General features: G+C 62.5%; 42 protein-coding genes and 1 pseudogene (1 of these 43 running past the window's edge). 19 read left to right on the forward strand and 24 right to left on the reverse strand.

Annotated elements, in window-relative coordinates:
- The 10 genes from V2S85_RS02765 to V2S85_RS02810 form a co-directional block, all read left to right on the forward strand.
- Nucleotides 1-415: the 3' end of an MFS transporter gene (locus V2S85_RS02765; protein WP_330701389.1), read on the forward strand. The gene continues 857 nt to the left of window position 1, outside the view; the window shows 415 of its 1,272 coding nt (coding positions 858-1,272); its start codon lies beyond the left edge, outside the window; the stop codon is at nt 413-415.
- A 41-nt stretch (nt 416-456) separates the two neighbouring features.
- A complete protein-coding gene (locus V2S85_RS02770) occupies nt 457-732 on the forward strand; it encodes an HU family DNA-binding protein (RefSeq protein ID WP_330701332.1) in 276 nt (91 codons plus the stop codon).
- Between the two features lie 277 nt (nt 733-1,009).
- Entirely contained in the window at nt 1,010-1,525 is a 516-nt protein-coding gene (locus V2S85_RS02775; RefSeq protein ID WP_330701333.1) for a sigma-70 family RNA polymerase sigma factor, read from the forward strand.
- Nucleotides 1,526-1,616: 91 nt separating this feature from the next.
- Nucleotides 1,617-2,645 carry a FecR family protein gene (locus V2S85_RS02780; protein ID WP_330701334.1) on the forward strand — a complete coding sequence of 343 codons (1,029 nt, stop codon included), beginning with the start codon at nt 1,617-1,619 and terminating at the stop codon, nt 2,643-2,645.
- A 135-nt stretch (nt 2,646-2,780) separates the two neighbouring features.
- Nucleotides 2,781-5,909, forward strand: coding sequence for a TonB-dependent receptor domain-containing protein (locus tag V2S85_RS02785; protein ID WP_330701335.1), 3,129 nt, complete (start codon nt 2,781-2,783; stop codon nt 5,907-5,909).
- A 114-nt stretch (nt 5,910-6,023) separates the two neighbouring features.
- Nucleotides 6,024-6,809, forward strand: coding sequence for a Slam-dependent surface lipoprotein (locus tag V2S85_RS02790; RefSeq protein WP_330701336.1), 786 nt, complete (start codon nt 6,024-6,026; stop codon nt 6,807-6,809).
- A gap of 90 nt (nt 6,810-6,899) precedes the next feature.
- Entirely contained in the window at nt 6,900-8,417 is a 1,518-nt protein-coding gene (locus V2S85_RS02795; RefSeq protein WP_330701337.1) for a surface lipoprotein assembly modifier, read from the forward strand.
- A 198-nt stretch (nt 8,418-8,615) separates the two neighbouring features.
- A complete protein-coding gene (locus V2S85_RS02800) occupies nt 8,616-9,224 on the forward strand; it encodes a biliverdin-producing heme oxygenase (RefSeq protein WP_330701338.1) in 609 nt (202 codons plus the stop codon).
- Nucleotides 9,208-9,630, forward strand: coding sequence for a YbaN family protein (locus tag V2S85_RS02805; RefSeq protein WP_330701390.1), 423 nt, complete (start codon nt 9,208-9,210; stop codon nt 9,628-9,630). The genes V2S85_RS02800 and V2S85_RS02805 overlap by 17 nt, the downstream gene beginning before the upstream one ends.
- Entirely contained in the window at nt 9,630-10,493 is an 864-nt protein-coding gene (locus V2S85_RS02810) for a TonB family protein (protein ID WP_330701339.1), read from the forward strand. The genes V2S85_RS02805 and V2S85_RS02810 overlap by 1 nt, the downstream gene beginning before the upstream one ends.
- Nucleotides 10,494-10,643: 150 nt before the next feature.
- On the opposite strand, the gene V2S85_RS02815 is transcribed toward V2S85_RS02810, so the two are convergent.
- The 14 genes from V2S85_RS02815 to V2S85_RS02880 all read right to left on the reverse strand — a co-directional run bounded on the left by V2S85_RS02815 (nt 10,644) and on the right by V2S85_RS02880 (nt 25,887).
- Nucleotides 10,644-11,441 carry a TonB family protein gene (locus V2S85_RS02815; RefSeq protein WP_330701340.1) on the reverse strand — a complete coding sequence of 266 codons (798 nt, stop codon included), beginning with the start codon at nt 11,439-11,441 and terminating at the stop codon, nt 10,644-10,646.
- A gap of 112 nt (nt 11,442-11,553) precedes the next feature.
- Nucleotides 11,554-11,844, reverse strand: coding sequence for a DUF3325 domain-containing protein (locus V2S85_RS02820; protein WP_330701341.1), 291 nt, complete (start codon nt 11,842-11,844; stop codon nt 11,554-11,556).
- Nucleotides 11,841-13,403: a PepSY-associated TM helix domain-containing protein gene (locus tag V2S85_RS02825; RefSeq protein ID WP_330701342.1), complete on the reverse strand. Its 1,563-nt coding sequence runs from the start codon at nt 13,401-13,403 to the stop codon at nt 11,841-11,843. The genes V2S85_RS02820 and V2S85_RS02825 overlap by 4 nt, the downstream gene beginning before the upstream one ends.
- Nucleotides 13,385-13,678: a hypothetical protein gene (locus V2S85_RS02830; RefSeq protein WP_330701343.1), complete on the reverse strand. Its 294-nt coding sequence runs from the start codon at nt 13,676-13,678 to the stop codon at nt 13,385-13,387. Before V2S85_RS02830 ends, V2S85_RS02825 begins: the two co-directional genes overlap by 19 nt.
- Before the next feature lie 13 nt (nt 13,679-13,691).
- Nucleotides 13,692-16,172: a TonB-dependent siderophore receptor gene (locus V2S85_RS02835; protein WP_330701344.1), complete on the reverse strand. Its 2,481-nt coding sequence runs from the start codon at nt 16,170-16,172 to the stop codon at nt 13,692-13,694.
- A 150-nt stretch (nt 16,173-16,322) separates the two neighbouring features.
- Nucleotides 16,323-17,288, reverse strand: a complete 966-nt coding sequence (locus tag V2S85_RS02840; protein WP_330701345.1) for a FecR family protein — start codon at nt 17,286-17,288, stop codon at nt 16,323-16,325.
- Between the two features lie 93 nt (nt 17,289-17,381).
- Complete coding sequence (locus V2S85_RS02845) at nt 17,382-17,903, reverse strand: sigma-70 family RNA polymerase sigma factor (RefSeq protein ID WP_330701346.1); 522 nt, start codon at nt 17,901-17,903, stop codon at nt 17,382-17,384.
- A 494-nt stretch (nt 17,904-18,397) separates the two neighbouring features.
- Complete coding sequence (locus tag V2S85_RS02850; protein WP_330701347.1) at nt 18,398-19,249, reverse strand: energy transducer TonB; 852 nt, start codon at nt 19,247-19,249, stop codon at nt 18,398-18,400.
- On the reverse strand, nt 19,246-19,587 hold the full coding sequence (locus V2S85_RS02855) for a DUF3325 domain-containing protein (protein WP_330701348.1): 342 nt from the start codon (nt 19,585-19,587) through the stop codon (nt 19,246-19,248). The genes V2S85_RS02850 and V2S85_RS02855 overlap by 4 nt, the downstream gene beginning before the upstream one ends.
- Nucleotides 19,580-21,283 (reverse strand): PepSY-associated TM helix domain-containing protein, encoded by a 1,704-nt coding sequence (locus V2S85_RS02860; RefSeq protein WP_330701349.1) that lies wholly within the window; start codon nt 21,281-21,283, stop codon nt 19,580-19,582. The genes V2S85_RS02855 and V2S85_RS02860 overlap by 8 nt, the downstream gene beginning before the upstream one ends.
- A 10-nt stretch (nt 21,284-21,293) precedes the next feature.
- Complete coding sequence (locus V2S85_RS02865; RefSeq protein WP_330701350.1) at nt 21,294-21,599, reverse strand: hypothetical protein; 306 nt, start codon at nt 21,597-21,599, stop codon at nt 21,294-21,296.
- A 10-nt stretch (nt 21,600-21,609) separates the two neighbouring features.
- A complete protein-coding gene (locus tag V2S85_RS02870) occupies nt 21,610-24,141 on the reverse strand; it encodes a TonB-dependent receptor (protein WP_330701351.1) in 2,532 nt (843 codons plus the stop codon).
- 144 nt (nt 24,142-24,285) lie between these two features.
- Complete coding sequence (locus V2S85_RS02875; RefSeq protein WP_330701352.1) at nt 24,286-25,284, reverse strand: FecR family protein; 999 nt, start codon at nt 25,282-25,284, stop codon at nt 24,286-24,288.
- Nucleotides 25,285-25,401: 117 nt separating this feature from the next.
- The gene (locus V2S85_RS02880) at nt 25,402-25,887 is read right to left on the reverse strand and encodes an RNA polymerase sigma factor (RefSeq protein ID WP_330701353.1); all 486 of its coding nucleotides are present in this window, start codon (nt 25,885-25,887) and stop codon (nt 25,402-25,404) included.
- 170 nt (nt 25,888-26,057) lie between these two features.
- Here V2S85_RS02880 and V2S85_RS02885 point away from each other — a divergent pair, with 170 nt between their 5' ends.
- Both V2S85_RS02885 and V2S85_RS02890 read left to right on the forward strand, forming a co-directional pair.
- Entirely contained in the window at nt 26,058-26,318 is a 261-nt protein-coding gene (locus V2S85_RS02885) for a hypothetical protein (RefSeq protein WP_330701354.1), read from the forward strand.
- A gap of 401 nt (nt 26,319-26,719) precedes the next feature.
- On the forward strand, nt 26,720-27,952 hold the full coding sequence (locus tag V2S85_RS02890) for a tyrosine-type recombinase/integrase (RefSeq protein WP_330701355.1): 1,233 nt from the start codon (nt 26,720-26,722) through the stop codon (nt 27,950-27,952).
- Between the two features lie 40 nt (nt 27,953-27,992).
- Here V2S85_RS02890 and V2S85_RS02895 read toward each other — a convergent pair whose 3' ends face one another.
- The 4 genes from V2S85_RS02895 to V2S85_RS02910 all read right to left on the reverse strand — a co-directional run bounded on the left by V2S85_RS02895 (nt 27,993) and on the right by V2S85_RS02910 (nt 30,139).
- Nucleotides 27,993-28,184 carry a helix-turn-helix transcriptional regulator gene (locus V2S85_RS02895; protein ID WP_330701356.1) on the reverse strand — a complete coding sequence of 64 codons (192 nt, stop codon included), beginning with the start codon at nt 28,182-28,184 and terminating at the stop codon, nt 27,993-27,995.
- A gap of 132 nt (nt 28,185-28,316) precedes the next feature.
- Nucleotides 28,317-28,949, reverse strand: a complete 633-nt coding sequence (locus V2S85_RS02900) for an SOS response-associated peptidase family protein (RefSeq protein ID WP_330701357.1) — start codon at nt 28,947-28,949, stop codon at nt 28,317-28,319.
- Nucleotides 28,950-29,014: 65 nt separating this feature from the next.
- Nucleotides 29,015-29,509, reverse strand: coding sequence for a nucleoside deaminase (locus tag V2S85_RS02905; RefSeq protein ID WP_330701358.1), 495 nt, complete (start codon nt 29,507-29,509; stop codon nt 29,015-29,017).
- Nucleotides 29,510-29,515: 6 nt separating this feature from the next.
- Complete coding sequence (locus V2S85_RS02910) at nt 29,516-30,139, reverse strand: YbhB/YbcL family Raf kinase inhibitor-like protein (protein ID WP_330701359.1); 624 nt, start codon at nt 30,137-30,139, stop codon at nt 29,516-29,518.
- Between the two features lie 118 nt (nt 30,140-30,257).
- Here V2S85_RS02910 and V2S85_RS02915 point away from each other — a divergent pair, with 118 nt between their 5' ends.
- On the forward strand, nt 30,258-30,488 hold the full coding sequence (locus V2S85_RS02915) for a hypothetical protein (RefSeq protein ID WP_330701360.1): 231 nt from the start codon (nt 30,258-30,260) through the stop codon (nt 30,486-30,488).
- Nucleotides 30,489-30,589: 101 nt separating this feature from the next.
- Here V2S85_RS02915 and V2S85_RS02920 read toward each other — a convergent pair whose 3' ends face one another.
- From V2S85_RS02920 to V2S85_RS02945, 6 genes are all read right to left on the reverse strand, one after another.
- A complete protein-coding gene (locus V2S85_RS02920) occupies nt 30,590-30,901 on the reverse strand; it encodes a hypothetical protein (protein ID WP_330701361.1) in 312 nt (103 codons plus the stop codon).
- On the reverse strand, nt 30,888-34,166 hold the full coding sequence (locus tag V2S85_RS02925; RefSeq protein ID WP_330701362.1) for an error-prone DNA polymerase: 3,279 nt from the start codon (nt 34,164-34,166) through the stop codon (nt 30,888-30,890). Before V2S85_RS02925 ends, V2S85_RS02920 begins: the two co-directional genes overlap by 14 nt.
- The gene (locus tag V2S85_RS02930; RefSeq protein ID WP_330701363.1) at nt 34,163-35,986 is read right to left on the reverse strand and encodes a DUF6504 family protein; all 1,824 of its coding nucleotides are present in this window, start codon (nt 35,984-35,986) and stop codon (nt 34,163-34,165) included. The genes V2S85_RS02925 and V2S85_RS02930 overlap by 4 nt, the downstream gene beginning before the upstream one ends.
- Nucleotides 35,901-36,662 carry a protein ImuA gene (locus V2S85_RS02935; RefSeq protein WP_330701364.1) on the reverse strand — a complete coding sequence of 254 codons (762 nt, stop codon included), beginning with the start codon at nt 36,660-36,662 and terminating at the stop codon, nt 35,901-35,903. Before V2S85_RS02935 ends, V2S85_RS02930 begins: the two co-directional genes overlap by 86 nt.
- A gap of 189 nt (nt 36,663-36,851) precedes the next feature.
- On the reverse strand, nt 36,852-38,012 hold the full coding sequence (locus V2S85_RS02940) for a winged helix-turn-helix domain-containing protein (RefSeq protein ID WP_330701365.1): 1,161 nt from the start codon (nt 38,010-38,012) through the stop codon (nt 36,852-36,854).
- A gap of 209 nt (nt 38,013-38,221) precedes the next feature.
- Nucleotides 38,222-39,730: an EAL domain-containing protein gene (locus V2S85_RS02945; protein ID WP_330701366.1), complete on the reverse strand. Its 1,509-nt coding sequence runs from the start codon at nt 39,728-39,730 to the stop codon at nt 38,222-38,224.
- A 204-nt stretch (nt 39,731-39,934) separates the two neighbouring features.
- On the opposite strand from V2S85_RS02945, the gene V2S85_RS02950 reads away from it, so the two are divergent.
- The 6 genes and pseudogenes from V2S85_RS02950 (at nt 39,935) to fabI (ending at nt 47,321) form a co-directional block, all read left to right on the forward strand.
- Nucleotides 39,935-40,924 carry a L,D-transpeptidase family protein gene (locus tag V2S85_RS02950; RefSeq protein ID WP_330701367.1) on the forward strand — a complete coding sequence of 330 codons (990 nt, stop codon included), beginning with the start codon at nt 39,935-39,937 and terminating at the stop codon, nt 40,922-40,924.
- Nucleotides 40,921-43,290 (forward strand): mechanosensitive ion channel family protein, encoded by a 2,370-nt coding sequence (locus V2S85_RS02955; RefSeq protein WP_330701368.1) that lies wholly within the window; start codon nt 40,921-40,923, stop codon nt 43,288-43,290. Before V2S85_RS02950 ends, V2S85_RS02955 begins: the two co-directional genes overlap by 4 nt.
- 75 nt (nt 43,291-43,365) lie before the next feature.
- Nucleotides 43,366-44,484, forward strand: a complete 1,119-nt coding sequence (locus tag V2S85_RS02960; protein WP_330701369.1) for an alpha/beta fold hydrolase — start codon at nt 43,366-43,368, stop codon at nt 44,482-44,484.
- Between the two features lie 22 nt (nt 44,485-44,506).
- Nucleotides 44,507-45,421, forward strand: a pseudogene (locus V2S85_RS02965) (bifunctional enoyl-CoA hydratase/phosphate acetyltransferase); the annotation flags it as partial.
- The gene (locus V2S85_RS02970) at nt 45,418-46,557 is read left to right on the forward strand and encodes an acetate/propionate family kinase (RefSeq protein ID WP_330701370.1); all 1,140 of its coding nucleotides are present in this window, start codon (nt 45,418-45,420) and stop codon (nt 46,555-46,557) included. The pseudogene V2S85_RS02965 and the gene V2S85_RS02970, both read left to right, overlap by 4 nt.
- The gene (gene fabI / locus V2S85_RS02975) at nt 46,554-47,321 is read left to right on the forward strand and encodes an enoyl-ACP reductase FabI (protein WP_330701371.1); all 768 of its coding nucleotides are present in this window, start codon (nt 46,554-46,556) and stop codon (nt 47,319-47,321) included. Before V2S85_RS02970 ends, fabI begins: the two co-directional genes overlap by 4 nt.
- The last annotated feature ends 94 nt before the right edge of the window (nt 47,322-47,415 follow it).

Genomic DNA, 47,415 nt, shown 5'->3' on the forward strand with positions numbered 1-47,415 from the left:
CGTTGGCGTGGCGCTGGTGCTAGTGCAGATTGCGCTGCGAAAGCTGAACTGGCCGCCGGCGCGGCTCATCCGCATCGGCGGCATCGTCGGCGCAATCGGATTCGGCGCGGTAATGCTGGCCGCCAGCGCGCCCATGCTTTGGGCCTGCTTTGCGGTCGCGGCTGCCGGGATGGGCTGGATATTCCCTTCGGTGTCGGCGCTGGCGGCCAATTCGGTCGAAGCACACGACCAGGGCGCAGCGGCCGGCACCGTCGCCGCCGCGCAAGGGCTTGGCGTCATCCTCGGGCCGATCGCCGGCACATTCGTCTATGGCATCGACAACGGAGCCCCCTATGCGCTGATCGCCGCGATGCTGCTGGCAACGGCAATGTGGCGCGAACGGACGTGCAGTGACGCTGGTTGTGGTTGCGGCTAAGCTCGCGCACTCGTTTCCAACAAGAAGAAGGAAGAATAGCCATGAACACCAGTGAACTCGTCGAACAGATCGCCACCGGACAGGGCGTGACCAAGGCCGACGCGCGCAAGATCGTTGACGCCGTCTTTGCCGCGATTACCGAGGCGGCCGCCACAGGCGACGAAATCGCGCTCAACGGGTTCGGCAAGTTCAAGGTGAAATCCAGCCCGGCACGCGATGGGCGCAATCCGGCGACGGGTGAACCGATGACCATCAAGGCGTCGAAGAAACTCGCGTTCACGCCTTCCAAGGCGGTGAAGGATAAACTCAACAGCTGATTCCGCTGCATCTATTGATTCGAGAGCGATCCCTCGCCGAAACCGACAGGGCATCGCTCTCTTCTCACAATGTCGGTTGTCGCCGGAATGACGCATTTTGCGCGCGAAAGAACTGCTGTTGCCCTCCAATGGTCAATTGCTTCGATCCCAGCCTTGGCGCCAGGATATGCGCCTATTGTCACGCTTGACAGCGGCAAGAAGCATTTTGCGATTGGCTCGCAATAGTGCACTTGCTACAGATGGGCTTCTATGAACGCGAGCTAGGAGGAAAGATTGGGTGTCGAAATATGACGACACCTTGAATCTCTTCCTCACGCATCGGTGGTCCCTGATCCGCTATGCCAGAACAATCACCGGCGACACGGCTGAGGCGGAAGACGTGGTGCAGGAAGCGTGGCTACGCTTCAGCGCGGCTGCCGCGAAGCGCACGATGGCCGAGCCGATGGGCTATCTGCGCATAACCGTTCGCAACCTTGCTCTCAATGGCAGCAGCCGCAAGCGTATCGAAGGGCGGATATTCGAACCCAATGCAGAGATGAATGCGACAGATGTGCCATCGGATTTGCCGAATCCGGAGGTCGCGGCGATATCCCGCGACGAATATGCACGTATAGCAAGGGCACTCGCCGAAATGCCCGAACCCATGCGCATCGCGGTCGAGATGCACCGTTTGGGTGGGGAGAAGCTCAAGAATATTGCCGCGCATCTTGGCGTTTCCATTACCACCGCGCACAAACTGGTTCTCGATGGCGTCGAGCGTTGCCGTGCGAGGACGGACCGACCGTCCGAGTGAAAATTATACGCTGTCACCGAAAAAACTCCGTCCCCGCTTGTTTAAGGAATAGGGGACGCCCTTGGTGCGAAAGCCGGGCGGAAGGAGTGGCATGAGCAAAGGGCGAGATATATCCGGCGACATGACGCATCGAACCCGCGCTAACCGTGAGGCGTCAGACTGGCTCATCCTTCTACAGGAAGAGCCGGACAACAATGAACTGACCGCGCAATTTGGCCTGTGGCTGAACGAGAGCGAGGTCAACACCGCAGCATGGGCCGAAACCGGGCGCATCTCACATGTCATCCAGGTTACGCCACCAGCCTATGCAGAACGGTGGCAGATTTCTCAATCCAGGGTCGTCCCGTTCGCCGACGCTCATGCCAGAAAGGAGGCGCGGAATAGACGCCCCTTGCGGCTCGTGGGCGGTCTTTCGGCAATTGCCGCCGCTGCGTGCCTTGCGGTGATCGCTGTCCCCGAGATGCTGCTTCGCCTGAACGCCGATGCTCTTACCGGCACAGGTGAAATGAAAAGTCTGCATTTGCAGGACGGCAGCGTCGTGACCCTGGCCCCGCAGAGCGCTGTCGCCATCGACGTCAGCAAGGGCGGGCATCGTGACGTCCGCATCCTGCAAGGAAGGGCGTGGTTCGACGTTGCGCGCGATCCTGGCCATCCGTTCCGGGTGGTCGCGGCCGATACGACCACCACGGTTCTGGGCACCGCATTCGAGGTGCGACGGGGCCAGAAGCAGCAGGTTTCCGTTGCCGTGCAACGGGGACTGGTCAGCGTTTCCTGCGAGAACCAAGCCGGGAATGCGGAGCGTCTTGGCGTGGGTGATGCTCTTGTTCTCGCCTGCGATGGCCACACGAGGGAAAGACGGACGGTGGAACCCTCGCGGATTGCCGCTTGGACGGATGGCCAGATCGTTGCCAGTGACCGTCCGGTGAAGGAGGTCATCGACGCCTTGAGACCTTGGCACGGCGGCGTCATCATGACGTTTGGCAATGGGTTCGACAGGCGGCGCGTGACGGGTGCTTATGATGCGCGCCAATCCGATCGAGTGCTGCTGGCGCTTGCTAAATCCCACGATATGAGCGTGCGAAAACTCACGCCCTGGATCACGTTGATCACCGCTGATTGAAGCCCCCTGCGAGAAATTTAGGCCGCTCGCACATTTTTCCCGAAAAATTCTGAGCCTCGCCTGTTCTAGTAACAGGGGTTTATGCAATTGACTCGCATTTGCAATTATGTGCTGCCCCTTCGTAGAGCGAAAGGGATGAGTACAGTGCGTTCGGGGGTTCAGATTATTTCAAGTAAGTCGCAGGGTCGGGTTCTGGCAGTTTCGCTGCTGGCATCGGTTGCCGCGGCAGGCCTTATCGCGCCGGCAGCGGCTTTGGCCCAGTCCGGTAATGAAGCCGGTACGATTGATTTCAACATCCCTCCCCGCCCGTTGAGCGAAGCGCTCGCAGATTTCGGGCGGCAGTCGGGCGTGCAGATCAATGTGGACGCGGACGACATTCGCGGCCGTTCATCGCCAGGTGTGTCCGGGCGCATGTCAAACGCTCAGGCGCTGAACCGCATGCTGGCGGAAACCGGCCTGACCTGGCAGATCGACAATGGATTCGTCACGCTTGTTCCGGTGCCACGGACCGCGCAAGCCTCCGACGATGCGAAAAGCAACGTGCAGCTTGGCCCGCTGCGCGTGGACGGGGCGCAAACGGGCAACCTCGCTGCCGCACAGGAAACCGGCGTGGAGCGCGACGCTCGGCGCAAGGATGAAATCTACGATCAGGACATTTCCTCCACCTTCGCAAGCCGCGAGGAAATCGAACGCTACAGAGGCACCAACACGGCCGACGTGCTCAAGGGCATGGTCAATGTGTTCAGCGGCGATTCGCGCAACGGCGGCGCGATCGATCCCAGCATTCGCGGCATTCAGGGGCCGGGACGTATCCCGGTCATCATCGACGGTACCGAGCAGGCGCTGACCGTCTGGAAAGGCTATAATGGGGCAGGCAATCGCAGCTATATCGACCCGAGCCTGATTTCAGGGATGCAGGTCCTCAAGGGGCCGGTGTCCGCGCGCGGGGTCAACGGTTCGACCGGCGGCGCGGTCGTCGTCAACACGCTTGATGCCGCCGACATATTGAAGCCGGGCCAGACGTTCGGCATCGAACTGAAGCTCGAAGGCGGCAACAACTCGACGAACCCGCGCTGGCCGACGCTGCTGACGGGGTTGGATCATCGCACTGTTCCGGGCTTTCCAACGGGCTTTTCGGCCAGCTATCCCTATAGCGACCCTTCGCTCCGCGTGACCTTGCGTACGAAAGACGACAACGAGGCCTTTTCCGCAGGCGATCGCGCGATCCGGATCGCGGCGGCGGGCCGGGTCGGGGATTTCGAGCTGTTCGGTGCTTACGCGTTCCGCGAGCGCGGCAATTATTTTTCCGGCAAGCATGATGCCGATTATTACCAACAGGAAGGCCTCGTGCTCAATGCGGCCAATTATGTGCGACTGCTGGGTCTGCATTACGAGCCGGGCAATGAGGTGCCGAACACGTCGAGCGAGCTGGAATCCGTCATGCTCAAGGCGCAATGGAACATCGCCGACGACCAGGCGCTGCAAATCGGCTTTCGCGATACCCGATCCAATTTCGGCGAGATCATGCCCTCGCGGATCATGACGACGGGCGACGGTTATACGTTCGGCAATATTCAGTGGCCTGAGAGCAAGGTTCATGCCCAAGCCTTGAACGCGGAGTATAAGTGGCGGCCCGACAGCCGCTTCATCGATTTCAAGGCGACGGCCTGGCTGACCGATACGGTGAGCGACACCTACAGCGGTGGCGGCTTCCCCAATGTCGCGTCAGCCACCAGTCCGATCATCGTCAACAGCGCGATCGCCAATTCACATAATGATCGCTTCGGCTTCAGCGCGAGCAACCAGTTCAACTTGTCGTCCAGGCTCAGCTTCCTGCTGGACGCCAACTGGCAGCACGAGAAGTTGCGTTCGGACGATGATTTTGCGGTGACAAGCACCTATCCCGGTGTGCGGGCCTATCCGCGCGAGGGACGCCGCGAGGAATATCGCATCAACCTGAGCGGCGAGTGGAAGCCCGTAAAATTCCTCAAGCTCAATGCGGGCATCGCCTATACCGGCTATTGGGCGAAGGATGATTTCCTGCCCAAGCTGATCGAGGCCAGCGGTGGCTCGATAACTCAGTCCTACGCTTTTAAAAGTGAGACGAGTTATCAGACGACGGAATTTGGAGCCGAGGCGTACGAAGCCTGGCTAAGGGAAAGACTCCCTACAGCAAGTGATGCCGTCATCCAACGACGAATCGCAACCTATCTCCGCAATCCTGTGCCGTTTGAATGGGAGCATGCAGGTCCCGACTGGGTGCCGGACGCCGACGGCAAGTACCATCGTGCCGACAATATCTGCATCAACGGCTTCCTCGACACCATAGCGAACTCCAACGGCGTGTGTACCGCTGGCGGTGTAAACACGTTGGTTTCCATCACCGAAGCCAAGCGCAAATCCGGTCATGGTTGGGTGCCAAGCGCATCGGCGACTGTCTACATCAGCGATAGCAGCCGTGCCTATCTCCGCTATGCCGAGGCGCTCCGTTGGCCGAGCATGTTCGAAAGCACGATCGGCTTCTCCGCCTCGATCGATCCGGTGCGGGATTTGAAGCCGGAACGCATGAAATCCTGGGAAGCCGCTTTCATTCAGGATTTGCGGCCTCTCTTCGGTCTGCGCGGCGAGGGGCATCGCGCCGACGTGAAGCTCACCTGGTATCATAACACCACGCACGACGTCATCGAACGCACGAGTAACCTGCTGTTCAGCAATCTCGACAAGCAGACAATCGCCGGCTTCGAATTTCAGGCGCGCTTCGACAATGGCCGTTTCTTCACCGACATCAGCGCCGGTCATATGACCAAGAACGAGGTCTGCGACGAAAGTACGGCAGTCTCCATCGATACTGCTCGCGGATACCGGGTGCCCGATTGCGTCAAATATGGCTTTGTCAGCAGCTTCCTGCTGACCCAGGCGACGCCGGAGACCAGCGTCAACTGGAATGTCGGCGGCCGCTTCTTCGACCGCCGCCTGGAAGTTGGCGGTCGGCTGATCTGGTACAGCGCCTACGAAAATTCAGATCCGATCGGGGAATGGACCACCGGCGAGACCTGCGTTGGAGGTTGCTCGCTCAACATCCCCTATACCTGGGGCGAGATCATCACCTTCGACGCCTATGCGCGCTTCCGCATCAACGAGCGGTTCAACGTCGAGCTCGCCGGCACCAACCTCAACGACCGTTATTATATGGACCCCCTCTCACGCTCGATGTTGCCCGCTCCGGGACGGACGGTGCGGCTGAGCCTGACGGGGAGGTTCTGACCCGAGATTCAGGGCCGCCACCGCATCCATCAGTCCAGGCAAGAACGGGATGACGGCGGCGCCCCTGGATGAAGGCACCTGATGTTCAGGTGCTTCGATCGCAGGAGAAGTAGAATGAAGTTCGTACATCTCAAAGCCGTTGTTGGCGCCATGGCGCTATCTGTCGCCCTGGCGGGGACCGCACAGGCCCAGATCACTTCGGCAACGAGCGATTCCGCCAAGGTCCAGATCGGCGAGAGCAACGTCGTCGGTGGCCCGCACACCGCTGGCAAGGTTGGAATCTGGGTGCCCGCCTTGCCCACCACGCCGACTCGATTGTTTGTCGACTTCCAAGGCCTCCAGGGGACAGCTACACCCACGGCCAATATCGTGACCACCGTCAACAACCCGACCGGAACGATCACCGATCACTCGCAATATGGTCGTTTCGACTTTTCGAAGGTCGATGGCTATACTGTCTATTATGGCGAGTGGAGCCAGACGGGCAGTGCATCGGCCGGCGACCACACCGTCTATTTCGGCGGCACCGGCGCCTCGACGGACGCGGCCGTGAACGGGCTCACCGGAACGGCAGTCAATTATAACGTCTACGGCCTGAGCAACTATGCGGGTAACGGCCAGCTCAACGGGACGCTTACCGCGAACTTCGTCGCCGACACGCTGACCGGCTCGATCCAGTCGGGCAACTACAAGGTCGATATCGGAACGGCCGACATTATCGGCTCAACGATCGATGGCATCGACGCCGAGGCGTTCACCGTCAGTGGTGGCGTTCCGACGTCGGTTGCGACCAACGGCGTCGTCAGCGGTCAGTTCTTCGGATCGGCAGCGCAGGCCCTGGCGGGTATCGTGGAATTCAGCAACCGCCAGTACGATACCGCCTTCGGCGGCAAGCAGTAATCGCGCGTCCTTGAAAAAATCGGGGCCAGGGCGGGGTTTTCACGCCCTGGCCCCTCTTTCGCGAAACCGCCGCAGAGATCGAAGCCAAGCATGCCGCTTTTGAACATTTCTATCAAATCTCGCTGGCGTCCCTGTCTGGCATCGCTCTTGTGCGGTGGCGCCACGTGCTTCTCCTTACCGGCCCTGGCGCAAAGCGCAGGAGAGCAGGATACAAGGCTGCGGCTCGACCAGGAGATCCAACGGCAAGAGCGCAAAACGGAAGCGCAGCTATTAGAGGATGCCGATGCGCTCGACGTACCGCCAACCTTGCTCGAAATTGACGGCAAAAGCTACTCTGTCGGCGATAATGTCAATGAGATGGGTCAGGCCCTCTATATCTCCGTCAGGCGGCAGCAATGGGCTGACGCACGTCGGTTCCTCACGCCCTATGAGCGCTACCCCGATCATGACCCGAAGCTCGTGCTCTTTGCGAAGGGCGCGCTTGCACGCGAGGGCGGTAAGCTAGCAGACGCCGAACAATATTATCGCGAACTGGCTGTGCTCGATCCCAATCTGATGTCGGGGCAGCTCGAACTGGCGCGCGTGTTGTTCGAGAACCGCAAGGATCGCGAGGCGCGGACAGCATTCGAGCAAGTGCGCGGCCATCTCGTCGCTGAAGGTGAAAAATCGGCCGGAGTGGTCCGCACTGTAGATGCCTTCCTCAGGGCGTTGAAGCAACGGCGGGGTTGGCAAGGTAATATCGCCATAGGCCCTGGCTACAGCACCAATCTCAATCAGTCGTCCGAAAGCTATACCTGCCTGCTGGTGACTGAGGACGGCTCATGCCTGTTCGATCGCCAGTTACCCGATGCGATCAAGGCCACCGGAATCAATTTCGAAGGCTCGCTGGGCCGCAGCATCCCGATATCGGGCCATCACGGACTGCGCGCCCGCGCGCTTGTGTTCGGCGATATCTATCCAAGCGAAAATGACTATTCGCAGGCGACGCTCATAACCCGACTCGGCTATCAATATCAGTCTGCGCGTGACACGTTTTCACTGTCGCCATCCTTCGACATCGGCACTTTGGGGTCTTCCGTGCTCTACAATGCCTGGGGCGCCAATCTGGATTGGACGCATACGGCCTCGCGCAATATCCTGTTCCGGGCTGAAGTGAATTACCGAGATTATCGCTATCATCAGCGTTCCTTCTCCTCCCAGGACGGTCCGCTCACCGATGTCAGTCTGACCGCATTCTATGTCGCTTGGCCAGGCTGGACATTGTTTGGCGGTCCAGACTTTACCGCAAAAGATACCCCGGCGGCCGTCAATGCCTATCGGCAATGGGGGGGGCGCCTGGGGGTCAGCAAATCGTTCGGCAAAAGCGCGAGCCTGCTTCTCATCGGCTCCTACCGACATCGCGATCATCGCGCATATAGCCAAGTCTTTGCCGCAAAACGCAGCGACGACCAGTATAATGTCACCGCGATCGCGCGCTTCCCGGCGCTCCAATTCGTGGGTCTAGTGCCCGAACTCGTGGTGCAGCACACGCACGTTGAGAGTAATATCGACTGGCTCTATTCCTATAAGCGCACAACCGTCAGCGTGAGGCTGAATCATGCCTTCTAGCCCGCCGGATTCAAGGTATCGCGATCGCCAGGAAGGCCGACACTCCGGCCCATGCTATGTGAATGCGTTCGTCGTCTTCGTCCCCCAAGCCGAGCTTCACTCCCTCACTGGGGGACGATCCAAAGGGGGTGGCGGCCCAAAGACCTCCGCCACGCCCGCACCGCTTTCATTCGACAAACAACCGAAAAGGGAATGCCCATGACCGTGACAACATCCGAACGCCTCATAGAGGAGCAGAGCCGCGCGAAGCGGCTAAAGGCGCTGACGCATGTCACCCATGACCGTCTGGATACGTCGATCATGTCGGCTGCCTTGTTCACCAGTGTCGAGGGCTACGGGCGGTTCGTGAGCGTGCAAACGTTGTTCCATCGCGATATCGACGCGCTCTATGACAATCCGGTCCTGCAAGCAGTATTACCCGGCCTTGCCGAACGCCGCCGCTTGCCGCTGATCGCAGCCGATCTTGCCGATCTCGGTTTGCCGTTCCCCGAAGACGATACCCAGCCCGCGTTCGCGCGGGGCGAGGCGACCGACGTTGCCGCTGCGCTGGGCTGGCTCTATGTGGCGGAAGGCTCGAATATGGGCGCGGCACTACTTCGCAAGGAAGCGGCGAAGCTGGGCCTGTCCGACACACATGGCGCGCGGCACCTTGCTCCCGCCCCGGAAGGTCCCGCAGCGCACTGGCGCGCCTTCACTGCCGCGCTCGATTCGGCAGAGTTGACAGATGAGGAAGAAGCCTGCGCCGTTGCCGGTGCTAATGCTGCCTTTGCGCGAGTGCAGTCGCTGGTCGATGCGCGCATTGGCTGATCCTTCGGCGGGCGACCCCATTCGGCGCGGGCGTATCGCCCGCATCGGATGGCTGCTGCTCGGCTTCTTATGCGTAGGTCTCGGTTTCGTTGGAGCCTTCCTGCCCGTCATGCCGACGACGATCTTCATGATCCTCGCCGCCGGCTGCTTCGCACGGTCCTCGCCCCGGCTCGAAGCCTGGCTGTTCGACCATCCCCGCTTCGGCCCAGCACTGCGCGCATGGCGGACGGAGGGTGCGATTTCCCGTGCTGGCAAACGCGCGGCCTGCATCGGCATCGCGATCGGTTACGGCCTGTTCTGGCTCGGTGCGAGGCCAGCGCTCGGCCTTGCGCTCGCCGTCGCCGCAATGATGCTTGCCTGCGCGGCCTGGATCGTCACGCGCCCCTCACCGAGAAATGGCCAATAATGCGTAGCAGTCACCTTGATTATACGCGGGATATCGACAGCCGGGGTGAAGCCGACTTTGGCGAATATCTCGCTTTGCAGTCCTTTGACTACAGTAAGCCCCCGGCCCCGGCTGAGAACGGAAATTCGTTTCCAGATCCTCCTGTCACATGGGCGACGGGCACGCGCTATTGCGACCAGCCGATGGACTGGCGAACGCGACTAGTCGGGTTGACCGGCACGGTATCGGTTATCGGGATGGTGCTTGCCGCCGCCCTGTTTACCTGGAAGACGGTCCAGCAGATCACGACCAGTTCGCAGCCCCTCGTCGTCATAGAGCTGGCGCCGCTCGCCACTCCGTCCGAACCAGCGCGGGAAGTCGCGCCCGGACCCGAACAGGTCGAAAGACAGGAAGCCAAACCCATACCGGAGCCGGACGTGATATCGCCCCCGCCGCTGATCCAGCTTACTTCGCCAAACCTCACTGCAAAGGAGAAGCAGGAGGTGCCCGAAGTGGTTGATCCCGGTCCGCGTGTTCCTGAAACGACCGCGCCCAAGAGCGTTGCAGCAGCTCCAGCCAACCGGCTGTCCAACGATGTGCGGCCAAATTGGGAAGGACTGATCCTCGCCCACCTTGAGCGTTTTCGCCGCTATCCGGCGCGTGCCCGCGCTGCGCGTCAGCAAGGCACCGCCTATATCCGGTTCACGATGAATCGGGCCGGTATGGTGCTATCGTCCGCCATAGTGAAGAAATCCGGCTCGTTCGACCTCGATCGGGCTGCGCTCGATACGCTTCAGCGCGCCCAGCCCCTCCCAGCGATTCCCGAGAGCAGGCCTGATATCGTCGAGCTGACCATTCCGGTCGAATTCTATTTGCAGCGATAACTTAACATTCCTTGGGCTAAACATGGTCAGCTTCCCTGGAAGCGGCATCGACACGCAATCGTCCATGGGTCTTCGGGCACGGAGGCGGCCACCATGCGGGTCCGACGGCAGAGGGGAAGCGTTGTTCAGGTCACCAGGCGCCCGACAATCTCATCGCATAAAGAACTCGACCGGCACCACCAGCTCGATCGTATCCCCCTTTACGTCCTCGGGCGGTTTGGGCAGCGGTTGCGCACGCTTAGGCAGGGACAAAGCCTCCTGATCCAGTGACCGGAAACCGGAACTGCGCTCGATCCGCACGGAAAGCACCTTGCCCTCGCGGTTCATGATGAACCGGATGTACGACACGCCCTGTTGGCGCGCAAAATGGGCGTCTCGGGGGTAGCGCTTCACCTTGTTGAGCGCACCCAGCACCAACCCTTCCCAGGTTGGCTTGCCCGTCGATACTTGTGGCGCGTACGGTGCGGGTTTGCTTTCAGGGGCCGTGGTCTCCTTGATCAGGGGACCGGGATCCGGTGTCGGCTTGTTAGCAACCACCGGCAGACTCGCCAGACTTGGCACTTCCACCCTGGGTAACTCGACCTTGGGCTGGTCCGGATCTAGTTGCTGCTTTTCCTTCTGCATCTTCGCTGGTCCCGGCGGTACTTCGCGAATTGGCTCGGGCGGCGCGGCGGGCGGCGCCACGTCGAACATGCTGAGTGTCGCGGGCGCCTGCGACACTGCATAGCTGCGCCATGTGAAGAGCGCGCCGCACAGGATCAGAAGGATGATCGCCGAGGCGCCTCCCAGGCCGAGGAAGCGGGTGCCCGCACTCATGGGCTGGTCGCTGTAGCGGGAAGATCGATCCCATTGGATCACAGGCTCTGGCGCGGCCACGGATGCCGGGGCCTGTGCTGCGCCCTCGCCATGCGATGGGCTGTGCGCGGACATGGTGGCAAGGCGTTTCATGTCGTGGTTCCGGGCAACACGGCCCATGGAAGGATGCCAGGCGGCGGGGCCGTGCCCACCAGCCAGCCCCATGCTCGCGTCGCACCGCGGGCGCGGAAGACGGCAAGCGAGATCATCGCCGGACCTTCGCGACGATGCGTTCGCGGTTCGTGTGGGCGATGACGACAAGTGCGGCGGCGATGGTCAGCCATCCGAGCCAGACGACCGCACCATAACCCCAGCCAAGGCTCCTGCCGGCAACGACGAACGCCGAAGTCAGCAGCAGGAAGCCGGACAGGCGTAGCGAGGTGCATGCTCTCGGCGCCAGCTTGCTCCGCAACCATTCCTGCTGATGACGTGGGCTAGCCAGGAGCAATCCCGCAAACCCGGCGAGCGATGCCAGGAATATCGCGAGGTCGATCACGCTGCGGCCTCCACCGACGGGCGGGGCTTGCGACGAGGCGCAGCCTTTGGCGTGTGGGAGGCTAGTTTCCGCACCGCCAGCGTGAGCAATGCCGCCGTGATCAGCATCACGAGGTCGAAGCTGACAAAGACCCAGTCTCGGGTGATCAGGCTGGAGAAAAGGCCGCGTGTCGTGGTGAGTGCGCTTACGATGGGCACAAGGGCATAGAGCAAGGCACATACCGTCAGAGCCTCAACCCATGCGCTTTTGGCGGGGCGGACGATCGACCAGACGAGCAATGCGGTCCATGTGATGAAAAGGCAGCGGATTTCCCAATCGGCTCTGCCAACGGCATCCGTTGACAGCAAGCGGTTGGCGAGAAAATAGGCGGCCACGCCGGCAGGAAGGCCGACTATCGTGCCGATGTTAAGCCGCTCGACGATCCGAAAGCCGAAATAGGGATGTTCGGGATCGGGCAGCCTTTGCCTGCGCTTCACGATCCAAAGTAGCAGGCCGGTGCCGATCATCACCGTCCCGCCCAGCCCGGACAGGAAATAGAGCCAGCGTAGGGTCGGCGCCGCATAGCGGCCGGCATGGAGGCCAACCATGGCGCTTTCGACGATATGCGTATTGCTGGTCGATGGCGGTGGCGTGATGAGCGCGCCTGTGGCCCCATCGAAGATCTGCGCGCCATGATGCTCTGCGATGCTATCGGCCCCGGATGGAAAAAGGGTGATTCGCGCATCGGCATGGCCGGGATGCTGATATTTGATCCGCACGGCCTGCACGCCACCCCATTCCTGGCTTGCTTGCGTCAACAGCGGCAGCAGCGCCGTGAGCGGCGCGGATGGAGCCGCCGAAGCCTCGATCGTCATGGGCGCAAATCTTGGTGGCTTGGGCCGCATCATATCCGGCCAGGGCATATACATATGCATGAGCGCGACCAGGCCGGTATAGGTGATCATGAGGTGGAAAGGCAGCGCCAGGACGGCGGTGACATTATGCGCGTCGAGCCAGCTTCTCTGACCCTTGCCAAACCGCAGCATGAAGAAATCGGCAAATATCTTCTTGTGCGTGACGATGCCGCTCACGATCGCCACGAGCATGAACATGGCGCTCAGCCCGACGATCCAGCGCGCCGTGCGATAGGGCACGTAATGAAGCTCGTAATGGAAGCCATAGAGGAATTGCCCACCCGCTGTCGGCCTTGGCACGGGCGTGTCCAGTCCTCGTCCGTTGAGCCTCATGCTTCCCCTTGCCGCGTCGCTTGCGGTGGGCGATGAGGCCTCTGTCCAACTCAGCCTCGTTTCTCCGCCACGGGACGCAGGCAGCATGACATCCCATGTCACGGCATCGGGGTGGTGGCGTGCCAGCCATGCCTGGGCATTGACCGCCGCGGTGCGGGGATCGGCCTGCTCAACGCTCTCCGGCGTCATCCAGGCGGTGATCTCCTGGTTGAAATAGGCCGTCGTACCCGTAAAGAACACCGCGTAGAGGAGCCAGCCCAGGAGCAGCCCGGACCAGGTGTGGAGCCATGCCATGGACTGGCGAAAGCCCGGCATCATGGCAGGTTCGCCCATAAAGTGATCGCCACGCCACCGCCCAGAAGGACGATGCCGGCCATGAAGCCTGCCAGCAGCCGTCCCAGATCACGAACGGCGAAGCTGGTCAACGCGACCAGGGCGAACACGGCAAAGCTTGCCATCTGTCCCGTCGCCACGGCATCCGCCGGTTCTAGAGGGAGCCAGAGCGCGAGACAGCAGGCGGCCAGCGCCGCGACCGCATATCCACCGGGGATCGCGATCACGGCGCGCAGGAGGATGCCCCCTCCCTTCGACAAGATGGCCTTGTTCACGAGTGCCCTTCGATCAGAAGCGGCCGCGGACCGTCAGCGCGAAATTGCGTGGATCGCCCAGGAAGTTATTGACGCTGATGCTGCCATAGCCCGGCAGATAATAGCGTTTGTCCAGCAGGTTATCGACCTTGAGCGCGACCGTGACATTGTCGTTGAGTTTGTAGCCGATCCGCGCGTCGAGAATGGCGAAGCCCGGAAGATCGAAGGCGCGATCCAAACTGATGGAGCTAGACTGCGCATTGACACCGCCGCCCAGGTTGAACCGGTCGAGGTCGCCGGGCAGCGTATAGTTGGCGGTTATACGGACGAGGTGTTTGGGTGTCGCGAGCGCGAAACGTTCCCCGCTATAGGTGGGATCTTCAAGATATTCGGTCGTGTTGAAGGTATAGCCGACCGCCAGTTGCAGTCCGGGAAGCAATTCCCCGCTGGCTTCCAGTTCCACGCCCTGGCTGCGGACCCTTCCGGATGCGACGGAGCAATACCAGCCATCGCAGGCGAAGCCGCCCGAAACATCGTTGAACGCCCGGTTTTTATGATCATAGCGGAAGATCGCGAGCGAGACGTTGGCGGCGCCACCGGCCAGTTCTCCCTTGATACCCGCTTCATAATTGGCGCCGGTGACGGGCTTCAGCAGGGTGCCAGACCGATCGCGGGCCGTCTGCGGCTCAAATATGCTGGCATAGCTGGCGTAGACGTTCCAGTTGGCGTTCACAGCGTAGACGGCCCCGAAATAGGGTGTGACGTTCGCATTTTCTTTCGACGTAGACACGCCCTCCGCTCCATAGGCCCGCGCGGTGCCGCTTTTAAAGCGATAGGCATAGTCATACCAGCTAACCCGGCCACCCAGGCTGATTGTGAGAGCGTCAACCGGCTTCAGCCGCCAGGTTCCATAGATGCCCGTCTGTTTGACATCATAAGCGGTCCGTGAAGAAAAAGCGTTATCCGCCAGACTGTCCACGGTCTGCCGTGCGCGATCATGCCGGATATTGAAAATGTCAGCGTTTTCGACGTTGAACTGGCGGGCCAATATGTCATCGGTCTTGTAGGATAGATGGTTGGCGCCGATGATGATCGTATTTTCCATGCCAAGCGCGGAGAAGCGCCCTTCGACATAGCCGTCGACCGCATTGCCTTCGGGATTGAAATCCGTCGCGAAGTCGGAATATCTGGCGCCAGTCAAGGTCGTGCGGGAAATGGTGCCCGAGATGAACTGATAATTCGCCCGGCTATGTTCGTCCATGTGCATCGCGGCAATCTTCACCTTCCAGGCGTCCGAAAAGCGGTGCTCGATGTCAGCAAAGATCATCGTCTGGTCGTTTTTGGTCCGGTTCCATTCGGCGCCCGAAAAAGTTGAGCGTGGCAGGCCGAGATCGCCCCCGTCCGCAAAGCGCATGATACCTCGTTCATTGGGACGTCCGCGACTATGCCGATTGCTCACGCCAAACCCGATCACGGTGTCGGGTGTGAGGTCATAATCGACAGCCAAATAAAGTGAGCGTGTCTTGTTCCAGACATAATCCACGAAGGAATCCGACCGGTCATAATCTGCAATGGCACGAATGCGCAGATGACCCGCGGCATCGACCGGGCCGCCAACGTCGATCTGAGCCCCATAATGGTTCCACGACCCGGCGATTGCGCTGGCATTGATCGTCAGATCAGCTTGCCCCCGCTTGCGGACGAAATTGATCGCGCCGCCTGGGGCATTGGCGCCCTGCAGCAGGCCGGCAGCACCGCGAAGCACCTCAACCCGATCATAGAAGACCATCGAATCCACGAGATAGCTTCCCGCCGAATAGAAATTACGCGGCGTGACCACGCCGTCATATTGCAGGATATTGATCTCAAAGCCGCGCGAGTTCACGAATAAACCCGGCCCAGGGCCGCGTTGGAGCGTAATGCCAGCCACGCTTTCAAGGGCATCGCCGACAGAAATCACATTCTGGTCATCCATCCTCTGGCGGGTGAGCACGGTCACGGATTGAGGGATATCCTTCAACGCCTGTTCGGATTTTCCGATGGTCACGGCGCGGGCGGCGTAGGAGCGCGTGCCCTCGCTCGTCGCCGCGCTGAACGGCGCGCCGAGCTGGCCTGATATGGCGATGGCGTCACCATCATTGCCCTCGACCCGCACGGGACCGAGCTGGATCGCGCCGTCAGACGCTTGCGGCGCCCGTTCGAGGGTCACTGTATTCTTGTCGATCCAGCGCCAGGTCAGGCCCGTGCCCGTAAGCAAGCGGCTCAGCGCTTCGGTGACGGCGAACCGACCGGAAACTACGGACGATTGCCGACCGGCAAGCAGCCCCGTTTCGGCAGTGATCTGCAATCGCCCCTGCCGCCCCAGTTCGGTCACGGCGTCGCCTAGCGATTGCGCAGGAATGTCGAAGGTTTTAGCGACGGTCCGTTCCTGTGCCTGCGCCACGCTCCACAGCGGCATGACGGCCAAGGCCGTCCCGCTGAGCAGCAACGGTGCAACCGCACGCAAACCGTTCATCTTCAACCCCCGATAACCCATTCATCAAACCTTTTCGTCGGCAACCCTGGTCGCATTCTTGCAAGCGGATCGCATTAGCAGTTTGGAACAGACGAGATGGGTCGAGGCATTTTCAAAGGAGGTGGAAATATTTTTTGGATGGTTCCAATCTCAGGATACGATCATCAGATATCCGCCGATTGTTCCTACCTCTCCGCCATAGGGATGAACGATGGCGCGGAGCGCGGCTTCCGGATCGTTGATATCATAGGCCCCGGTAACGCGCCTGCTGGCAAGCCTTTCGTTACGCAGCAGGATGAAGCCGCGATGATAGCGGCGCAGTTCCGTTACGACTTCCACGACGGTGGCGCCGTTGACGATGATCTGGCCATCCCGCCAGGCAGCGATACGGCTGGGCGATATGACCGATCGAACCGTTTCAGCGTCCGAGGGGCCGACCTGAACGGAATCGCCCGGTCGCAGGTCCAACGGTATATTGCCCGAACGTTCGACGCGCACCGCCCCGCGCTGGACCGAGACGTCAACGGTTTTCGTGTCGAGCCCAACGTCAAAAGCCGTGCCCAGCACCCGGACATCGACATCGCCGGCGTGGACGACGAATGGTCGGGCCTTGTCATGAGCCACGTCGAAGAACGCCTGCCCCGCGAGCAATGTGACGCCGCGTCGGGCACCTTCATAATCGAGCCGGATCGCGCTGCCGCTATCGAGGTGGAGGATTGACCCGTCGGCCAGCTTGACCTGCCGGACCTCACCCTTGCCCGTGCTATAGTCGGCCTGCGCCCAGATCCAGATGGCCGGCGCCGCCAGCAGCAGCGCGAGACAGGCGGCGCTGGCTGCCATGACGGACAGCATCCAGCGAGGTCTGGCCGACCGCTGCGACATGGCGCCCGCGACCGTTCTTGGCGCCTGTTCCCACTCATCCTGATGGACGGGCGGCGTGCTGTTCATCAGCGCCCAGCTCTTCTGCGCCTTCCCCCATGCCCTCGCATGGGCCTCGCTGCGCGCGATCCACTGCCCCAATTCAGCCTGTACAGCCGCGCCCGCCTCCGGGCCATGCACGCGGATCGTCCAGTCCAGTGCTTCATCCTGAATATGGGCATGTACCTGTTCATCCATGCTCATCGGTCTCCGGCAGGGCATGGGTACGGACCAGCACCTTGACAACAGACGAGCCATGACCAGATATTTTCAATGGATGCGCGGCGCAGCTTAATCATCGCCATCCGCTATCGCCTCCATGCAGCAGGCAACAGCCTGTTTGATGAGAAGATGCGTCATTCCCACCGAGATGCTCAGATGGTCCGCAATGTGCTGAAGCGTGTATCCGCCGAAATTATACATTTCGAACGCAATCCTGGTCCGCTTGGGCAGCGTCGCGAGTTGTTCCTTCACCCGGTCGAGTTCGCTCCGGTCGATGGCCTCCCGCTCGGGCGATGGGCGGGGATCAGCCACATGCTCGACGATGGGGGAATCAGCCGGCGAAATTGACCGTTCAATCGTGCGACGGCGCATCAGATCAATCGCCAGATTCCGAACGATCCTGTACAGATACCCGACCGGCTGCCGCTGGATCGGCCGGTCATCGACATCCTCCATGCGGTTGAAGCGCAGCCACGCATCCTGAACCACATCCTCTGCGGTTCCACGGTCGCCGACGAGCGGGACGACGGAATCGATCAGGCGCGCGCGATGCGCCCGCCAGATCTCCAGCCGTCTTGTCTCACCCTTCACCAGCGGCCCACCTTCGTTTGAGCCGCCAGCCCGTGCGACAATCACCCCCCAAGCGGGGATTGGTGTGCTCTTAGACGAGATGCGATTAATTCTCAATAAGGCCATTTGGCGGTATGGCGGTTGGTAACCACTATGCTGTCGGGAAACATCGTTTGTCGTGTATTCCAAAGTCGGCACGCAAAGTGGGTAAGACTGAACGGCGGCCGGTTCTGCGGTCGGCTGCTCCAACCGAAGAAATTTTCGCGTTCGAATCTAGGAAAGCAACTAGCATGACACCGCATCGCCTCCGCCCGTAAACCACTGGCATAAGCGGGCACGAACGGCTCATGCGGCACGAAGCCAGCCGTTGTTCATCGCACGTGGACTCGGGCACGTGCTGACGACTTGCCGCCATTCGATCACTATTGTGGAAACGGCTGCTTACGCCGGAACCGGTCGTTGAGCGGCGGACAAAGCACAATGGCCAAGGGCCTACCAGCCGCCAGACACGCGCTTTATCGTAGGAAGAACTCGACCGGTACGACAAGCTCGATAGCTTCAGCACCCACGCCGCTCGGCGGCTTGGGCAGCGGCGAGGCGCGTTTCGGAAGCCCGAGCGCCTCTTCATCGAGTGACGCGACGCCGGAGCTGCGCTCGAGACTTACGGACAGCACCCGGCCTTCGCGATCCATGACGAAGCGGATATAGGGAACGCCCTGCTGGCGGGCGCGCTGCGCCGCGCGGGGATAGCGTTTGGCCTTGTTCAAGGCCGCAAGCACCATGCCTTCCCACGTCGGCTTCGCGATGCTCTGCTGAGGGGCAGGAGGCGCGGGCTGGCGTTCGGGCGTGGTAGTCCGCTCGATCGGTGGACCGGGATCGGGGATCGGCTGCACGACTGGGTGCGGATGTGGGTTGACGCTGGGGAGCTGGATTTCGGGCGGCTCGATCTTTGGTCGATCCGGCACGGGCAGCGGCCTTTCCTTCCGGGCCGGGCCGGGCGGGATTTCGCTCGGCGGCTCCGGGAGCGCGGCTGGCGGAGCCACATCAAACACGCTGAGCGTCGGCACGGCGGGCGGTGCGGTATAGGTCCGCCAAGTGAAAAACGCTCCGCCAACGATCAACAGCACGATCGCGATGACACCACCCATGCCGAACAGCCGTGTGGACCAGCTCATCGGCTGATCGGCGTATCGCGCGGAAGGTTGCCACGCGGGTGCGGCCACAGGCGGGGACGCGAAATGCGCGTCCGAACTGTCGAATTCCGCATCTCCGTCCCCAACGGATCTGGCATTGGGGCAATCGTGGGATCCGGTATCGCCCGATGGGGCTGGCGGGACATGCCGGTTGAGATGGCCCGGCAGATTCATGGCTCCGCGCATCCCTTGGACGCACGGCCGCCCACCCATGACAAAGGACGCAGCAACCCCGGGCGCCAGGTTAGCGTGAAAGCGACCATCAATGCGGCGGCGGTGAGCGCCATGACCCACACCAACGCCGCAATCGTCGCGTGATCGGTCAGATTGCAGAGAATGAGCGAGAGCAGGAACGCCGCTCCTGCCGCAAGCCGCAACGGCGTCCGTCGCCGCTGTGGCGGTCTGCCGCTTCCGCGCACCTGCTTCCAGTGCGCGTCCATCGCGAGTGCCAGCCACGCGAAGCCCGCGACGTTCAATAGCACTGCGCCTGCCAACAGAAGATGGTCAGACATTAACCGCTTCCCGCACGACAGGTTGCGAGCGCCCTTGCTCCATTGCGCCCGCCTCCTTGCGGCGCAGCTTTTGCGCCGCGAAGACGGCAGCGGTCGCCGTCGCGAGCAGGGACAGGTCCACCCCGGCAACGGGCCAGTAGCCGGTGCCAATCGTGCGGAGCAGCGTATCCCCGGTGGTGATCCAGTTGAGCAACACCGCCGACACTGCCATCACAGCCACGACCCAGCACTGTTCACGCCATGCGGGATTGAGTTTCCCCAGCGCCACTGGGCCACTGCGCACGAACGCATGCAGCATGGCGAGCGCCCAGCCCGTCCAGAACGCATAAATTTCTAGACTGCCGCGCGGCGGCCAGCCAGAAGGCAGCGCCTCGGGCAGCAGGCGGTTGGCGATCAGGATGCTCATGGTCGCGATCAACATGCCGGTGATCGTCGTGACGGCCAGCGAATCCACCACCCGGCGACCCTGGCTGCTGGTCTTGGCGTGCTGCTTCTTGCGCTTCTCGACGAAGAAGATGAGACCGGTGGCAATGCAGGTCGTGCCCATCAGACCGCCCAGCACATAGAACCAGCGCAGCGGCCAGTGGCGGAAGTGCTGCAAGTGCAGGCCGGTGAGGAAGTCGGCAAACCCGCCCACGGCGGTCTGTGGCGGGTCCTCGCGCAGCACGTGTCCCGTGCTGGCCTTGAAGTGGATGCCTTCGCTCACACTCGCGATGCGGTCGGTGCCGGCGCGGTAGATGCTCACATAGCCATTTGCATCGCCGACATGGTTGAGGCTGAGAGCGCCGACCTCGCCCGCCATGCCTTTTGCCGCCCAGCGCCGCTGCGCTTCGGCCACCATCGGGTCCACGGAAGCCAGCGGCGCGGCCACGCCGGCGCGGTCATGCGGCAGTCCTGTCTCCTGCTCCTCGATCTTCTCGTGCAGTTCGTGGAGCGGTTCGAGCTGGGTATCTGTCACGGGGAAATAGGTCCCCGCGAAGATCAGCAAGCCGGTGAAGGCGAAGAAGAAGTGGAAGGGCAGTGCCAGAACGCCGGTCATGTTGTGCAGGTCGAGCACGCTGCGCTGGGTGTTCTTGCCAGGCCGGAAGGTGAAGAACTCGCGGAAGACCTTGCGGTGCATGGCCACGCCCGAGATGAGCGCCACCAGCATGACCAGCCCGGCGAAGCCGACGATCCAGTTGCCAAGGTCTCTCCCGTTGGGGGTGAGATCGTAATTGAGGGTGAGATTGTAATGCAGCGGATAGAAGAACTCGCTGCCGATCTTCAACTGGTCGTCAGGAAATGTCTTGCCGCTGCGCGGATCGATCGTGCGGCGACCCATGACGGAATCGGGCACCCTCGCGTTGGGCGTGTCCCACGCGGCGCTCATGTCGAGCACCGGGTCGCGATGCGTGGTGAACGCGCCCCAGAAGTCGGGATGATCCCAATGTGTGGGCAATGGCCCGTCAACTAGCGTCCGGGCTTTGTCGAGGCTCTCCTTGCCGGGCTGGATGCTCTCGAACACCGGACGTAGCATCTTGTCGAACGAGGGCATGGGCTGCGGCGTAAAGCGCGACGCGGGAATCGCCCAGCGGTCGATTTCGCGATCGAAGACCGAGAGCGAGCCGAAGAAGAAGACGACCACGAGCAAAAAGCCCAGCACGAGGCCGAACCATGTATGCACCCAGGTAGCGGCGTGGCGGAAGCTTTGGAACATACCCCGCCCTTCAGGTCAGGCACATCTGGATCAGCGAGGCGGCGGCAGCCATCAGCACGCCACCTCCCACCAATACCGCGCTCGCTCGCCACAGGCTGCGGGCGGCGAAGGCCCACAGGAACGCCGCCGGATAGACAAGGAGCGCCAGGATCGAGCCCAGCGTCTCCCCGTCATGGAACTCAGCGCCCAGCGGGAATGTCCCCGCCGCGCACAGGGCGATCACGCCCCAGCAAAAGGCGTAGCCGCCGAGAACCGCGAGCAGGATGCGGCCGGCAAGAGCAACGGGACTGCGATGTGTAGCGGCGCCTGTTTGCATCTCCGACGCCTCAGAAGTCCACGGTTGCCGAAAGGCGGAAGGTGCGCGGGTCGCTCCTCATCAGGTTGCCGGCCGAAGGATGCGGTGACTTCCAATAGCTCGCATCGAAGACGTTATCGACGTCGAAGCGGAAAGTGATCGGTTTGTCGCTCCATGGTCCGGCAAAACTGTAGCGCGCGCCGAGGTCGACCTGCGTCCACGCCGGAAGTTTAAGGTCGGGCCTGCGGTTGAGAGCCACGACATTGCCGGTATGGGTAAGACGCCCGGTCAGCGTCAGTCCCTCGATGAACGGGGTATCCCATTCGCCGCTGACGACCGCCCGGAACTTCGGCGTATTGGCAGCCCTCCAGCCGTTGCGGCCGCCATCATTCTTGGTCTGGGTGGCCTCGATAAAAGTGACCCCGCCAAGCAGCCTGAAGCTGTCAGCGAGTTCACCGTATGCGGTCAGTTCGATACCGCGGTTCCTCTGCTCGCCGTCGAGCGTCAACGTGGGAAGGCCCCCGGCTGGGTCGTCGACGGACAATGCATCCGGCTGAGAGATCTGGAACGCTGCCACGGTGGTCGTGACGGAGCCCCAATCCACCTTGACGCCCGCCTCGTACTGCTTGCTCGCATAAGGCGGAAATATTTCGCCGGCGTTGGCGTAGCTATTGCCGACGACCGACCCAACCTCGAGCGCCTGAATATAGTTTGCGTAGAGCGACACGGTTGCCGATGGCTTGACGATCAACGCGAAAGACGGCGACCATGCCGAAGATTTATACGTTGTCGACTGGATGTTGGTGCCCGAGAACTGGAAGCTGCTGGCTTCTATTTCATTGTAACGAACCCCGGCGGTGAACAGAATACGCTCATCCATGAACGACATCGTGTCTACGATCGCGATGCTGGAAGACCTGTTATGGATGGCCGGCAGGATATCTTCGTCGGGGGGATATACGGGAGTCGAGGGGAAGATCGGATTGGAGAGAGTGCCCACGGGAATGATGGCGCCGGCTCCGGCGCCAGCCCGGCTCAGCGGGGTAGAGTCGTACTCCCATTTGATCCGCGACAGGTTGAGGTTGAGCGTGTGTCCGACGGCGCCGGTATTTATCTTGGCATTAACCCCGCCCTGCAGTGACAACACGTCGGTCCGATCACGAAATCTGGCGGCCAGAATGCCAACATCGCCAGAACTGTTGAGGAGATAAAGATCGTCGTCGGTGGCTGTCGCCTTGTAGCGTTGTTTGCCGATGGCGGCATACGCGGTCACATTGTCGAGAATATCGACCTCGCCCTGAACCATGCCCAGCGTGATCTCATGCTTCCCTTCCGCCCAGGACGGCGAGAAAGCAACGCTGTTACTAGGCGCTTTTGGAACCTCGGTGAGCGATGCCAGGACGCCCCTCAGGCCATTGATCGTAATGGTGCTGCTGGGCGCGGTGAGACTTGACCACTGATGTGCGAAATCGGCTGACACGCGGACGCGATCGCCGCGATAGTCCAGGTTGACTGCCACCGTGCCGAACTTCGCGTGCTGGGTATCGACCGGCGTATCGCCGCCATCGATGGAGCCGTTGATACGAATGCCAAACTCTTTGTTCGAGCCAAAGCGGCGGCTGACATCGGCATGGACGCCGATCTGCGACTCCGACATATAGCGCGCGGTCACCTGGGTCAGCGGCTGATCGTTCGCCCGCTTGGTGACCAGATCGACCGTGCCTCCCAGGGCAGCCATTCCATTCATGGCCGTACCCTTGAGGAGCGTGTTTGGTCCGCGCAGCACTTCGACGCGCTCGATGTAATCGGTCGATGCATAATTCAGGGGTGCCATGCCGGGCAGCCCGTTCAGACTATTGCTCGCCAGATAGGGCTGAACGGAAAATCCGCGAAAGGTCCAGAAATCGTTCCTTCCGCCGCCTTTGGTCCCTACGATTACAGACGATTCATTAGCCATGACGTCATTGAGAGTTCGCGCCTGCTGGTTCTGGATGAGCTTGCTCGTGTAACTGGTTTGGCTGAACGGCGTATCCATCACGTCGCGATTGCCGAGCATTCCGACCTGACCGCCACGGGCGACCTGGCCGCCCGCATATTCCTCCGGCAGCGTGCCAAGGACAGACGTTGATGGCGCGGGGCGACCCGATCCGCCTTCGCCCTCCACGCGCACCGGCCCAAGCTGAATTGCGCCATCGGCCGATTGGGGGGCGAGTTCCAAGGAAACGCGATTGCCGCCAGTGACACGAAAAATCAGGCCGGTGCCGACCAACATCTGCGAGAGGGCTTCGGTGGGCGTGAAACGTCCCTGCACGGCGGAACTGCGCCGCCCGGCCACCTTGTCCGCTTCATAGGCTATCTGGAGGCCGGCCCGCTGCGTGAGCGTGAGAAGCGCGGCATTGAGGTCTTGCGCGGGAATGTTCACGTCGATCTGGCCTTGCGCCGTCTGCGCGGCGGCGGCCGGCGGCATTGCGACACCGCCCATCACCAAGGCCAGCGCGCTCGCCGTAGCCGCAAGAATCACTCGCCCGCCGCGACCCCGGCGGACATTCGCAACAACCCCCATCAATAATCCCCTTCAAAATCCAGATTCGAACGAAATGCAAAGAGTTCGCATTAGCGTGTCGGCCTAGACGTCTGAGGGGAGCGGACTCGGTAAAAGATTTTCCGATTTTTGCGAGAATCTACTAAATAACTGATTTTATTAATCTCAATAGAGCGCCGTCAGGAGCGGCCCGCTGAACCGCCTCGCGCCGGTTTCGGCTGCAAGGGCGTCCAAGGCACCGTCAATATCTTTGGCGTCGAACACACCGCTGACCTTCTCCGCCGCCAGCCGATCGCCAATGACCATGATGCGCCCGGCGCGATAGCGGTTGAGTTCCGCCACCACTTCCGCCAGCGGCTCACGGTCGAACACAAGGCGGCCTTGCCGCCATGCCAGCGCCAGTTCGGGATTGGCGGGCGTCGCCGCGTAAAGCCCGCCCGCCGCATCGTAATGCACCTTCTGACCGGGCGAGAGAACGACACGGCGCGAGCGGCGCGCATTGTCGGCGGCCGATACCGCCACATCATGCTCCATCACCGTCACGGCAGCGCCGTCGCTGAGGCGATCGACCTGAAAGCGCGTGCCGAGCGCCTGCGACGTTCCGTTGGCGGCCTCGACCACAAACGGCCGCCCGCCCGCCTGCGCTTTGGGAACGGCGGTGAAGTAGGCGACGCCGGACAGCAATTCCACGCGGCGCTCCTGCTCGTCATAGTTCAGGGCGATTGCGCTGGATGGGCCAAGATCGACGCGGGAGCCGTCCGGTAGGGTGAAGGAACCCGTCCGGGCTATCGCGGTGCGATGATCGGCGCGTAGATAGGTGATGGGATCGCCTAGCCATGCGCTGCTGATGCCTACCGCAATGGCAACGCTGGCGGCCATCGCCCCGAGCGGAGCGAAGCGCCTGCGACGCGGCGGGACGGGTGCGGCGGATGTACTGGCGCGGACACTGTGCCGGGCGAGCGATCCGGGGGCCTGCCCCAGCTTTCCCATTTGACCCCAAGCGGCCTGCGCGTGCTTGAAGGCGGCGGCATGATCGGGACTCGCGGCAAGCCATGCGTCGAACTCGCGGCGGCTTCCGGGGTCAAGCGGGCCGTCACCGAGGCGCACAACCCATTCCGCAGCGGCAAGCTCCGGGTCGTCCATCTGGTCGTTATCATCCGACACGCCACGGCCCCATCATTTCGTCCATGTCAGCCCCTCTATAATTGGCAAGCTCGCCCTGCATCCTCACAGGACGTTTGAGCGGCCTCGATCCGGTAAAATGCCCCCTGGCGATGGTGATTATAGCGGCTTCGTCCGCTGCATGACATGGTGCAAGGCACGGGCAAGATGCTTCTGCACGGTGGATTCGCTCACGTCGAGATGCTCCGCCGCTTCGCTATACGTCATATCGTCTATGTGGATCGCGGCGAATATTTGCTGGGTGCGTTCGGGCAACTCCTCCAGCACCGTCCGCAGACGATCCAACTCGTCGCGCGCGAAAGTGATGCGGTCTTGCGCTGGCGTCTCATCGGGGAATGCGGCGAGGTGCGCCGTATCAACGGCTTCGGTCCGCCGCCGCCCCTCCTGGCGGCGATGATCCACCGCCAGATTGTGCGCGGTGCGATAGAGCCAGGCGCGGCCGTTCGAGACGACACCAGCCCCGCCGCCTTGAATCATGCGTAAGAAAGTTTCCTGCGTCAAATCGTCGGCAAGCGCCGTGTCGCCAACCCTGCTGTTCAGATACGCCCGGATACCGCGCCGATGGGCAGCATAGAGGCGTGTCAACGCCTTATCCGCCAAGGCACGTCACCTCACAAATCCTAATTCGGGATTGCGTTAGCGCAATTGCGAGGGATTCGCAACTTTCAGACAGCTTACCGACTCAACTGGGCGGAATCGTCTTGGCACGCAGGAGATGCCGTCATGCTCACGCTCGCATCTGTGCGCGGCGAGAGATGATCGATTTCAGTGCCCCGCGCCGGCCGTCGCGGCGGCTGCAACTCGGCAGCAGCCTTTCACAGGACGGCATCCATATCGTGCCCGGCGCGCTGGCTGCCAACAATGACGGCATTATCATCGGCGGTTCGCAGCTTAGCATCGCCATCCAGATCGGGGGGCCGATCGATCTCGAATGGTCCACGCCGCCCATTTGGAGCGCGCTCGATGGTTGCGCGACCACGGCCATGACAAGCTGCTGGCCGACACGCAAGAGTTGATACCGCCACGCGAGCGGATGCATTATAGAGCCAGATGCGGGCTGTTCAGATCGTTATGCCGCCCGCAGCCAACAGTGTTCGTCCCTACGAATTTCCTCTAGGCGAACCCGGAAATTGCCGTCTGGTGCCTCGCACAAGGTTCTATAGGACGACGCGAAGGCCGACCATTTCCCTTTTTCACGGTGTCTCACACGAAGCCATTCCGGCTCATTGCGCCGTGTTTTATCCTGACAAATCAGCGCCCTTCCGAACCTTGCTGTGCCATGGCGTCGCCTTGCATCACGAGGCCTTTGTTGGTTATTTGTTGGTTGCAACCAACAGAAACCAACATTCAACCAACACCCGAACCGACAACCAACATTAAGGCGAAAACCAACCAACACTTCGCGATCGGAGGCCCCATGCTGACAGACATCGCCCTACGCGCATTGAAGCCTGAAAAGGCAGCCTACAAGAAATCGGATAGCAAGGGGTTGTTCGTAACCATCCACCCAACTGGCAAGAAGGTCTGGGGCCTCGCGGTTCGGGTGGACGGAAAACAGAAGTTCCTTACCGGCGGCCACTATCCTGACGTCACCGTCAAACTTGCCCGGGCATGGCGCGATACCGTCAAAGCTCAATTGACGCTGGGCTTGGCACCGACAGCTACTCCCCACAATCTGGAGGCGGGTTCCTCCACCAAAGACATAGCGAACGTCGGCGAATCGTTCGAAACGGTCGCACGGGAGTGGTTCGATACCCGCAAGGTAGCGTGGACACCGCGCTATGCGGCGATTACGATGCGGAGATTGGAAGCAGATATCTTCCCGTTCGTCGGGGCCCTGCCGATCCCGGCCGTAACCCCTCGCCAGATGCTGGAAGCTTTTCGCGCCATTCAGGCCCGCGGCTCTGTCGAAATGGCGCATAGGGTGCGGAACCATTGCAGCGAGGTTTTTCGCTACGCCATTCCGGATGGCCGATGCGAAAGCGATCCCTGTCGCGATCTGGCCCCTGGCATGGCGAAACCGGCGCCCGTCAAACATCACGCCAAGGTCGCAGCGAAGGATCTGCCGGAATTCTTCCAAAAGCTGAACTTGGACGGAGGAGATCGAACCAGTCACCTCGCCCTTCGCTGGACGATGCTGACGATGGTCCGGACTCAGGAAACCCGTTTCGCGCAGTGGGCGGAATTCGAGGGCCTCGACACCGATGAGCCGATCTGGCGTATACCGCCCGAGCGGATGAAAATGAGTACGGAGCACATCGTGCCCCTGCCGCCGCAAGCCATCGCTATGTTGAACGAGATCAGAGAGCGGAATGTCTATCTTGCCGCAGGGAACGAGAAGCTTGGCGCCTTCCTCTTCCCAGTTCACTATTCGAAATCACTCGTCATCAGCGAAAACCGAATGCTGGACGTCATGTATCGTGTTGGGCTTCGTGGAAAGGCCACGGTTCATGGCTTTCGCGGCCTCGCCAGCACAGTTCTGAACGAATCAGGCCTATTCGAACCTGACTGGATCGAGTTCCAGCTTGCTCATACCGCCCGCGGTGTTCGTGCCGCTTACAACTCCGCGCGCTATCTCGTTCATCGGCGCAAAATGATGGTGTGGTGGGCGAATTACCTGGACGCTGCCGAGCACACCGGCTCAGGTTAACTTCTCATGCCGCCATCCGCGCCTTTACCCCGGCAGCATCTCAATCTTCATGAAGTCCATCAATCCAGGCTTTCACGGCACTTTCACGCCAACCACTGCATCGCTCCGAGATTCGCACCTGCCGAGGGAATGTGCCTGCCTCGATTTTGCGATAAAGGGTCGATGCCGAAAAACCGGTGCGCTCGAGAACTGACCTGCGCCGCAAGATACGGTCCGGAATGCCTTCGTTCATTTAGAGCCTCGCCATTTCAACGCTGTCACGAACGACTAACAGGGCGTGAAATAGTCAATCGGACAAGGTCGCGACAGAGGCATTGCCTCACTTTGCACTCCACTGCCCAACACAGGCAATTGCTGGCCGCCCTTACGCTCGATTTCCACGCGTCGGGAAGACCGGTCCATGACTGACCATCTTGTCGGCGTCGAAGGGCCGTTGCAGCGAAACGATTTCCTCATAGGACCCACTGAGCCAAGTCTCAACGCTAGACGGTTCGAGGATCGTCACCATCGCCTTGGGATGGATCGGCTCGACGAGCGAATTGGCATCACACGTTACCATTGCGAATGCGTTGCCGCTCTCGGTCTGTTGCCAGAAACCAGCAACCGCGAACACCGGCTGGTCGATCACCGAAAACCACATCTCGCCCTTCAATGGCGGCTTGCCGTCGCCAAGGTCATGTTTGTCGGGCGTGAACTCGCAGAACTCGGTGAGCGGCACAACGCAGCGGTTCTCGGGACGCTCGGCGAGCCGGCGCCATTGCGGCAATGCGAGGTTGCGCACGTTGGTCATCGGCCAGGCGGCCTTGCCGCCAAGAACATCCCAACTCATGACGTACCAGCCGAATAGGTTGTCCTGTTGGCGCATCACATAGGCTCGCCCCCGCGGGCGCAGTTCTTGGGGGTCGAAGCGGTTGTCGCGCGGGGCTTCGCTGAAGAGCTCGGCCACCGATCCCCATATCGTCTCGATCTCGCCTTTCATGCGAGCACGGTTGCACATGGCTCAACTCCTGCAAGACGATAGTTCTCTATATTGCGGGCACTGGTCCTTGCCATCCTCGCATTTCAGAGATTGCCCTGTTCTTCCATCGGAACCTCGTCGCCCGGCGCGAAGTAGAGGTCGGCACATTCCGACCGCAAACATCCGCCTTCGAGAGCAAGGTCGTCACGAAACGCGTCCTTGATAAAGTCCATGGTGTCGAGATGACGATCCTCGAAATACATCTGGTGAACGTCGCCGCGACCTGCACCGTAGACTATGCGACCAACCTTGGCCCAGATCGAGGCCATTGTGCACATGCCGCACGGCTGCAGGGTCGAGTAGAGCGTCGCACCGCGAAGGTCCATGTCGCCATGGACTGGCCCCGCCCCGCGAAAAGCCATCATTTCAGCGTGGGCAGTCGCGTCGCAAGTCTCCTCAGTGTCATTGACTGCCCGGGAGAGCTCGCGGCCATCCAGCACGATGATGGCAGCAATCGGGGTGTCCTGCGGCGTTGTTCCTTTCGTTTTTGCCAATTGAATGGCTTCACGCATCCAGGCTCTGTCGTTGTCGTCTATCATTGGGGATCAAGCGCCCACGGGTCGCAGGCCGGCTCCGGCGGTACTCGAAGCTGCCGGCTCGTCACGGGAGTAGGTCCCGATCAGCAAGCCGGCGGCGAGGAGTTTGCCATGTATCGCATCGAGAAATGCGGAGCGGCCCGGGTTGGCTTCGAGGACCGGAACCTGGGAGAGCGCAAAAAGCTGGAACACGTAGTCATGCGCACCGTGGCCCTTGGGAGGATCTGGCGGCAGCCAGCCTTCGGCCAGATAACTGTTTCGGCCTACGTCGCTGCCGTCCGGTGCGCCATCCCCGTCGGGCACGATCGCACCCTCGGGCAGTCCTCCAATGTCGGGCGGGATATTCCAGACAAGGGCATGCACCAGGGGATTGGGGGCCGGTGCATCGGGATCCTCGACAAGGAGCGCCAACGATGCTGTCCCTGCGGGGAGGGGGCCCCAGCTCAGCGGCGGTGAAACGCCGGCCCCGTCGGCGGTAAACCTGATCGGGAGGCGCTGACCGTCCGCGAATGCCGGACTCGAAAGCGGAAAGAGCCTGTCGCCCATGTCTTCGCGAACGATTGCCAGTTTCGAGTGTCCGGCACGGACATCCTTGAGCAAGCTCCCCAGCCAGGCAGGTACGTGTTCGAGCACTTCGTAATCCTTTCCTCATCGGGCGATGAGACTTCCAGCCACCTCGATGGTTCGCTGCATGCGGCCCTTACATCAGACGAACAAGCGCCGTTGCCCGGCCTGCGTGGACCGTCCGGTCATGCCTTTGCAGGTAAGCATCAACGTGGGCGACAAACGCGCTTTTGAAGGCCACGAGATCAACAGTGCGCCAGGAAACCTCGTCCCTAATTCCTTCGATCCTGCCGATCAGAACGTCTTCGTCTCGGCAGTACATGATCGGCGTCGTGAAGCCGCGATGGTGCAGGCGATTCGCGGCGACGAGAAGGGAGTTTTCGATTTCAGGCATCGCTTCGGTAACGCACAAGCGTAAGGATGGTCGCAAGGGGCATCCGAATTTACTGATGTGCACGGATTTTTCTCCTGCTCCAGCAAGCGTGCTGGATGTCGCAGGCGCCGATCCCGGTATCGTTATCACGACTCTGTCGGCGCCGTATCTTCATACCGCCCCGCAAGGCGCAGCTGACGCACGATCCCATTGAATGCCGCAGTCACACCTTGGGCGCGTCCGATCTCGTTCTCCTGGCGCGCCGCGTCCCAGTACAGTTCAAGCGGCCAACGCTCACGGCAATGAGGAAGCAGACAGCGAAGCGCCAGGCGGACTTCAACCGTATCGACCCGCGCTTCACCGCAGCGGGTTACACCGCTGCGCAGGATATGGACTGAAAGCGCAATGACGATGCGCTGGTGTTTTGGCAGGCTTGCGCCCATCTCAGTGAAAATCATGCGACTTGAAGCGCACGGCGTCCTCAGGATCGCGGCCATCGGCATGAGGCGGCCAGTAGCTGTTGTAGGGCGTGGGGCTCCAGCCACCCTCTGGTCGAACAATGTGCCCGCGATCCGGCGCGCCGGCATGCCGCGCACCGTCCCCCCTGCCCGTCTGGTGCGGGAAGGACATCTCGCCAACCTTATGCAGCAGATCGCCATGATCGATGATCCGGTCGCAGATGACGTGGATCACCTCGCCCTCCTTCTGCACCCGGCCCTTCAGACCCACCATCGAGGCGGACATAACCGTGCGGCGCTGGGCCTCGAAGCGATCGGGCCAGAGGATCCCGTTGGCAATGCCGGTCTCGTCCTCGATGGTGATGAAGAGCACGCCCTTGGCCGAGCCCGGCTTCTGGCGCACCAGGATGATCCCGGCGACCTCGACCTTGCGGCCATCGCGGATGTTCGCAAGGTCGGCGCAGCGCGTGACACCGCGCCGGGCGAGGTCCTCGCGCACGAATGTCAGCGGATGGGCGCGCAGGGAGAGCTGGAGCGAACGATAATCCTCGATCACCTCGCGGCCATCGGTCAGTGGGCGCAGGGCAACGTCCGGTTCGATCCCTTCCGCGCTGATCACTTTTGCTGCACGATCCGCCGCAGCAAAAAGCGGCAAGGGCGCTTCGCCAAGCCCCCGCACCTTCCATAGCCCCTGCCTCCGGTCGGATCCGAAGGCGCGAAAGGCATCGGCATCCGCCAGCTTCTCGATCGCGGCGCGCGGCACACCCGAGCGGCGCCAGGCGTCCTCAACGGACGCAAACGGGACACCGCCTCTTGCACTCACGATGCTGGCGCCATCGGCATTGGAAAGCCCGCGCACCTGCCGCAAGCCCAGCCGCACGGCATGATATCGGCCCCGTGTCGGCTCAAGCGAGCAATCCCAGCGGCTCGCATTGATGCAGACGGGCCGGACCTCAACCCCGTGCTGGCGCGCGTCGCCGACAATCTGGGCCGGCGCATAGAACCCCATCGGCTGTGCATTCATCAGCGCGGCGCAGAAAACGTCGGGATGATGATACTTCATCCAGCTCGAGGCATAGGAGATCTTGGCAAAACTCGCCGCATGGCTTTCCGGGAAGCCATAGGAGCCGAAGCCTTCGAGCTGGCGGAAGGTGCGCTCGGCGAAGTCGCGCGGATAGCCGCGCCCGACCATGCCCTCGATCAGCTTTTCGGAAAAATGCGAGACCCCGCCGGTCATCTTGAAGGTCGCCATCGCCCGGCGCAGCTGGTCGGCCTCGACGGCGGTGAAGCCCGCGCCGACGATCGCAACCTTCATCGCCTGTTCCTGGAAGAGCGGCACGCCCAATGTCTTTTCCAGAACCGCGCGCAGTTCGGGGCGCGGGTATTCCGGCTTCTCCAGTCCCTCACGGCGGCGAAGATAGGGATGAACCATGTCGCCCTGGATCGGGCCTGGCCGCACGATCGCGACCTGGATCACCAGGTCGTAGAAGCGGCGCGGCTTCATGCGCGGCAGCATCGACATCTGCGCCCGGCTCTCGATCTGAAAGGTGCCGAGCGTGTCGGCCTTCTGGATCATGGCGTAGACGTCGGGGTCGTCGCTCTGGAGGTCGGCTAGTCCGACTTTCAGGCCCTTGCTCTCTTCCAGCATGGTGAAGGCCCGGTTCATGCAGCCCAGCATGCCGAGCCCCAGCACATCGACCTTCATCATCTTCAGGGCATCGATGTCGTCCTTGTCCCATTCGATGATCTGGCGATCCGCCATCGCGGCCGGCTCGATCGGGACCAGGTCGTCGAGGCGATCATGGGTGAGCACGAAACCCCCGGGGTGCTGGCTCGACTGGCGCGGGACGCCGATCAGCTGGCGCGCGAGATCAATCGTCAGGCGCAGCCGCCGATCGGACATATCGAGGTTGAGTGCCTCGGCCTGCTTCTCGCCGACACCCTCTGCCGACCAGCCCCAGACCAGACCCGCCAGCGACGAGGTCAGGTCCTCGGGCAGGCCCATGGCCTTGCCGACATCGCGCACGGCGCCGCGCGCGCGGAAGCGGGTAATGACCGAGGTCAGCGCCGCCCGGTCGCGTCCGTAGGTCTCGAAGATCCACTGGATGATCTCCTCGCGCCGCTCATGCTCGAAATCGACGTCGATGTCGGGCGGCTCGCGCCGCTCGCCCGAGACGAAGCGCTCGAAGAGCAGCTCGTGCTTGATCGGATCGATCGAGGTAACGCCGAGCACGAAGCAGACGCAGGAGTTCGCTGCCGATCCCCGCCCCTGGCACAAGATGCCACGGCGCCGCGCCTCGGCAACGATCGAATGGACGGTGAGGAAATAGGGCGCGTAGTTCAGCTCGGCGATGAGCTTCAGCTCATGGGCGATCTGGTCGCGGTAGTCCTGCGGCGGATCGCCGCCGAACATGGCGCCCAGCGCGTCGTGTGCCATAGTCTCCAGGGCCTGCTGTGCGGTCAGGCCCTCGATCACCTTCTCCTGCGGATAATGGTAGGTGAGATCGCTGAGCGAAAAGGTGCAGGCCTCGGCGATATCCACGCTTGCGCGCAGGGCATCGGGATAGGCCGCGAAGCGCCGCTGCATCTCTTCGGCAGACTTGAGCGCGCGATCAGCGTTGACCTCGCGGCGATAGCCAAGGTCATCGACCCGGCAATTGTGCCGGATGGCGGTCACCACATCCTGCAGCAGCCGGGCATCGGGCGAATGGTAGAGCACGTCGCCGGTGACGATAGCCCGCACGCTGGCGTCCCTCGCCTGCCGCGCCAACGCATCGATGCGAACCGCGTCGTCAGGCCGTCGGCGCTGAAACAGGGCCATATGCGCGCGCCTGCCATAGACGGATCGGAGATCGGCGAGCGCCGCAGCATTCTCGGCGTCGGCTTCGTGCGGCAGGAGAATGGCGATCACGCCCTCGGACCAGGCTTCAAGTTCGTGCCAGTGCAGCAGGCACGCGCCCTTCCCTGCCCGGCGCTTGCCGATGGTGAGGAGGCGCGTGATCCGGGACCACGCCTTCCGGTCGGTCGGATAAAGGAGCAGCCGGCGACCACAGGACAGATCGACCCGCGTCCCGGCGATGAGGCGCACGCCGGTTGCCTTCTCGGCTTCCCAAGCGCGCACCACGCCCGCGACACTGCCAAGGTCGGCAATGCCGACGGCGGGATACCCGAGTTTCGCCGCGACCGAGAACAGTTCGTCCGGGCTCGAGGCGCCGCGCAGGAACGAGAAGTGCGTCAGCACCTGGAGTTCGACATAGGCGGTCATGCGAAGACCCCGTGCATCCACCACGAGAGATCGCCGGTCTCGCCGGCAACGCCGTCGCCGCGGCGGAACACCCAGTAGCGCCCGCCCTCTTCGTCCTCGACCCGGTAGTAGTCGCGCACAGCCCAGACTTCACCGTTACGCCGCCACCACTCGCCATGGATGCGCTCGGGCCCGTCGCCGGCGACGACCGTGTAGGACCGGCCGCGCCATTCGAAACGGCGCGGTGGCTGGTCGGGCAGCAGTGCGATCACACGCGACAGGGGCTCGGGCCGGGCGAACAGGCGCACAGGCCGCTGCCACACCGGCCAGGAGCCGGCAGTCGTGATCGGGCTGGTCGGTCTCACGGCACGTTCGGGCACATGGCTCTCGACCGGCGCAATGCGGAACACCGCGCCCGGTCCGATCCTGCCGGCCACGACGTCGACCAGGCGCGCCGGATCGCGCAGCGTACTTTCCCCAGCGAGGATCGCCCCCAGGTTCTCGGCATCAAGCGGTTCGGTGTGCGGCGCCAGCAGCCGGAACTGTTCGAGGCCCATGCCGGGATCGATGCGCTCAATCCTCAGCTTCAGCAGGCGCAGCAGGTGCGGCACTTCGCGAGTGGGCCGAGAGGTGCCGATCGCCACCACCTGCTCTCCGCCATCAACGCGCAGAGCAGTCAGGCGCAGCGAGCGCGCACCCAGCCCCCGTCGCTGGAGCACTTCGGCCAAATCCTTCAACAGGTCGTACATGACCTGACCAATCGCTTCGGCCGTGCCGATCGGCTCGAGCAGCCGACGCTCGACCGCAGGGATGACAACGTCCTCCCGCGCGGTGATCGGTTCAGCCTTACCGCCAAGCGCTTGATCGAGCCGGTCGATTGCCGCGAGCCCGAGCCTGCGTGCCAGCGGCCCGCGCGCCACGGGGATCAGGTCGGCGATCGTCTCGAAACCGAACTTGCGCGCGGCGGCCAGCGCCCCGCCTTCGAGGCGCAGCGCGGCGACCGGAAGCGGCGACAGCGCCTTCACCACGCCGCCGTGAGGGATGATCGCAATATCCTCGCGGCCGTAGCGGGCCAGCGCATGCGCGGCGCCCGGCGTTTCGGCGACCGCGATGCGCGCGGTGAAGCCCGCACGGCGACAGAAGGCGTGGAGACGCTGGCAGAAGCGTTCCTCCCCGCCATGCAGATGCGCGGCGCCCGTCAGGTCCAGCCAAACCCCGTCAGGCGGCGCAACCGCGACGATCGGCGACCAGCGGCGGATACCAAACAGGGCCAGGCGATCGAGCAGCGTTGCATCGGCCTCCGGCTCGGCGGGGCGGAAGTCGAGATCGGAGACGAGCGCGCGGGCATGGGTTGCCGCCATGCCGATATGGATGCCCAATGCTCTCGCCGCCGGACAGGCCGATACGATCTCGTCGCGGCGACCGACCTTGCCGATGAGCGCCAGCGGGATAGCCATGATCTGCGCCGTGTCGCGGACCTCTTGAGATACCGCTGAAGAGACCGTCCGCTTGAACGGATGCTCTGCCGTCTCGGAGCGCCGTCCCAGCTCGCGCATCGGCGGCTTGGCGTGCAACGGAAGCGACGCAATCTCGCGCTCGACATCCAGGCGTGTGCGGTCCTCGCCCCGGACGGCGCCCTGCCCTTCTCCGTTCTGCCGCTCGCGTGCCCAGCGCGCACCCGGCCGCCATCCGCCGCCGCGAGGAACCGAGCAGGCACCAGGGTTGTCGTCGACGGGAAGCTGGAGTGCGCGCGGCTCAGGCCGCAGCGCGGCGAACCGATCCCGCCGTCTCAGCCGTTCGATGGCCAAGAACGGCAGGAACAGCGAGACGACCCGTCGCATCGCACCCCTCCACAATCAGGGAAAAGCCCTCGCCGCCGCGCTGGCGTGCAAGTTCGACGAGCCAGCGTGGGCGCCCGACGCCGGCAACGCTGAGCCGTTCGGATGGAACACTGGATATGCGCCAGCGGGTCCAGGCAGCAGAAGTGTCCGACAGAGGATCGCGATCCCGGCCACGGTGCCGCCGCAGTAAGAGCACCGGAATGTCGGCCTCGGCTGCCGCAAGTTGCAGGCGGCGCGTGGCGACCATCGAGACCTTGCTGGCCTCGGCCACCACCGCAGCCGGCGTTCCATCGCGCACCGCATCTTCGACGACGGCGAGCAATGCTGCATCGTCGCGCGGCTGCGCATGAATGACGCCGGCGGAGGCTAACCCTGCCTGCTCTAAGCCAGGTGCATAAAGGTCGTTGCGGCAGCTGACCCACAGCACCGGCGCCGCAGCGGCGCGGGCTTCACGGGCGGCGATACCGGCAAGGAACAGCGTGGCTGCTGCATCATCGACCAGCGAGCAGCTCAGCGTAGCTGCCTCGTGCAGGGCCCCGGCGCGCAGGCCACTAGAGCTCAGTCGGGCATCCAGCATTTCGACGCCGAAGGGGATGACCCGATGATCGGTAATCGGCGTCGCCAGAGCACGGAGGGCATCAATGCTTGGATGCACAAGGGAGGTAATGGGTTGCATGGCGATTCTGGAGACTCGGATTTGTTCCTTTTATGTTCTCACTTCCGAGAGGCAACGGTCAACCGCTTTATAACGGCCCTCACGTCCAGTATGGGGACAAGCCTGTGCAAACGGCAGAAGCGCGCAGGTCTCGAGAGGGCTAGCCTGCCGGCTTTGAACTCAGTCACGCGACCTGGCCCGGCCGCGGCATCACCCAAACCTTACTTCGGAAAGCTCGAGCCAATCCGCCATTGCGCGCAGTTCCACATGCAAGGCATCGTGCGTATGGCTTGGAGCATCCGATTCCAGGTGGATCGAGCGGACCAGCAGCGTCGATGCGGTTCTGTCCGCCTTGAGATCAACGCGTGCCACCAAACGGTCACCCAGCAGGAACGGCAGGACGTAGTAGCCATATTGGCGCTTTTCTGCAGGAACGTAGATTTCGATGCGGTAGCGAAAGCCGAACAGTCGTTCGGTCCGGTCCCTCTCCCAAATCAGAGGATCGAAGGGGACCAGCAGCGCCCGTGCATCGATGCGGCGCGGTCGTCGGGCATCGCGATGCAGCCAGGCATGCCGCCTTCCCTCCACGGCAACAGGGATCAGAATGCCGTCTTCCGCGAGGGCTACGATAGCAGGGCGCGCCTGCGCCGGAGACTGGCGAAAATAGTCGCGCAGTTCCTTTTCGGTGGCGATGCCATGAGCCATCGCAGCGCGTTCGATCAATGCCCGGTGGGCCTCGTCATCCGCCGGCGTTGGAAGGGCCAGCACATCGGCCGGCAGCACCCGTTCAGGTAGATCATAGACCCGCTCGAAACCGCGACGGCGTGTGGCCGTGGTAATGTGCCCTGCCCAAAAGAGCCATTCCAGCGCGCGCTTGGTGTCACTCCACTCCCACCAGCCGGATTGCCCCTTCTGAGTTTCGAAGTCAGCCGCCGACATGGGTCCAGCACAGCGAATGCGTGCGAGCAGTGCCATGGCCTCAGCGCGACCTTCCGTTGCGCAGTGGCGCATCCAGGTCCATCCTGCGGTGCCGCGGTCCGCTGCTCCCATGCGCCAGCGCAGGAGTGGCTGAATCTCGAACGGAAGCAAAGACGCCTCGTGCGCCCAGTACTCGAAAAGCTTTCGGTGCCGCTTTGGGCCCCAGGCAAGCCGATCGAGATCGCCTCTGTCATAGCCGCCTAGGCGGGAAAAGGCCGGGAGATAATGTGCTCGCGTAAGCACGTTGACACTGTCGATCTGGTGCAGGTGCAAACGGTCGAGCGTCCGTCGCAAATGGCCTGACGTCGGACGACTTGGACGTTTTTGTCCAAAACCTTGCGCGGCAAGGGCTATTCGGCGCGCCGCATGCAATCCGATCGCTTCAACTTTCATAGGCTTTCACCGTATGCGTGCTCGGTGGGACGAAGCAAGGAAGAGAGCAATCATGCCCAATGGATTCGCGACCGACCCTTCACGGACGTTCAGCAGGCAATTTTACGTTCCCAGGTGCAGCCCGTCCGCTTTTCCATTTCGGATGCCCCAGATGGCCGGCAAGGAGGTTAGCGGCTTTCGGACGAACATCGCGAAAAACAGCCCGTGTATTATTGAGGGCCGGAACCTGCATCGGAATGGTCAGCAAGGTACTTCAAAAACTCGGCTGGCGGCAGAGCACGCGCAAAAAGCCAGCCCTGTGCGAACTGGACTCTGCGCTCGCGCAGATAATCGGCCTGCGCCTCGCGCTCCACGCCTTCTGCGACGATGGCGATTTCCAGCTCCTTCGCAAGGTCAATGATATGGGAGATTACCGCGCTTTTCATGGAGGCGACGCCGATCGTATCGACGAAGGATTTGTCGATCTTCAGCGTATCAAAGGCGAGTTTCTGCAAGTGCCCCAAGCTTGAATAGCCCGTTCCAAAATCATCCATCGCGATCCGGTAACCGGCAGAGCGCGCCCGGGCGATGGCATCGTGCGCCGTGCCGTCATCGACGAAGCTGCGTTCGGTCGCCTCCAGCCAGATCTGCGATGGGTTCACGCCAGCGCCGCTTGTCAGAATGTCCAGCCAGTCAAATATAGCATCGCTGGCGAGCAGTTCAGGCGGGATATTGATAGCGATGTGAAGCGACCTGTCCGATGCAAGCCGGGGGCCGATGTCGGCAGCGATGCAGGCTATTGCCAGTTCCGTCAGAGGGCCGATCATGCCTGAGTGCTCTGCCGCAGGGATGAACAGGTCGGGGCGAATCCAAGTCCCATCCGATCGCTGCCAGCGCAGCAGTGCTTCGGCGCCGACGCATGCCCCCGTCTGCAAGTCGATGGTGGGCTGGTAATGGACGCAGAACTCACGTTTACGGATCGCGGCGGCCAGTTCAGCCCCGAACGAGAGCCGCTGACGCGACACCCATGCGACCGCAGCAACGATGAGCCCGGCAATGAAAAGACCGATCGGGATCAATATCCATTGCTGACGCCGTAACGTCCCGAACAAGGCAGGGCGCGGCTCTATTGCGATGGCGGTCCAGTTGGTCGAGCGAATGGCGGCAAACGAGTAGCGGCCCTCCATCGCCGAGCGGGGGTGCGCGGCGAGATCCGCCACCAATTCCCGGTCGGGATCGTTGAGCTGTGACATCAGCCTGCCGTCTCGGGCGGTCAATGCCAGTTGCACTTGCGGATCGGCGATCACGTCAACGAGCCGGATCGGCTCGAGCAGGACATCGTAGCTGCCATCACTGTACGCCAGCTTGGTGGTGCCTCCCGGCAGCGCCGGCTTGACGGCGAGGGTCACGCCGAGCCCATCGGTAAAATGGAAGTCGGGCCTTGCGAACCGAATTCCCGGCTCCGCCACGCCCCAGGACGTGCATTTCAGCTGACCGCCCTCGGAATAGCCGACTTCCTCGATCGCCGGCGTGTTGAAGACCACGCGGCGCATCAACCCAATGTGCCGGGGAGAGCACGGTGGCGCATCGTTCGCGGCGAGTTCCGTAAATGCGGTGCGCGCCTGCGCGGTCGAACGCTGTGCGCGCATCAACACCCGAGACGCCACGGCATCCAGATCGGCCTGCTCATCCTCGACGGCCAGCGACCATGTGATCCACAGCATACCGAGAACGGGCACCGCCGCGCCCAGAACCGCAAGCAATGAGCCAACGAAAAGGATGCGGGAGCGGCGCAGGGCAATCCTCCGGTACAGATGCTGGCAAACTGGACTTGCAGCCCATTTGCGTCACATAAGAATAACATACGTAAACACTTGCACTGCCCAGTCTATTCCTGATTTACGTTGCAGAGAGTTCCAATCGGGAAGTTGCTTGGGGAAGGCATGAGATCGTTCGGCATTGTTTCTGCGGGGCTGGCATGCATGTTGGCACTTCCGGCTCAGGCACAGGGCACCAAGGCCAGTTCGCCTCCGGAATTCGCCCGCGTGATCGAGCATCTCCAGCCCGGCCAATGGGTCTGGGCGCCGCAAGTTGCGCCCAGCGGACCGGTCCTGATCTACGTCGATCTCTCTCGCCAGATCGCCATTGTCTACCGCAATGGGGTCCGCATTGCCGCGACGACCGTATCGACCGGCAAGGCCGGGCACGAGACGCCGACGGGCGTATTCACCATCCTTCAGAAGGATGCCAATCATCGGTCGAGCAAATACAACAGTGCGCCGATGCCGTTCCAGCAGCGCCTCACCTGGGATGGCGTCGCACTCCATGCCGGTGGACTGCCTGGCTATCCCGAGAGCCATGGATGCGTGCATCTTCCGTTCGAGTTCGCCCGCGAACTGTTCGGGATAACCAGCCTCGGCGTCACGGTGGTCGTCGAGGGCGATCCGGCCAACCATGTGCGAACCAGCGACAACAGCCTGCTCGCGCCGTTCGACATGGTTGGCCGCGCTCGGGATGCGCTGCCCCTTGAAGGAAAGGAGTACCGCTGGACGCCGGAGGCAGCGGACCAAGGTCCGCTCAGCATCATTGTCTCGAAATCCGATCAGCGGGTCGTCATCCTGCGCAACGGGACGGAGATCGGGCGCAGCGCTGCGCAGGTGAACGACGACGATCCCGGCTCTCACGTCATCACCCTGACAATGCGGCAGGGCAAGCCTCACTGGGTCTATGTCGGCATGAACGGGCATGAGGGCGACGAAGGCAAGGAAGTCGATGAAGCCATCGTCAACCGGGTTCGCATGCCGAGGGCCTTCTACGAACTGGTCAAAGCCCAGTTGAAGCCTGGATCAACGATCCTCGTCACGGATTCGCGGGTCGGCGCCAAACCGCTCGAGAGGCTGACGATCATGGATGCGGTCGTGCCCCAGCCATGATGCCCGGCGACCCGCATGCATCAGCGGAGAGGGTCGCTCTTTTCCGTATTGCCGCCTCCCTGATGGCGGCACTCTGGCTTCTGCTTGCATGGCCAGCCCTGGCCGAGAAGGCGGACAGCACAGTACAGGCCTGGGATAAGACGGCAGCGCGGGCCGAAACGCTGCTCCAGCTTCCACCCCAACGACGCGACCGGATCACATCGGAGCAATGGGAAGAACTGCGCCTGCAATTGACCATGCAGCGCGAGCAGGTGCTGGAACAGACATCGCACGCGACCCTTGGCGGCCGGATAGCGGCAGCCAAGCTCAGGGAACTCGGCGCCGCACCAAAAGGACAGCCGGAGCCCGACTGGATGCGAACACGGCGAGCATCGCTCAACGCCGAATTGGCCGCAGGCCAGGCACCCGCCATGGCAGCCCTCGATTTCCATGCCCGATCGAGCGTGCTCATCTCGGACATTGATGAAATCCTGCTCCACCAGCGTCGCCGAGACCTGTTTGCGAACCGCAATTCGGCACTCTTGCCGCAAACATGGCAAGCCGCCGGGGCGCAACTGTCTACGGTGCTCCCCACGGCAGTTCCGTCTGGCGACGCTTTTTCCGCTGCGGCGCGGATTCTTTTCGCCTGCGCAGCGGGGATCGCCGCATTGTGGCTGGCGTTCCGGTTTCGGCGCCGAACCCGCGTGATGATCGATCAGCGTGCCCAGGCATCGACTTCACCGGCGAAACGGCTTGGGTTTGCGTTCCTGCGTGATCTCGTCGACATTGCCGCTCCGACACTGGCGCTGCTGTTCGTCCATCTGATCCTGCGGAGCATGTCCGACCAGTTGCCGGTACTCGCAGCGATCGGTGGAAGAGTGACGCTGGCAGGCATGACGGTCATCTTTGCCCGCTGGCTGGGTCACAGCATTTTTGAACCGGCCTTTCCGCCCGGCCAGCTTGCCACCCTCCCGCCTGGCAGAACCGGTTTTGCGGTCGGTCTGATGGCGCTGCTCGGCGGCACTCTTGCAGCGAATACCCTGCGGCAGGATGTCCGATTTCTACCCGGCAGTGCCCCGGCGCTCGATGCCCTCCTCTCGCTGGCAATTGTCGGGTTCGGGGCCGTGTGCATCTGGCGACTGACTGCACTCCTGCGGCTTGGGCAGCCCGGAAGAGAAGCGGCGCCGGGTGCAGAGCCCGGATCGACCGAAAGATCGCATCGCGGCGACCTGCTGTCCTCAATCGTGCTGTTCCTCAGAGCCATTGCCATTCTGGCCGTGCTTGCGGGGATCACCGGCTATGCCAAGCTGTCGCAGTATCTGCTCATATCGACGCTGATGTCGTTCGCCACGGCCTCGACGGCGTTGTTTCTTTTCCGGTCCCTGACCGAAGCGTCTGGCCTGCTGTTCCTGGCACCCGGCCAGCCTCAATCGCGCTACATGCAGGTGCTGCCGCTGGTCTTCGGATTTGTGTTGCTGCTCGTCACGCTGCCGTTGATTGCGCTTATGTGGGGCGTCAGTGGCGAACGGGTCATCGACTGGATCCTGGCGCTCAAGAATGGCGTGGCGCTCGGCGACGTGCGGATATCGTTCGGCAGCGTTATGACGTTCGGGCTGGTGTTCCTCTTCGGTTATATCCTGACCCGCTGGATCCAGCGCATCATTCATTTCGCGGTTCTGGACCGGCTTCGGGTAGACGTAGGCGCCCGCAGTGCGATCCTGACCGGTATCGGCTATCTCGGACTTACGCTCTCAGCGCTGGTCGCGATCACGGCTGCAGGGCTCGACCTTTCGAGCCTTGCATTCATCGCCGGGGCCTTGTCCGTCGGCATCGGCTTCGGCCTGCAGTCGGTCGTCGCGAACTTCGTCAGCGGTATTATCCTGCTCATAGAAAGGCCGATAAAGGAAGGCGACTGGATCGAGGTCGCAGGTTATTCCGGCCATGTCCGCAAGGTCGCGTTCCGCTCGACGCATATCGAAACGGCCGATCGCCACGAAGTCATCATCCCCAACAACGAACTGGTGGCCGGTAGCGTCAAGAACCTGACTTATGGCGACAGCGAGGGACGGATCGTGCTGCCGGTAGGCGTCGCTTACGGTTCCGACCTGGAAAAGGTGCGCACGCTGCTCGGCGACATAGCGGTATCGCACGAGAAGGTGCTGGGCGATCCTCCCCCTCGCGTCGTGATCGACACCTTGGGCGACAATGCCATCAACCTCAATCTGCTGTGCTTCGTGGGCGACGTGAACCAGCGCCTGACCGTGCGATCCGATCTCTACTTCGCGATCGTCAAGGCGCTGGGCGACGCTGGCATCTCCATTCCGTTCCCCCAACGCGAATTGTGGATCCATGAAGTCCGAGACGCTCAGGGAGCAAAGGATTTGTGACCGGCTGTCACATCAATTACCGTCGCGCCCACTATCCGTTTCAGCATCTTGAGGCGAAGACAGGATGACGCATTCATGACCTTGCCCGTCGAAGCATCCGCCGATCACGAACACAGCGTTCCGTTCTTCTGGCCCTTTGCAGCGGCGCTGACGCTTGGCGAACAGGCCGTCGAGACGATGCAGCGCAACCTCGACTTCGCGGTCGAGGCGGGCCGCATCGAGCATCCGCCCGAGCCGGAATGGGCCACGGCGAACATCGTGCGCCTCGATCTGGCGACCATGCGGTTGCGGGAGTTCGGTGGAGAAGGCGCCAGCGGAACGCCGGTCCTGATCGATGCGCCCTTCGCCGGGCACAGTTCCACAATCGCCGACTACGCCGAGGGCCAGAGCCTCGTGCAGACGCTGATGGCAAGCGGCATCTCCAACGTCTTCGCGACGGACTGGAAGCCCGCAACGGCGGAAATGCGCTACTTCGACATCGACACCTACCTCGAACAGCTCAACGTCGCAGTCGATGATCTTGGCGGAAAGGTCCATCTCGTCGGACTGTGCCAGGGCGGATGGCTCAGCACGATGATGGCCGCGCGCTTTCCGGGCAAGGTGAAGAGCCTGACCCTCGCCGGATCGCCCATCGATACCGACGCAGGACACGGACCGATCCGCGAGCTTGCCCATGCCATGCCGATGTCGGTCTATGAAAAAATGGTCGGCGCAGGCGGCGGCAACATGCCCGGCGATTTCATGCTGACGGGCTGGAAGAACATGCATCCCGACAAGCAGTACGTCGAGAAGTTCGAGGTGCTCTACCGCAACATCGAGGATCGCAACTACATCGCCCGCACCGAGAAATTCGCCAGCTGGTACGAGAACCCGCTGGATCTGCCGGGGCGCTATTACCTCCAGGCGATCAGTCAGCTGTTCAAGGAAAACCGGCTCGCCAACGGCACTTTTAGCGCGCTCGGGCGCACGCTGGACCTGAAGGACATAACCATACCCACCTACCTGCTGGCGGGCGAGGAAGACGATATCACCACCTCCGAGCAGGTTTTCCGCGCCCGCGACCTGTTCGGCACGGACTCCGGTCTGATCGAGAGCAGGCTGGTTCCCGGCGGGCATATCGGGCTGTTCATGGGGCATCGCACGCTGGCCGATGCCTGGCCGGAGATCGCGCGCTGGATTCTCGCGCATGACTGAGGCCCCCATCACCCAGGCGACCGAGCGATTACTGGCCCGATGTGTCGGATTTCCGCCGATTCCGACCGCCGTAGTCCATCCCGTCACCGCCGTCGCGATCGAGGCGGCGGCCGATGCGGCACGGCGCGGGCTCATCGCTCCGGTGCTGATCGGGCCGCGTTCGCGCATCGAGGAAGCCGTGCACCAGGCGGCACTCAAAGGCACTCAATGGCCCATCATCGATACCGAACACAGCCACGAAGCCGCCACACAGGCCGCGATGCTGGCAGGCACCGGCAAGGTGGCTGCGATCATGAAAGGCTCGCTCCATACCGACGAACTCCTCGGCGCGATCCTCAAGCCCGAGGCCGGCCTGCGCACCGAACGGCGGCTCTCGCATGCCTACGTCATGAGCATCGCGAGCTACCCCAAGCCGTTCATCATCACCGATGCCGCCGTCAACATCGCACCCGACCTTCCCGCCAAAGCCGACATCGTACAAAGCGCGGTGGACTTGTGGCGGGTGCTGTTCGACGCGCAGGCGAAGCCCAGGGTTGCGGTGCTCGCCGCCGTCGAGACGGTGAACCCGCGCATGCAGGCGACGCTGGACGCCGCCGCGCTGTGCAAGATGGCCGACCGCGGGCAGATCGCCGACTGCGTGATCGACGGGCCGCTCGCCTTCGACAATGCCGTTTCGCCCGAGGCCGCGCGGGAGAAGGGCATCGTCTCCCCGGTCGCGGGCGAAGCCGACATCCTCGTCGTGCCGGACATCGAGGCGGGCAACATGCTGGCCAAGCAGCTCAGCTTCCTCGGCGGGGCGGAAGCCGCCGGGATCGTGCTGGGCGCGCGGGTGCCGGTCATGCTGACCAGCCGCGCCGACAGCGAGCGGGCACGCCTGCTCTCCTGCGCCATCGCCGTGCTGCTGGCGCAAGCGCGGACCTCGGGCGCGATCCTGTGATCGCGGCGCCGGTTACTCCCGCAATCGCCACCCTCAACACCGGATCGTCGAGCCTCAAGTTCCGTATCTTCGCGCGTGACAGTCTCGACCTGCTGATGTCCGGCAAAGTCACGGGCATCGGCACCGACTGCCGCATGAACGCGAAAGTCACCGGGACTGGCGCACAGATCGCGCAGGAACTGCCCGGCGCCGATCAGGAGGCCGCCCTCGCCGCCGTGATCGCCTGCATCGATGCACATGACGACGACTGGCGCATCGACGCCTTCGCCCATCGCATCGTCCACGGCGGCGCGACCTTCACCGCGCCCGTCATCGTCACGCCGGAAGTCATGGCCGAACTGCAGACCCTCTGCCCGTTGGCCCCGCTGCACCAGCCCTACAACCTTGCCGGCATCGCCGCGTCCGGCCGCCTCGCGCCCGATGCGCAGGACATCGCCTGCTTCGACACCGCCTTCCACGCCGGGCATTCCGAAGTGGTCCACAGCTTCGCCCTTCCGCAAGCGATGCGCGATGCGGGGGTGCGGCGCTACGGCTTCCACGGCATCTCCTACGAATGGATCGCACGCATGCTGGCCGAGCAGCGGCCGGACCTTGCCGCAGGGCGCGTCGTAGCCGCCCATCTCGGCAACGGCGCCAGCCTCTGCGCGCTTCGCGGCGGGCGCAGCCTCGACACCACGATGGGCATGAGCGCGCTCGACGGCCTGCCGATGGGCAGTCGCAGCGGCGCGCTGGATGCAGGCGCGGTGACGTACATGATGCGCCGCTTCGGCCTTGACGCAGACGCGCTCGACCACATGCTTTACGAGGACTCCGGCCTCAAGGGCTTGTCGGGCCTGACCAACGACGTCGCCACGCTCGTCGCCAGCGACGATCCGCGCGCCGCCTTCGCGCTCGACTGCTTCACGTACCGCGTTGCGCAGTATGTCGGCGCGATGGCGGTGGCGATGGGCGGGATCGACGCGGTCGTCTTCACCGGCGGCATCGGCGAAAACGCCCCGGGCCTGCGCGGCGCCGTCCTCGACCGCATCGGCTTCCTCGGCCCCGTCGAGAGCCTCGTCATTCCCGCCAACGAGGAGCGCATGATGGCGATCCACGCCCGCGAATTGCTGGAAACCCGGTTGGAGTTAATGCCATGAAGGGCCTCATCGTCGGTCTCGCCAACGACCAGTCACTCGCCTGGGGCTGCGCCTCGGCTCTGCACAATCAGGGCGCGACGCTTGCGCTCACCTATCTCAACGACAAGGCGCGCCCGCATGTCGAGCCGCTGGCGCAGGCAGTGGAAGCGCCGATCTTCCTGCCTCTCGATGTGACGCGGCCCGAAGAGGTCGACGCCATGTTCGATGCTATCGCGACGGAATGGGGCAACCTCGATTTCCTGCTCCATTCGATCGCCTTCGCGCCGAAGGAAGATCTTCAGGGCCGCGTGCTGGACTCCTCAGGCGCCGGCTTCTCGACCGCCATGGACGTCTCGTGCCATTCGCTCATCCGCCTCGCCGCGCGCGCCGCACCGCTGATGAAGAACGGCGGTTCGATCCTGACGATGAGCTTCTACGGATCGGAGAAAGTCATCCCCGGCTACGGCATCATGGGGCCGGTCAAGGCCGCGCTGGAGGCGAGTGTGCGCTACCTTGCCGCCGAACTCGGCCCTTCGGGCGTGCGCGTCAACGCGCTCTCCACCGGCCCGGTGCGCACCCGCGCCGCGTCGGGCCTGTCGCACTTCGACGATCTCATGGCGAAGGCCGCCGAGACCGCGCCGATGCACCAGCTCGTCACCATCGAGCAGGTGGGCGAGATGGCTGCATTCCTCCTCTCACCCCGCGCGCCGACGATCACCGGACAGACGATCTACGTCGATGCCGGATACAACGTAAGCGGTAAAAATCCTCCACGTTGCGGTTGAACCGCCGCGGCAGGTTTGGCGATGTAATTTTGGTAATCAAGCAGCGGTGACGATGTTGCTTATTTCGAACATGGTTTGCCCGGCGTTTATATTG

It is taken from the genome of Novosphingobium resinovorum (assembly GCF_036352595.1).
Lineage (GTDB): Bacteria > Pseudomonadota > Alphaproteobacteria > Sphingomonadales > Sphingomonadaceae > Novosphingobium > Novosphingobium resinovorum_B.

Excerpts from the sequence above, each read along its gene's own strand:
- V2S85_RS02810 (WP_330701339.1), top strand. The coding sequence starts at position 9,630 with ATGCGTAGCAGTCACCTTGATTATACGCGGGATATCGACAGCCGGGGT.
- V2S85_RS02800 (WP_330701338.1), top strand. The coding sequence starts at position 8,616 with ATGACCGTGACAACATCCGAACGCCTCATAGAGGAGCAGAGCCGCGCG.
- V2S85_RS02900 (WP_330701357.1), bottom strand. The coding sequence starts at position 28,949 with ATGTGCAACCGTGCTCGCATGAAAGGCGAGATCGAGACGATATGGGGA.
- V2S85_RS02835 (WP_330701344.1), bottom strand. The coding sequence starts at position 16,172 with ATGAACGGTTTGCGTGCGGTTGCACCGTTGCTGCTCAGCGGGACGGCC.
- V2S85_RS02925 (WP_330701362.1), bottom strand. The coding sequence starts at position 34,166 with ATGACCGCCTATGTCGAACTCCAGGTGCTGACGCACTTCTCGTTCCTG.
- V2S85_RS02935 (WP_330701364.1), bottom strand. The coding sequence starts at position 36,662 with ATGCAACCCATTACCTCCCTTGTGCATCCAAGCATTGATGCCCTCCGT.
- V2S85_RS02825 (WP_330701342.1), bottom strand. The coding sequence starts at position 13,403 with ATGGGCGAACCTGCCATGATGCCGGGCTTTCGCCAGTCCATGGCATGG.
- V2S85_RS02870 (WP_330701351.1), bottom strand. The coding sequence starts at position 24,141 with ATGGGGGTTGTTGCGAATGTCCGCCGGGGTCGCGGCGGGCGAGTGATT.
- V2S85_RS02770 (WP_330701332.1), top strand. The coding sequence starts at position 457 with ATGAACACCAGTGAACTCGTCGAACAGATCGCCACCGGACAGGGCGTG.
- V2S85_RS02840 (WP_330701345.1), bottom strand. The coding sequence starts at position 17,288 with ATGGATGAACAGGTACATGCCCATATTCAGGATGAAGCACTGGACTGG.
- V2S85_RS02915 (WP_330701360.1), top strand. The coding sequence starts at position 30,258 with ATGCCTTTGCAGGTAAGCATCAACGTGGGCGACAAACGCGCTTTTGAA.
- V2S85_RS02890 (WP_330701355.1), top strand. The coding sequence starts at position 26,720 with ATGCTGACAGACATCGCCCTACGCGCATTGAAGCCTGAAAAGGCAGCC.
- V2S85_RS02895 (WP_330701356.1), bottom strand. The coding sequence starts at position 28,184 with ATGAACGAAGGCATTCCGGACCGTATCTTGCGGCGCAGGTCAGTTCTC.
- V2S85_RS02905 (WP_330701358.1), bottom strand. The coding sequence starts at position 29,509 with ATGATAGACGACAACGACAGAGCCTGGATGCGTGAAGCCATTCAATTG.
- fabI (WP_330701371.1), top strand. The coding sequence starts at position 46,554 with ATGAAGGGCCTCATCGTCGGTCTCGCCAACGACCAGTCACTCGCCTGG.
- V2S85_RS02815 (WP_330701340.1), bottom strand. The coding sequence starts at position 11,441 with ATGAAACGCCTTGCCACCATGTCCGCGCACAGCCCATCGCATGGCGAG.
- V2S85_RS02855 (WP_330701348.1), bottom strand. The coding sequence starts at position 19,587 with ATGTCTGACCATCTTCTGTTGGCAGGCGCAGTGCTATTGAACGTCGCG.
- V2S85_RS02795 (WP_330701337.1), top strand. The coding sequence starts at position 6,900 with ATGCCGCTTTTGAACATTTCTATCAAATCTCGCTGGCGTCCCTGTCTG.
- V2S85_RS02865 (WP_330701350.1), bottom strand. The coding sequence starts at position 21,599 with ATGCAAACAGGCGCCGCTACACATCGCAGTCCCGTTGCTCTTGCCGGC.
- V2S85_RS02930 (WP_330701363.1), bottom strand. The coding sequence starts at position 35,986 with ATGCGACGGGTCGTCTCGCTGTTCCTGCCGTTCTTGGCCATCGAACGG.
- V2S85_RS02785 (WP_330701335.1), top strand. The coding sequence starts at position 2,781 with ATGAGTACAGTGCGTTCGGGGGTTCAGATTATTTCAAGTAAGTCGCAG.
- V2S85_RS02960 (WP_330701369.1), top strand. The coding sequence starts at position 43,366 with ATGACCTTGCCCGTCGAAGCATCCGCCGATCACGAACACAGCGTTCCG.
- V2S85_RS02955 (WP_330701368.1), top strand. The coding sequence starts at position 40,921 with ATGATGCCCGGCGACCCGCATGCATCAGCGGAGAGGGTCGCTCTTTTC.
- V2S85_RS02790 (WP_330701336.1), top strand. The coding sequence starts at position 6,024 with ATGAAGTTCGTACATCTCAAAGCCGTTGTTGGCGCCATGGCGCTATCT.
- V2S85_RS02920 (WP_330701361.1), bottom strand. The coding sequence starts at position 30,901 with ATGATTTTCACTGAGATGGGCGCAAGCCTGCCAAAACACCAGCGCATC.
- V2S85_RS02850 (WP_330701347.1), bottom strand. The coding sequence starts at position 19,249 with ATGAATCTGCCGGGCCATCTCAACCGGCATGTCCCGCCAGCCCCATCG.
- V2S85_RS02940 (WP_330701365.1), bottom strand. The coding sequence starts at position 38,012 with ATGAAAGTTGAAGCGATCGGATTGCATGCGGCGCGCCGAATAGCCCTT.
- V2S85_RS02780 (WP_330701334.1), top strand. The coding sequence starts at position 1,617 with ATGAGCAAAGGGCGAGATATATCCGGCGACATGACGCATCGAACCCGC.
- V2S85_RS02885 (WP_330701354.1), top strand. The coding sequence starts at position 26,058 with ATGATCGATTTCAGTGCCCCGCGCCGGCCGTCGCGGCGGCTGCAACTC.
- V2S85_RS02860 (WP_330701349.1), bottom strand. The coding sequence starts at position 21,283 with ATGTTCCAAAGCTTCCGCCACGCCGCTACCTGGGTGCATACATGGTTC.
- V2S85_RS02950 (WP_330701367.1), top strand. The coding sequence starts at position 39,935 with ATGAGATCGTTCGGCATTGTTTCTGCGGGGCTGGCATGCATGTTGGCA.
- V2S85_RS02805 (WP_330701390.1), top strand. The coding sequence starts at position 9,208 with ATGCGCGCATTGGCTGATCCTTCGGCGGGCGACCCCATTCGGCGCGGG.